The organism is Halorubrum persicum (genome assembly GCF_002727125.1).
Classification (GTDB): Archaea; Halobacteriota; Halobacteria; order Halobacteriales; family Haloferacaceae; genus Halorubrum; species Halorubrum persicum.
On the sequence record NZ_NHOA01000043.1, the window covers coordinates 52,192 to 106,896 of the forward strand.

Below are 54,705 nucleotides of genomic sequence, written 5' to 3' on the forward strand. Positions count from 1 at the left end.
CGTACAACGCCGGCCTCGCGCTGTACAACTGCCTGCCGAGCGAGCCGATCGGCGACCGGCTCGCGGAGTTCGGCGGCGGCGTGTTGATGAGCGCGACGCTGGAGCCGATGGACGTGTTTCGCGAGGTCACCGGACTCGATCACCTCGAAGACCGTGGGCGGCCCGTCGTCGAGCGCACCTACGGGCTCTCGTTCCCGGAAGCGAACCGCGCGAGCCTCGCGGTCGACGCGCCGAAGTTCACCCATCAGAACCGCGGTGCGCCCGGGGAGGAGAACGACACGCGCCTCGCGCACCTCGACGCGACCGCGGCGGTGGCGAGCCGCGAGGGGAACGTGCTCGTCGGGATGCCGAGCTACGCGGAGGCGACGTGGATGGCGGAGTCGCTCTCGGAGCGGCTCGACAAGCCGGTGTTGCTCGACGAGTCGTCGGGCGACCGCGCCACGGAGTCCCTGAAGGACGACTTCTTCTCCGGAGCGGGGAAGGTGCTCGTGACGAGCCTCCGGGGGACGCTCACCGAGGGCGTGGATTACCGCGGCGATCGCCTGTCGGCCGCCGTGGTCTGCGGCGTCCCGATAATCAACACCGCGCGACCCCGGACGCGGGCGGTGATCACGGCGTACGACAGGCGGTTCGAATCGGGGTTCGAGACCGCGCTCACCGTTCCGGCGGTCCGGAAGGCCCGTCAGGCGGTCGGTCGCGTCATCCGCGGTCCGGACGAGCGGGGGGTCCGCGTCCTCCTCGACGCGCGGTACGCCCGCGAGTCGTGGAACAGCGTCCGCGAGTACCTCCCGGCGCACGAGCGCGAGGAGTACCAGCCGGTGAGCCCGGACATGCTCGGGCTCGCGCTCGATCGGTTCGAGCGGCGGGTCGGCGGCGACTGAGGCGTCGGGCGGTGAGCCGCTGGCGGCGGCTGAACCGACCGCGTATCGCGGGCGGTCCGCTGAAGTTACCACTCACGTAACGCCCCGTTCGACGGGGGTATCGGCCTCGTAACTAACCCCTCGGGGCGCCCAGAAGGCCATGATGAATCATTCGGGATCAAAACGGCGATACCACGTGGTCTGCAGAGAGTGTCGGCTCGAACGGCTGTTCAACATCGTCGACGACGCGGACAGCCTCGAACGCGAACACGTCTTGGAGACCGGCCATCGAGTCGCAGTCGAGCGGATCTGCTAACTCACGCCCTGAACGGGGCCGCTGCGGCGCGCGGTTCGAAAGCGGACGGAGAAGATCAGTTCTCGCGGCGGGCGAACGCGAGGTTTCCGGAGACGTTCTTGATGTAGGCCGTGACCGTTTCGCCTTCCTGCGCCCCGGGGACGAACACCGTGTACTCGCCGCGCTCGGCGACGCCGTCACCCTTGCGTCCGGTGCCGACGATCTCGAGCTCGTACGTGTTGCCCGACTCGATCGCCTCCTCCTGGCGCTGCGTGTTCGAGGTGTTCTGCTTGGCGACGGGCCGGAACGCCCCGCAGGCCTCACAGCGGAGCATCGGCGTGCGGTTCTCGGTCTCCAGCCGCGTGTCCGGGAGGCCGCACTCAGAGCAGGTGACGAACGACTCGATGTACGAGTCGATCGCGGCCTGGAAGTCGCGCTCACGGAAGTTCCCGCTGTAGCGGGCCCGCCCGTCCTCGTACTGGCCAGCGGTACCGAGCTCCTGCTGGATCTTCGAGTGGACGTGTTCGGGGTCACGGCTCAACGCGTCGGCGATCGCGGAGAGATTCGTTAGTCGGGTGAACGCGCCGTCCTTCTGCGCCTCCGGGTCCGGGACCGACAGCCGCTCGTCGGAGCCGCCGAGGTCCGGTACCTCCTCCATCGCACGGTCGAGGCTCGATTCGTAGTCCATACCGGACGGAACGGCGGCGCGACGGAAATCGCTTCCGGGTTCGGAATCGATCGACGGCGACACCGCTACGCGGCGGGAGATACGAGCCGAATCGGACGAGAATCGATGAAACGAGGGGGAACCGAACGCGCGACTCAGCGTGTGGCGTTCGTCCAGAAGTAGCGGGAGGTAGATTTGAACTACCGATCTCCGGGTTATGAGCCCGGCGGAATCTCCTGGCTATCCCATCCCGCTATCGTATCAAAACCGCGTGCGACTGTTAAGGGTTCTGATCCCGTCGCCGTGTGCGATTCCCCCACGATGCGTTTAAGTACCGATCGGCGGCGGTTGCAGCCGGTGATCAGCGCGCCTCGTCGTCGGCGGCAACGTCGTCCGAGTCAGCGCTCGCGGCCGCGTGCCGCTGGCTGAGCCGAAGCGCGGCGAGCGCACCGATGGCGAATCCGATCGGTAACAGGGCCTGGGCGGGCTCACCCGAGAGCGCCCGCGGGGCAGTCAGTCCGGCCATCACGGCGAAACACAGCGCTATCAGCCCGGCGATCGGGACCACGTAGCCGTCGGTGATCGGCGATCGGTCGGAGTCGTCGCTCATACGGGTGTCTCCGGGTGGCCGGAGTAAAAACCCGGGGCGGACGCGACGGGGGTCGCGGTCGAGCCGGCTCCGAACGGGCCTCCTCGAGCCGAACCGATCGCGGCGTCCGTCTTGCTTCGGCCACAAACGCTATTATGAATCATAGATAGTTATAAATTGATGCGAAAACCGCTACTGACGACGGACTTCCTAGACCGGGCGCGGCGCCACTACGCCGACGAGGAGGCTGTCCTCGCCGTGGACGGAACGCGATACACCTACGCCGAGTTGGGCGAGCGCGCGGATCGGTTCTCCGCTGCCCTGCAGGAGCGCGGGATCGAGAAGGGTGACCGCGTCGCGGTGTTGGACCCGAACACCCACTACCACCTGGAGGCCGCTTACGGCGCGATGCAGACCGGCGCGATCCACACTCCGCTGAACTACCGACTCACGCCAGGCGACTTCTCGTACATGCTCTCCGATGCCGGCGTCGACGCCATCTACGCGGACGCCGAGTACGCCGCGAACGTCGAAGCGGTCCGCGACGAGGTGCCGACCGAGACGTTCCTCACGAACGACGCCGACGCGGTCGAAGGCGACTGGGAGTCGTTCGACGAGGTGCTCGACGACGCGGACCCCGACGCCTACGAGCGCCCGGAGATGGACGAAGACGACGTGATCACGATCAACTACACCTCCGGGACCACCGGCGATCCGAAGGGGGTCTGTCGCACCCACCGCTCCGAGACGCTGCACGCCTACCTGATCACGATCCATCAGGAGATCACCGACGACGACGTGTACCTCTGGACGCTGCCGATGTTCCACGTCAACGGCTGGGGGCACATCTACGCGATCACGGGGATGGGCGCCCGCCACATCTGCACCCGCGGCGTCGACGTCGCCGAGACGTTCGACCGGATCCGGACCGAGGACGTGTCGTACTTCTGTGCGGCGCCGACCGTCCTCAACATGCTCGGCGACCACTACGCCGAGCACGGCGGCGCGACGACCGGCAACAACGACGTGCGGGTCGCCACCGCGGGCGCGGCGCCGCCGGAGACGACGATCCGCACCGTCGAAGAGGAGTTCGGCTGGGGGCTCAAACACGTGTACGGCGCGACCGAGACGGGGCCGCTCGTGACGACATCGGACGCCAAGCGACACTACGACGCCGACTCCGACGACCGGTTCGCGATCAAGAAGACGCAGGGGATCGGCTACCTCGGCACGGACGTGCGCGTGGTCGACGAGGACGGCGAGGACGTGGCCGCCGACGGAGAGACGATCGGCGAGATCGTCGTCCGCGGCAACCAGGTGATGGACCGCTACTGGAACAAGCCCGAGGCCACCGAGTCGGCGTTCTCCGAGCGACTGGAGGGGTATTACCACATGGGAGATCTGGCCGTCGTCGACGAGGACGGCTTCGTCTCGATCCAGGATCGCAAAAAGGACATCATCATCTCCGGGGGCGAGAACATCTCCTCGATCGAGTTGGAGGACACCCTCTTCGAGCACGATGTCGTCTCCGACGTTGCCGTCATCCCCGCCCCCGACGAGCGGTGGGGCGAGACCCCGAAGGCGTTCGTCGTCCCCGAGAGCGGCGATCCCGACGACCCGGGCGCGACGCCCGAAGAGCTCACCGCGTTCGTCCGCGATCGCGTCGCCGACTACAAGACGCCCGGCGAGGTGGAGTTCGTCGCCGAGCTACCGACGACGGCGACCGGGAAGATCCAGAAGTACGAGCTGCGCGAGCGCGAGTGGGACGAGGAGGACCGGATGGTCGGGGAGGGATAAGAGCCGACGGCGGAAGAAGAGCGGTCGCCTGGTCCGGCTCTCGCCGAATCAGTCCTCGCCGAGGAGGCTCTCGACGAGCTCCTCGGGCTCGAACAGGGTGAGGTCGTCGTACCCCTGCCCGGTCCCCAGGAAGAGGATCGGCTTCCCCGTGACGTACGCGACGGAGATGGCGGCGCCGCCGGAGGAGTCGGCGTCGGCCTTCGTGAGGATCGCGCCGTCGATCTCGGCGGCGTCGTTGAACTCCTTCGCGCGGTTCACGGCGTCCTGCCCCGCGACCGCCTCGTCGACGAACAGCGTCATGTCCGGGTCGACGACGCGGTCGATCTTCTCCAGCTGGGCCATCAGGTCGTCGCTCGTGTGGAGCCGGCCCGCGGTGTCGCCGAGGACCACGTCGATGTCGTTCGCCTCGGCGTACTCGACGCCGTCGTAGATCACCGCCGCGGGGTCGCCGCCCTGATCGTGGGAGATGAGCTCCCGATCGAGCCGGTCGGCGTGCTCCTGTATCTGCTCGTTGGCGCCCGCGCGGTACGTGTCGCCGTTCGCCATCACGGACGAGTAGCCGCGGTCGGCGAGCCATTCAGAGAGCTTCGCGATGCTCGTCGTCTTCCCGACGCCGTTGACGCCGGTGAAGACGATCGTGACGGGTTTGTCCGCCTCGGCGATCCGCTCTTCGAAGTCGAACTGCCCGACGGCGATCACGTCGAGGAGGGCGTCGTGAAGCGCCGATTCGACGAGCTCGCCGGTCGTCTCGACCTGTTTGCGCGACTCGCCGAGCATCTTCTCTCGAACGGTGTCCAGGATGCGCTCGGCGACGCTCATCTCCACGTCGCTCTCCAGGAGGGCCATCTCCAGGTCCCACAGCGGCTGCTCTAGGTCCTCCTCTTCGATGATGATCCGACCGGTCGCGAACGCCTTCGCCCGCTGGAAGGTGCTCGGCTCGTTGTCGCCGTCCTCGTCGTCAGCGGCGGCGTCCTCGGCCGGCGATCCAGCGGGGGCGGTTTCGCTCGCCGCGGGCTGCTCGCCCCCGGAATCCTCGGGGGCTGCGCTCTCGTCCGCCGCTGCCTCGTCCCGCTCTGCGGGCTCCTCGACCTCGGCGTTCTCCTCGACGTCCTCCCGGAACCCGGAGAGCTTGTCTTTCAGTCCGTCAAACACGGTCGGTCGTTACTCCTCGTCGCCCTGGCCCTGCTGCATCTGCTGCATCTGCTGTTGCTGCATCTGCTGTTGCATCTGCTGGGCCTGCTGTTCGAGCTCGTCGCTCTCGTCTTCGAGCTCGTCGACCTCCTCCTCCGTCTCTTCGATGCGGTCGTTGAGCGCCTCCTGCTTCCGTCGGAGCACGTCGATGGCGTCCTCCTCGCTCTGCTCGGCCGAGTAGTTGCCGCCGAGCGAGACGATGATCTCGTCGATGTCCTGAACCTCGGCGCGGACGTAGGCGCCGCCGCCGAGCGGAACCTGCACCGTCGAGCCCGAGTCGAGGGTCTCGATCGCCTCGACCGCGTCGTCGATGTCGGACTGCTCCTCGCGGTAGTCGGCGATCTCGGCTTCGAGCGCCTCGATCTCCTCGTCGAGCGCCTGCAGCTCCTGGGAGAGCTGCTGGAGCTGCTGTTGCCCGCCGCCCATCATGCCGCGGACACCTCCTCGATCTCGATCTGGGTGCGCTTCCGGCTGTGCTGGCTCCCGACCGTCGTGTAGATGCGCTCGCGGGCGAGGTCCTCGTTCTCCGCCTCGACGTCCTTGGTGAACGGCTGGAAGCCGTCTCGACTCTGGAACCGTCCACTCACCGTGTAGGTACTCATGTTCACCGATCCGGCAGGGACAGGGAAGTATCTTCCTAAAAAGCGAGACGCGAACGCGCACGGCCGAACCAACCTGAGCGCCACACAGCGGCCCACGTAGTCCGAAATTCGACACCACCGACTGGCAGCATCCGTCTCCCTGTGACGCACGGCCGCAGAGCGCGATCGGCCTGCCGGAACCGGGGGCCCGGAGTCGTCTCGCCGGCGGCCACCGTCGGGAATCGATCTCTCGTCGGGAACCGACATTCGATAGCGGACACCCAGTACGGACAGACACCCGCCACTCTGCGGCGCGTTGAAACGAGGGACAGAACCGCCGGAAAAGGCGCGGTCGGAGCGGCTGAGTGTGAAGGGCGTGCCGGCCTCAGTCGATGAAGCCGAGCGTCTCCTCGATCCGGCCCAGTTCGGGACCGGTCGTCTCCTCGCCGACGACATATCCGTCGTCGGTGGCGACGAGCCCGGAGCCGACGAGCGGCGCGCCGTAGTTGATCGTTCCGAGGTCGGCGCGGACGTCGAGCGCCTCCTCGACGGCCTGCAGCTCCGATTCGGTCGATTGGGGGTGACAGAGCACGCCGGTGTTGTTAGCGACCGCGGCGGTGCCGACCGTTCGCACGTCGCCGAGGTCGCCGCGGACCACGGGGACGTCGAGGGTCTCTCTGATCGTCACGATCGACTCGCGCGGCAGGTCCGGGTGGACGTAGGCGCCGTAGTCGTTCGCGAGGACGACGTTCCCGGCCGCGTTGATCTCACCGGGGAGCTCCCCGACCTCGCGGTCGGCGGCCTCGGCGATTCGCGACTGCTCCCGTTCGGTCGCCCTCGCGGAGACGAGCACGCCGTTCTCGTTGCCCGTCGCGAGGGAGCCGACGGTGTTGGCGCCACCGACGGTCGTGAGGAGGGGATCGGCGCCCAGTTCCTCGCCGAGCGCGTCGGCGAGGTCCTCGTCGACGTCCGGCCGGACCAACAGGAGGTCGTCGATCGCGCGGGCGAACACGCCCACGTACGACGAGCCGGTGAAAGTCGCCCGTAACACGTTACTCGGCGTGCTCGGCTTCGACGACGGGCTCGCCGTCCTCGACGAACCGGGCCGCGCGGACGCGGACCTTGCTCGGCGGGTTCTGGCGCCCGTTCGCCCAGACGACCTCGTTGACCGAGGTGTCGAGGACGACCTCCTCCTCGTCGACGGAGAAGTGCTGCGCGAGGTGTTCGCGGACGATCTTCATCGCGAAGTCGGCGCGTTCCTGGACCGGCTTGTCGTTGGCGTCGCGGAGCGGGACGGTGACGACGCGCTCCTCGAAATCACTCGTCGACATTTACTCGTCCAGGTCGTTCCGGCGCCAGTTGCGCCGCTTGGGGTTTCGCGTCACGTTCATGTCGGTCTTCATCATGACCCACGCGGGGACGCGGGTGTTCTGGCGTTCCGCCTTCGCCAGACGCTTCTTTTGAGCCTTCGACTTGTCTCCCATAGTGGCGCACACTTCCCCCGGGGCGCATAAAACCCCTTCCATACCGCGTCGCTCGGTGGGATCGAGCGTCGCGCGGCGCACCGCGTCGCGGCCGGGTCAGAACGCCCGCTCGCCGAGGGTCTCGTAGATCCGGTAGCAGCGCTCCAGCACGTCGACCGCGACGCTCTCCGACTCGGTGTGCGCCTCGCCCGGCTCGGAGGCTCCACAGACGACGCAGTCGGTGCCGGCCTCGGCCAGCCAGCCCGCGTCGGTGGCGTGGGGTTTGACGACGTGTTCGGGCGCGTCGAGCCCCAGTTCGTCGTGCACCTCGCTGGCGGCCGCGAGCGCGGCGTCCGCGAACGTGTCGTCGCCGCAGGCCATCGGCGGCAGGTCCTGATCGATCTCCCAGTCGACGCCGTCGACCGCCTCGGCGGCGCGAGCGAGGTCGGCGCGATCGCCGGGGACCGTGCGCTCGTCGATCGTCACCTCGCAGCGCTCGGGGATCACGTTCCACGTCTCGCCGCCGTGGACCATCGTCACCGCGAGCGATCCGGTGACGCGCTCGCCGAAGACGGTCGCCGACGGCGCGGCGAGCCCTCGCACCTCGTCGATCGCGTCGCTCGCGCGGTAGATCGCGTTCTCGCCGGCCTCGGGCTCGGAGGCGTGCGCCGCGACGCCGCTCGCGACGAGCGTCGAGGCGCGCCGGCCCTTGTGCGCGACGGCGATGTCGGTGACGCCCGGCTTCGAGTACTCCGTCGACCCCTCGGCCACGACCGCGTAGTCGGGGGCGAACCCCTCCTCGATCGCGTGGCGCGCGCCGGTCCCGCCGACCTCCTCGCCGACGAACGAGGCGACCGCGAGCTCGCGGCCGGCCGGCGGTTCGGCCTCCCGGAACGCGAGCAGACAGGCCGCGACCGCGCCCTTCATGTCCGCCGCGCCGCGGCCGTAGATCCGCCCCTCGCGGCGCTCGACGACGTAGTCGCCCGCGTTGCCTTCGCCGGTCGTCTGGCGGTCCGCCGGCGGCACCACGTCGTGATGGCCGACGAGCGCGAGGGTGTCGGCGTCGGGGTCGTCCGTCGCGCCTTTGTACGCGAGCACGTTGCCCGCGTCGTCGCGCTCGATCCGCGCGTCGGTCTCGTCGCGCAGCCACGCCTCGATCGCGTCGCCGGCGGCGGTCTCGTCCTCGTGGGACGGTATGGCGACCAACTCCTCGGTCAGGTCCGCGAGTTCGCGCATACGGTCGGGTCGGCGCTCAGCCGCTTAAAAACTGAGTGTGCGGAGACGGTCGCACCCCGGTCGCGGTGGCGCGGGCCATTAATACGTCTCCGAGCCCTTGCTCCCAGTATGTCCGATCAGCTCGAAACCGCGACGCTCGGCGGCGGCTGCTTCTGGTGTGTCGAGGCGGCGCTCGAACAGCTCGCCGGCGTCGAGTCGGTCACGTCCGGCTACGCCGGGGGCCACGTCGACGACCCGACGTACAAGCAGGTCTGCTCCGGGAACACCGGTCACGCCGAAGTCGTGCAGGTCGAGTTCGACCCCGACGTGATCGCCTACGACGAGGTGCTCGAAGCGTTCTTCGAGATCCACGATCCGACCCAGCTCAACCGGCAGGGGCCCGACGTTGGCTCCCAGTACCGCTCGATCGTCCTCTATCACGACGAGGACCAGCGCGCGGTCGCCGAGGCGTACATCGACGCGCTCGACGAGGAGTACGACGACGACGTGGTGACGGAGCTCGAGCGGCTGGAGACGTTCTACCGCGCCGAGGAGCACCACCAGGACTACTTCGCGAAGAACCCCGACGACGCCTACTGCACCTTCCACGCGAAGCCGAAGATGGAGAAGGTGCGCGAGAAGTTCGAGGCGAAGGTCGCGAAGTGAGACGGTTCCGAGCTCGAAGGCTCGAACGACTGTTTATCCGCGACCGTCGAGCGTTCGTCAGTGAACTCCTCGAAAGCTCCAGCCGCTCGTTTTTGAGTGGTTGACGGCAGCGCCGCGGTGAACACCGCCAAAGCCCCAGCCGCTCGGCTGTACAAAATCATTGACACCGCGAACACCGCCAAAGCCCCAGCCGCGAGGACTCGTGCGGCTCGCTGCGCGCTTCAGTCGCTCGCGGTGCTCGCTCCTTCCAGTGCTTGTGTCGCCGAGCTTCGCCCTCGCGACTGCCCCTTTGAGTCCCTCCCTACACACTGTAACCGCAGCCTCACGCCTCCCCAGCCTCGTCGGTCGTCCTCCGCGTTGCTTCGGACGACCGACTCCCTCGCACGCGCTCCTCGCGGCCGTTGGCCGCTCGGAGGCGCGCGCCACCGCGACCGAGGATTTATAAGAACATAGCAGCGCATCGTCCGCGACCCGATCGCGTTCGCCCGGCAACCCTCCTCCGGAACGGTAGACCTTTGGCGCCGCCGGTGCGAGCGAGCGTATGGTCTCGCTGGGACTGGTGGTGGCGCGGTTCAACGACTCCGTCACGGAGCCGATGGCCGAGGCCGCCCGGGAGGCGGCCGCCGACCGCGACGCCGTCGTCGTCGACGAACTGAGCGTGCCGGGAGCGTACGACAGCCCGCTGGCCGCCGACCGCCTCGCACGCCGAGACGACGTCGACGCCGTCGCGGTGATCGGCGCCATCGTCACCGGCGACACCGACCACGACCACGTGATCGCGAGCGCGACCGCCGAGAAGCTCACGCAGGTGAGCCTCGACCGTGACACCCCCGTCACGTTCGGCGTGAGCGGTCCGGGAATGTCCGGCGCGGAGGCGCGCGAGCGCATCGACAAGGGCGCAGACGCGGCGGACAGCGCGATCGACCTCGTGGAGGAGCTCGAATGACGGGCGCGCGGTCAGCACGGAGGACACCACAATGAGCGACGCATACGACTTTTCAGAGCGGATCGGACGCGTAGAGCCCAGCGCCACGCTGGCGATATCGAACCTCGCTGCGGAGAAGGAAGCCGAGGGCGCCGACATCGTCGACCTCTCGGTCGGCGAGCCCGACTTCGACACGCCGGCGAACATCGTCGAGGCGGGCAAAGCGGCCCTCGACGCCGGCCACACGGGCTACACCTCCTCGAACGGGATCCCGCAGCTCAAGGAGGCGATCGCGGCGAAGCTCCGCGGCACCGGCGTCGACGCCGACGCCGACGAAGTGATCGTCACGCCCGGCGGCAAGCAGGCCCTGTACGAGACGTTCCAGACGCTGATCGACGACGGGGACGAGGTCGTCCTGCTCGACCCCGCGTGGGTCTCCTACGAGGCGATGGCGAAGCTCGCCGGCGCCGACCTCTCGCGGGTCGATCTGGCGCCGCACGGGTTCCAGCTGGAGCCGGCGCTCGACGCGCTCGCGGAGACGGTCTCGGACGAGACCGAACTGCTCGTCGTCAACTCCCCGTCGAACCCCACGGGCGCGGTCTTCTCGGAGACCGCCTTGGAGGGCGTCCGCGACCTCGCGGTCGAACACGACATCGCCGTGATCTCCGACGAGATCTACGAGCAGATCACGTACGACGCCGACCACGTCTCGCTCGCGAGCCTCGAGGGGATGGCCGATCGGACCGTGACGATCAACGGCTTCTCGAAGGCGTACTCGATGACCGGCTGGCGGCTCGGCTACCTCCACGCGACCGACGAGTTCGTCGGGCAGGCCGGCAAGCTCCACTCCCACTCCGTCTCGTGCGCGGTCAACTTCGTCCAGCGCGCGGGCGTCGAGGCGCTGGAGAACACCGACGAGTCGGTCACGGAGATGCGGGACGCGTTCCGCGACCGCCGCGACCTCCTCGTCGACCTGTTCGACGAGCACGGCGTCGACGTCGACGTGGGCGACGGCGCCTTCTACATGATGATCCCCGTCGACGACGACGATCAGGCGTGGTGCGAGGCCGCCATCGAAGAGGCGTCCGTCGCCTGCGTCCCCGGCGGTGCGTTCAACGCGCCCGGGTACGCCCGGATCTCGTACGCCGCGAGCGAACAGCGCCTGCGCGAGGCGGTCGATCGGCTCGTCTCGAACGACCTACTGTAGGCCAGCGGGCCGGCGGCCGCTCTCCGCGACGGGGAGCCGACGACTCTCTGTCCGAAGCAGAACCGGCGTGAGAGGGAATCTGCGCTGCGTTTTTATATCTCCTATCCGAAACTTCTGCCGCTGATAACATGTACGACAACATACTATACCCAACGGACGGGAGCGCTGGGTCAGAAGCGGCGGCGGCGCACGTGGGGACGCTCGCGGCGACGTTCGACGCGACCGTGCACGTGTTGCACGTCGTCGACACCCGCGAGGGGGGGTTGGGCCTGAGCGGGGCGTTCCTCGACGAGGAGAGCCAAGCGATGAGCGGCCGAACGCCCGACGAGGGGTACATCGGTCGGCACGAGGACGGACCCGACCTGGACGAGATCGAGGCCGAAGTCACCGCCCACGCCGAGGAGCTCATCGAGGACTCGGCCGGCTCGCTCGACGGGATCGACGTGACCACCGCCGTCGTGATGGGGACGCCTCACTCGGCGATCCTGCAGTACGCTGACGACAACGACATCGACATCGTAGTGATGGGAACCCACGGGCGGACCGGCGTCGAGCGCTACCTGCTCGGCAGCGTCACGGAGAAGGTGGTGCGGCTCTCGGACCCGCCGGTGGTGACGGTCCGCGCCGACGAAGCGGAGTGACGCCGCGTTCTCTTTTTGTACCGAGTGCGGCCGATGCGACGTTCCGAAACCCTTACTCCCGGTCCGGGACACCTCGAGGTATGAGCGATACGTCCGAGTCGACGGATGCCGCGGATGCGGACGGGGCGGGCGACGCCGACGCGTCCGCCGGTGCCGACGCGGCCGCCGTCGACGCCGACGAAGTCCGTCACGTCGCCGATCTGGCACGGGTACGCCTCGCCGACGACGAAGTCGAGACGTTCGCCGCCCAGTTCGGCGACATTCTCGACTACTTCGAGGCTCTCGACGAGGTCCCCGAGACCGAGCGCGAGGAGGAGCTCGTGAACGTGATGCGCCCCGACGAGGTCGAGTCCGGGCTCGCCCAGGAGGAGGCGCTGTCGAACGCCGAGGAGACGGAGGACGGCTACTTCGTCGGGCCGAAGGTGTCGTAGATGGCGGCCGACCACAACGCCTTCATCACGGAGGCGACGATCGAGGGCGACGCCGACGCCGAGGGCCCCCTCGCGGGGACGACGGTCGCGGTCAAGGACAACATCTCCACCGCGGGAGTCCGGACGACCTGCGGCTCCGAGATGCTCGCCGACTACGTTCCCCCGTACTCCGCGACGGTCGTCGACCGCCTCACGGAGGCGGGCGCGACGATCGTCGGAAAGGCGAACATGGACGAGTTCGGGATGGGGACGACGACGGAGACCTCGGCGTTCGGCCCCACTCGGAACCCGGCCGACCCGGAGCGCGTCCCCGGAGGCTCCTCTGGCGGCTCGGCGGCCGCGGTCGCCGCGGGTGACGCCGACGTGGCGCTCGGCTCGGACACCGGCGGGTCGGTGCGCTGTCCGGCCGCGTTCTGCGGCGTCGTCGGGATCAAACCCACCTACGGGCTCGTCTCGCGGTACGGCCTCATCGCGTACGCGAACTCCCTCGAACAGATCGGGCCGATCGCGGGGACCGTCGAGGAGGCGGCCGCCGCGCTCGACGCCATCGCCGGTCCAGACCCCCACGACGGGACGACCCGCGACCTGTCCGAAGTCGAGGGCGCGGACCCCGACCCGAGCTACGCCGCGGCCGCCGACGGCGACGTCGACGGACTGACGGTCGGGGTTCCGACCGAGCTGTTCGACGGCGCCGACGAGCGCGTCGTCGAGACGGTCGAGGACGCGATCGCGGATCTGGAAGACCGGGGAGCCGAGACGACGGAGATCTCGCTGCCGTCGGTCGAGCACGCGGTGCAGGCGTACTACGTCATCGCGATGGCGGAGGCGTCCTCGAACCTCGCACGGTTCGACGGCGTCCGGTACGGCCATCGCGCCGAGTCGGACGGCAACTGGAACGAGTCGTTCGCGGAGACGCGCGACGAGGGGTTCGGCGCGGAGGTCAAACGCCGGATCCTGCTCGGCACGTACGCGCTCTCTGCGGGGTACCACGACAAGTACTACAAGAAGGCACAGGACGCCCGCGCGTGGGTCCGGCAGGACTTCGAGGACGCGTTCGCCGACGTGGACGTGATCGCGTCGCCGACGATGCCGGTGCTCCCCTTCGAACTCGGCGAGAGCCTCGACGACCCGCTCCGGATGTACCTCGCGGACGCGAACACGACGCCGGTGAACCTCGCGAACCTCCCCGCGATCTCGGTGCCCGCCGGCGAGGCGGACGGGCTCCCGGTCGGGCTCCAGCTGGTCGGTCCGAAGTTCGACGAGGAGACGGTGATCCGCGCGGCGAGCGCGGTCGAAGACGCCAACTGACGATCGCCGGCGGCGGTGAACGCGCGGCCCGCGACTCTTAATCCGCGTAAAATCGCGTTGAGCGTCTTGGTCGGTTATGTGCCTCCCGCATCTCCGCCCGAGCGCACCATGACCGAAACCGAATCGACGACTGACGCGTTCGATCGCGACAGTGTTCGCTCCGCCAGTCGGATCGCCATCGCGGCGTTCGCGCTGGTGGGCGTCTTGTACCTGTTCACGCTGCTCCCGGGCGTCGACCGTCTGGTCCCGCTCACGCCGGTCACCTTCGCCGCGATCGCCAGCGCGGTGGTGACGGCCGCGGTGGTCTCCCTCCTCGTGTACGCCGCGCCGAAGGTCGCCTCGCTGACGCGCACCGCGCTGCACCGGACCGACGCCGCCGATCACGTCGAGCGAATCGCCGAGAACGGCGGCGCGATGGCGTACTGGATCGTCGTGCTGGCGGCCGTGTTGGTCGCCCACCGCGGGTTCGCCGGCGCGGTCGTCCCCCTGCTCGACGGGCTCGCGTGGACCTACGACGCCGCGTTCCTGGTCGCGTCGTTCGTCCCGCTCGTCTTCTTCGTGGCGCGGTTGACCGTGACCGTCGACCCCCTCTCGGAACTCGTCGCCGACCGCGTGTCGGGGTCCGGCCCGACGGGAGATGAGGGGACGGACGCGAACGAAGGTGAGCCGTCGGCGGGTCGCGGTGCGTCCGACGAACCCGCCGACGAGTCCACCGGGATCGACACGGCCGACGCGCACGGCCACTCGATCGCGGGGCGGTGGGGCGTCGACGGCGAGTTCGGCGGGTCGGAGGACGCCGGAGCGGACGAGCAGACGGGGTCCTGACGCCGATCGCGGAACGGCCGTCCGAACCGATCGCCAGCGTTCGGTTGCGACCCTCGCTTCGGCCCCACTTCCCGATCCACGGGTCCGGGCCGCGATCCGGAACGTCCATACCCGCCCCGGCGAACGACCACGTATGGCGCTGACCGACGAAGAGCGGAGCCGGCTCGCCGATGTCGTCCGCCTCCAGCCGACGAAGAACGGCGAGCTGCAGGACGCGTGGGAGCTCGACAGCGGCAGCGAGGTGCACCAGTACCTCGAGAACCACCTGAAGGAGTACTACTACCGCGACGACGACAGCCTGATCCGGTCGACCGCCGAGGCGAACGGCCTCGTCGACGTCGAGCCCGGGATCGAGGCGGACGCGGTCGCGAAGGGCGGCGCGCCGGAGACGATCCGCGTCCCCGAGCTGGAGGCGCGGGTGTTCGAGGTCGTGGCGGGCCCCGACGAACGCTCGCAGTCGGTCGTGGCCGTGCTCAACGCGGTCCGCGAGGCGTTCGACCTCGACCCCGACGTGGACGAGGTGCGGCGCGCGCTCCGGAGCCTCGAGCGCAAGAACGTGGTCGAGGTGGTGTACCGGACGGTGCCGACGTTCAAACTGGCCGTCGAGCGCGACGAGGTCACCGTCGAGATCGCGGAGTAGCGTCCTGTCGGTGGAGCCGGCGACGCCTCCGACGGCGCGGCGAGCGCGAGGGCGTTCCGCAACGACATCTTATAAGCCACCGGGGCGGAAACCGTCTCGGTAATGCTACAGGGGGTCAACGTCGCGCTCGGCGTCTCGGGGAGCATCGCGGCGGTGAAGGTCGTCGAACTCGCCCACGAGCTGCGCCGCCACGGTGCGAGCGTCCGCGCCGTCATGTCCCCGGCGGCGACGAACATCGTTCACCCGTGGGCGGTGGACTTCGCGACCGACGAGCCCGTCGTCACCGAGATAACCGGCGACGTGGAACACGTCGAGCTGTGCGGCCGAGACGGGTGGGCCGACGTGCTCCTGCTCGCGCCGGCGACGGCGAACACCGCGGGGAAGATAGCGGCCGCGGTCGACGACACGCCGGTCACCACCTGCGCGACGACCGCGCTCGGTGCGGGCGTGCCGGTGGTGATGGCGCCGGCGATGCACGAGCCGATGTACGACCACCCGGGCGTGCTGGAGGCGCTCGACCGGCTGGAAGCGTGGGACGTGCGGTTCGCCGATCCCCGGATCGAGGAGGGGAAGGCGAAGATCGCCGGCGAGGAGGAGATCGTGACCGAGGTCGCCCGGGCGACGGCCCCGCAGTCCCTCGCGGGGACCCACGTCGTCGTCACCGCGGGCGCGACGAAAGAGCGGATCGACCCGATCCGGATCCTGACGAACCGGGCGTCGGGGAAGACCGGTCGTGCGGTGGCGCGGGCGCTGTACGTCCGCGGCGCGACCGTGACGCTGGTGCAGGACGGCCCGACGGTCCCCTACGCCGACGTGGTCGCGGTCGAGACCGCGGCGGAGATGATGGACGCGTGCCGCCGGACCGCGGCCACCGCGGACGCGCTGATCTCCGCGGCGGCCATCTCCGACTTCACCGCCGACGCGGTCGATGAGAAGATCCGATCTGGCTCCCCGCTGTCGGTCGAGTTGGAGCCGACGCCGAAGCTGATCGACTCGGTCCGGGAGGCGTATCCGGACCTCCCGATCGTCGGCTTCAAAGCCGAGACCTCCGGCGACGACGACGCGATGATCGCGGAGGCGGAGCGGATCCGCGACCGGGTCGGGCTCGCGTTCGTCGTCGCCAACGACGCGAGCGTGATGGGCGGCGACGAGACCCGCGTCCTCCTCGTCGGCGAGGACGGGACCGAGCCCGAGGCGGCCGCCGGCTCGAAGGACGCCGTCGCGGGACGGATCGCCGACAGACTGGCCGCGGAACTCGGGCGATCGGCGTAGCCCCGTCCGGATCTGCGGCGGCGACCGCTCCGCCGGCGGGGATTCCGAAACCGTCGCGGATACAAACTGTTTTGAGGCGGTAGAGAAAGGATCGGGACAGAGATACACATGTGCATAGAGACGGCGAAACTCGGCTCAGTCGGAGGTGTGGTGGGTGGCTGACACCGACGCCGGCAGCGACCCGACGGGCGGTGAGGCAGGTGACTCCGGCGACCCGGAGTCCGACTCCCCGTCTGCACCGACCGGGGGGCTCGTCGTTCCCGTCGAACCGACCCCGACCCTCCGTGCGATGGTCGCGTACGCGGTCGAGGCGGCGGCCGACAACGGGTTCTCGACGATTCACCTCGTGGAGATCGCGTCGTGGCGCAGCGGCGACCCCGACGCCGACGACCGGGCGTCGGCGGCCGAACGCGTCCTCGAACGCGCCGAGGCGTGGGCCAACTCCGATCTCGACGACTTCGACGGGGAGCGGCCGTCGGTAACGATCGCGACGAAGCTCATCGGCGCCGACGAGTACCTGTTCGGGCCGGACGACTACGTCCAGGTGCTCGCCGCCTACGCGGAGGAACACGGCGCCGACACGGTGCTTCTCGACCCCGAGTACACGCCCGTCGGCAACACCACGCTGCTCCAGCCGCTTGAGTTCGCGCTGTCGAACACCTCGCTCTCCGTCGAAACCGCGCCGGTGACGCGCCCGACCCGGCGCGAGCGGCTCCGGAGCGAGGCGACCGGGAAGCGGTTCGTCGCGATGTTCGGCTTCTCGCTGGCGTTCTACCTCGTGCTCGGCGACCCGTTCTACTGGTTCGACTGGGTCACCGGCATCGCGACCGCGGCGATCGTGTCGATCACCCTCTCGCGGGTCAGCATCGACGCCGAGCCGGCGATTCCGCGGACGCCGATGCGGGTGTTCCGCGGCCTGATATACGTCCCCATCCTCCTCTTCGAGATCGTCAAGGCGAACGTCGAAGTCGCCCGGGTGATCCTGGACCCGCGGCTCCCGATCGAGCCGACGATGAACCGGATGCGCGTGATCGTCGGCAGCGGGCTTCCGCTGATGACGCTCGCGAACTCGATCACGCTGACGCCGGGGACGCTGACGGTTCGCGCCCGCGACAGCGATCTGTACGTCCACTCGCTCATCCCGGCCTCCCGCGACGGGCTCTTCGACGGCTCCCTGGAGCGCTGGACGCGGTTCGTCTACTACGGCCGGTCGTCGGCGCGGCTCCCGACGCCGCGCGAGCGGGACGACTGCGCGATTCTGCAGGGGCCGGACGCGACGGAGGAGCTGCCGATCGCCGCCGCCGACGGCGGCACGTCGTCGGCCGACGGCGGGGGCTCGTCTGCCGCTGCCGACTCGGCGGTCGCGTCCGGCGACGAGAAACGCGCTGATCGCGGGAAGCGCGAGGCGGCGGAGGTGGCCGACGAATGAGCGTGGTCGACGCCACGCTCGTCGCCGGCTACACGGTCGGCGACTTCCTGCTTCTCGCGGCCGCGGGCTTCACCGTGCTCGCGATCGGGATGCTCTACCGGGCCGTGAAGGGGCCGACGATGCAGGATCGGGTGCTCGCGGTGAACGTCCTCGGGACGAACACCGTCGTCATCCTCGCCATTCTGAGCGCCGCGCTCTCCGAGCCGACGTTCCTCGACATCGCGCTGGTGTACGCGCTGTTGAACTTCCTGATGGCGATCGCCATCTCGAAGTTCACCGTCGAGCGGGGTGGTGTCCTGTGATGGACGCGCTCGAGACCGCCCGGGTGGCGCTCGTCGTCGGTTTCACGCTGCTCGGACTGTTCTTCACGTTCGTTTCGATGACGGGCGTCCTCCGGCTGCCGGACGTGTACTCGCGAGCGCACACCGCCTCGCAGGCGGACACGCTCGGCGCCGGCTTCGGGCTGGCCGCGGTCGCGCTCACGATCGGCTGGGAGGCCGCCGGGGTCAAGAGCGTGCTCCTGCTGTTCTTCATCTTCGTGACGAACCCGACGGCAGCCCACGCGATCGCTCGGGCCGCCTTCGAGGAGGGGACCGTGCCGTGGACCGAGGGGGACGAGCGCCGATGACGGGCGCGGTTCCGCTCGTGACCGGCTCGGTCGGCTCGGTCGGTTCGGTCGCCCCCGTCTCTCCGGTCGTCGCACAGGTCACCGCGATCGAGGCGAGCCTGCTCGCGTTCGTCGTGTTCACGGCGCTCGCGACCGCGTTCGCCCGCGACGTGCTCGCGGCGGTCATCGTCTTCGGGGCGTACAGCCTCGGGATGGCCGCGCTGTACACGTTCTACCGCGCGCCCGACGTGGCGCTGACGGAGGCCGCGATCTCCGCCGGCGTGACGACCGTCCTGCTGCTGTTGACGCTCGCGAAGACAACCCGGATCGACCACGAGACCGCCTTCGAGTCGGTGAACCTCCCCGCCGCGGGCGCCGCCGGGTTCCTGTTCGCCGGGCTCCTGCTCACCATGGGGGATATTCCGGCGATCGGGTCGCCGGACGCGCCGGTCTGGTCGAATCCGGACGTGACGCAGTGGTACCTCACCGAAACCTACGCGCAGACCCACGTCGAGAACACCGTGATGGCGGTGCTGGCGGCGTTCCGTGGGTTCGACACCTTCGGCGAGGCGGTCGTCGTCTTCGCCGGCGGTATCGCGGCGCTGATCGTGCTACACCGGGAGGTGTTCGCATGAGCGACGCCGTCGACGACACCGACATGACCGACACAGCTACCAACAGCGGGGCAGACGCGCCCACCGACGCCGAGTCCGACCTCCCGCCGCACCGCGCCGCCGCCCGGTCGGGGCGTCTCGACTCAGAGAACCGGCAGGGAACGCCGTACACGGAGAGCCAGGTCATCATGCCGACCGTGAAAGTGATCGCGCCGTTCGCGTTCACCTTCGGCCTCTTCATCACCTTCCACGGGAGCGGCTCTCCGGGCGGCGGGTTCCAGGGCGGGGCGATCATGGCCGCCGTGGTGTTCATGATCGCGTTCGCGTTCGGCATCGAGTCGACGCGCGACTGGCTCGCGAACACCGTCGTCGTCGCGCTCGCGGTCGGCGGCGCGCTCGCGTTCGCCGGAATCGGACTCGTCCCGGTCGCGCTCGGCGGGGCGTTCCTCCAGTACGACCTGCTGCCGATCCCGATCCTCAACCCCGTCAAGTACGGGATGGAGGGGGTCGAGGTGATCGGGATCGCCCCCATCGTGGCCGGCGTGCTCATGGGGCTGTTCTTCCTGCTCGCGAACGGCTTCAGCTCCGACGGCGGCGGGTTCGGAAACGGCTCCCTCGACGAGGACGGATCGATCGACGAGGGCGAACCGGTCGACGATGACGGCTCCCCCGAAGCGGGGGCCGCCGACGCCGGGGGTGACCGATGACGGGCGCTCTCGACGCCGCGGTCGGCGTCGCCTCGGTCCTCGCGTCCGGGACCGCGACCGCCTCGGCGTTCGACGTGTTGACGACGAGACACTCGTACGTCGCCTTCGCGCTGCTGTTGTGTATCGGACTGTACATGATGATCGCCAACCCCAACCTCGTGAAGAAGATTATCGGCCTCAACCTGTTCCAGACGGCGATATTCCTGCTGTTCATCACCTCGGCGTACGTCGAGGGCGGCGCGATGCCGATCGTCCCCGAAGGGGCGGCCGAGACGCAGACGTTCGTCAGCCCGCTCCCCCACGTGATCGTGCTCACGGCCATCGTCGTCGGCGTGAGCCTCACCGCTGTGGGGCTCGCGCTCTGTATCCGTATCTACGACGAGTACGGGACGCTCCGGACCGACGTGCTCCGAGATCTGCTGCGCGACGAGGGGTCGCTCCCCGAGCGACCCGCGATCGGCGGTAACGACGGAGGTGAGGCCGATGAGTGACGTGCTCCTCCCGATCGCCATCGCCACCCCGCTGGTCGCGGCGACGCTCCCGCTCGCGCTCGGGCTGAAGTACGAGGACGCCGGGTGGTCGGTCGCGGCGGTCGCGACGACCGCCCTCGCCGGGCTCGCGGCGGGGATCGGCCTCGAAGTGGCCCGCGGCGGAACGCTCTCGCACGCGCTCGGAACGTACGAGCCGCCGATCGGGATCGAGCTGGTCGCCGACGAGCTGTCGGTCGCGGTGCTCGTCCTGGTCGCCGCCGTCTCGCTGGCGACGCTCGCGTTCGCGCGGGTGGCCGGCCCCCGCGGCAACTCGTTTTACAGCGGGTATCTGCTCTTAGTCGGGGGGCTCACCGGGCTCGTGCTCACGGGCGACCTGTTCAACATGTTCGTCTTCCTGGAGATCGTCGGGATCTCCACGTACGCGCTCATCGCGGCGGACCGGTCGGGCGCGAGCGCGTACGCCTCGCTGAAGTACCTCGTGGTGGGGACGGTCGGCGCCTCGCTGTACCTGCTCGGCGTGGGCTACGCGTTCCTCGCAACGGGGACGCTGAACATGCTCGACATGCAGGTGCAGATCCTCGAGCAGGCGAGCTACGCCGATCCGCTGATCCGCGCGAGCTACGCGCTGATCGTCGCGGGGCTCGGGCTGAAGATCGCCGTCTTCCCGATCCACGCGTGGCAGCCGGACGCGTACCAGCGCGCGCCGGACGCGGTGACGACGATCGTCGCGGCGCTCGTGTCGACCGCGAGCGCGTACGCGCTGATCCGCGTGTCGTACACCGTCTTCACCGTCGACTTCCTCGCGGCCAACGACGCGATCACGACGGTCATGCTGATCGTCGCCGGCGCGTCGATCCTCGCGGGCTCCGCGCTCGCGGCGATGCAGTCCGACCTCAAGCGGATGTTCGCCTACTCGTCGGTCGCGCAGTTCGGCATGATCGTCGCCGCGGTCGCGCTCGCGAACGAGACCGCGCTGCTCGGCGGGATCGTTCACCTCGTCGGGCACGGCCTGCTGAAGTTCGGCCTGTTCCTCGGAATCGGGCTGTTGGCGCTCGGCTACGGCGCCCGCGAGCTCGACGACCTCGCGAGCGCCGCCCGGTCCGCGCCGTACACGGGCGGTGCGGTCGCCCTGCTCGGGCTCGGACTCGTCGGCATCCCGCCGTCGATCGGCTTCCTCGGGAAGTGGTACATCGGCGTCGGCGCGGTCGAGTCGAGCCTGGGCGGCGGCGGTCCCGCCGGAATCGGGATCGCGGTCGTGATCTTCATCAGCACGCTGTTCACGCTGTCGTACGTCGCGCGGGTGATAGAGCGGTTCTACTTCGCCGGCGTCGGCGTTCCGGGCGGTCACGGCGACGACGACCACAGCGACGGACACGACGACGATGACCGCGGTGACGGGCACGCCGCCGAGGTCGCGGCCGACGGCGGCCACGAATCGGCGACCGGAGACGGCGGTCCCCTCACGCCCGTCGAGGGGGCGGCGCGCTCGCGGTTCGTACCGGACCGCGTGCCACCGGCGTCGCTCGCGATCCTGATCCTCACGGCGTTCGCGACGGTCGGGCTCGGCTTCGCCGGCTACGCGCTGTTCGAGTGGTTCGATCCGTTCCTCACGGAGGTGTTCGCATGACTGAAGCTCCAATCACCGATCTACGTCCGCTACTGGCGGTTCTCGTCTCGTTCGTCGCGTCGTTCTTCATCGTCGCGTCGTACCGTTCCCCGAACGTCCGTGAGGGGTGGACGATCGCGGCCGCGGTCGCGAAGTTCGCGATCGTCGCCTCGATGCTGCCGGCCGTCCTCGGCGGCGCGGTGTTCGAGACCTCGCTCGGGACGTTCCTGCCCGGCATCGAGTTCGCGCTGCGCGCGGACGCGCTGGGGATGCTGTTCGCGTTCCTCGCGAGCGGGCTGTGGATCGTCACGTCGTTTTACAGCATCGGCTACATGCGCGGCAACGACGAGACCAACCAGACCCGGTACTTCGCCGCGTTCGCGGTGTCGCTGTCGGCGACGATGGGGATCGCGTTCGCGGGCAACCTCGTGACGATCTTCGTCTTCTACGAGGTCCTCTCGATCGCGACGTACCCGCTCGTCGCCCACGACGAGACGGACGAGGCCCGCGCGGCCGGCCGGAAGTACCTCGCGTACACGATGTTCGGCGGCGGCGTGCTCGTGCTCGCCGGCACCGCCCTCGTCTACCTGATCGCCGGCAACGTCTCGTTCACGGCCGGCGGGATCCAGGAGCTAGCCAACGCCGACCCCGGGCTCGCGATGCTCGCGTTCTTCCTGCTCGCGATCGGGTTCGGCGTGAAGGCCGGGATCATGCCGCTCCACCAGTGGCTCCCCGAGGCGATGGTGGCCCCGACGCCCGTCTCCGGGCTGCTCCACGCGGTCGCGGTCGTCAAGTCCGGGGCGTTCGGCGTCTCGCGGGTCGTCCTCGACGTGTTCGGCCCGGAGCTCGTGTTCGACCTGTCGCTCCCGCTCGGCTTCTCGGCCGGGCTCGTGCTGTCGACCATCGGCGCGATCACGCTGACGGCGGCCTCGATCATCGCGCTGCGGAAGGACCACCTGAAACAGCGGCTCGCCTACTCGACGGTGAGCCAGCTGAGCTACATCATCCTCGGGCTCGGGCTGTTCGGCTGGTACGGGCTCGTCGGAGCGCTCCTGCACATCCCGGCGCACGCGTTCATGAAGCTCACCCTGTTCTTCTGTGCCGGGAACATCCACGTCTCGACGCACACCGACTACATCTCGGAGATGGCGGGGATCGGCAAGCGGATGCCCCTGACGATGGGGGCGTTTACCGTCGCCTCGCTCGGGATGGCGGGCATCCCGCTTCTGGCCGGGTTCGTCAGCAAGTACTACATGCTGATCGGCGGGATCCGAATGGGCGCCCAGCTGACCCCGGTCGCCTACTACCTCGTCGGTGCGCTGCTGCTGTCCGGCGTCCTCAACATCGCGTACTTCTGGCCGGTGATCTACACCGCCTTCTTCGAGGCCGAAGACGCCCACGACGCGAAGCCGCTCGTCGACTTCCAGCTGGGCGGGGAGTCGCGGTCGACGCTTCCGGCGACAGACGGGGGCCGCGCAGCTGACGACGCGGCGACAGACGGGGGCCGCGCAGCTGACGACGCGGCCACCGATGGAGGCCAGCCAGAAGACGAAGGCGGAGACGACGAAGCCGACCTCGACGACGTGGTCGAGAGCGCCGAGGGCGACGCGACGGTCGACGCCGAGGACGCGGTGTCCGTCGGCGACGGCCCCGAGGTGCCGGACGACTCGGACATCCCCGACGCGGAGATGGACGACCTCCCGACCGACGAAGAGGGCGTGGTCCGCCCGGACTTCAACACGAGCGACCGCGACTTCTCCGAGCCGGCGGAGCGCGTTGACACCGGCGACTATGCGGTCGACGCGCGACCCTCGGACGCCGACGTGCCGTTCGGCGTGGGGGAGAGCGGCGACGGCGACGGAGCCGACGGTCGCACCGGCCACGGCGACGACGATACCCGCGACGGCGGCACCCGTGACGACGATACTCGCGACGACGACTCCCGCGACGATCAGGACGGCGGTCAGGAAACCCACGCTCACGACGACCACGGCCACGCCGGCGGACCGCCCGCGGGCGGCTGGGAGCACGTTTCCGGCCTCGAGGCCCTCCGCGGCCGCGAGTCCACGTGGTTCATGCTCGGCCCGATCCTCACCGCGATGGCGCTGGCGGTGCTTCTCGGCGTGATTCCCTACGAGATGGGCTTCTTGGAGCTGATTGAGCTCATCGTCGACACGCGGCTCCCCGAGGAGGTGATGCGGCCATGAATCCGATCCTCACGTCGGTGCCGCCGTACGTGCTGCTCGCGCTCGCCGCGCTCGCCGTCCTCGCGCTCCCGCGCCGCCTCGGCCACGCGGCGGCCGCGCTGGCGACCGGGTTCACGTTCGTGCAGGCCCTCCTGCTCGGCGACGGGGGGACGGGGACGCACCTCGCGACGCAGTTCCTCGGCTTCGACGTGGTGTGGTTCAACGTCGACCAGTTCTCGCTGCTGATGGGCGTCGTCGTCGGCTTCCTCGCGACCGCGGCGGTGTTGTACGCGTACGGCACCGAGGCGCCCACGTGGGTGACGGCGTTCGCGCTGATCTACGTCTCCTCGACGGTCGGGACGATCTACGCCGGCGACTGGCTCACGCTGATCTTCTTCTGGGAGCTGATGGCCGTCACCTCGACGCTGCTCGTGTGGCAGTACGGCGGCGCCGCGGTGCGGGCCGGCTACCGCTACGCCCTGTTCCACGGGATCGGCGGGACGTTCCTGCTCGGTGCCGTCGTCGTCCACGGCGCGTCGATGCTCGGGAGCGTGCCGGCCAGCGAGATCTTCCTGTTCTCGTCGGCGACCGGGATCCACGCCAACGCGACCCTGCTCGCGGCGATCGGCGTCGGCGTCAACTGCGGGTTCATCTTCCTGCACACGTGGCTGCCGGACACCTACCCGCGCCCACACGTGGCGGCGTCGGTGTTCCTCTCCGTGTTCACCACGAAGACGGCGGCGTACGTGATGTACCGCACGTTCCCCGAGGGCGGGATGTGGCTCGCGTACCTCGGCGGGTTCATGGCGGTCTACGGCGCGTTCTTCGCGCTGCTGCAGTACGACCCGCGCCGCCTGCTCTCGTACCACATTCAGGCGCAGTTGGGCTACATGCTGGCCGGCTTCGGGCTCGCGACGTACGTCGGCGAGTTCGCCGTCACCGGCGGCTTCGCCCACCTGTTCAACAACGTGCTGTACAAGAGCCTGCTGTTCATGGCCGTCGGCGTCGTGATCTACCGGACCGGCGTCGAGGATATCAGAGACATGGGCGGGCTCTGGCGAGAGATGCCGGTCACGTTCGTCGTCTACCTGATCGGCGCCGCCTCGATTACGGCCGTTCCGGGGTTCAACGGGTTCATCTCGAAGGGAATGGTGATCGACTCCGCCCACGAGCTCCACAACTTCGAGCTGCTGTTCGGCGAGGGGCTCCTCTGGTGGCTGCTGATCCTCGGCGGCGTGGGGACGTTCATGTCGTTCATCAAGCTCGGCTACTACGTGTTCTTCCACGGGTCGGCGACGCTGTCGCCGAAGGACGCCACGCCGTTCCAGACGGCCGGCATGCTGCTGGCCGGCGGCGCCTGCGTCTTCTTCGGTACGCCGCTCACCTACGGCTACCTCGTCGAGCTGATGCCGTTCACGGCCGAGGTCGCGCCCGAGCTCCACCCGTACAGCACGAGCCACCTGACGGAGAGCGCGGCGCTGCTCGTAACCGGCTTCGTCGGCTTCTTCGCGCTGAAGCGACCGCTCGGCTGGCTCGCTCACCACATGCGGGACATCGACGCGGTGACGTACCCGGCCGCGTTCTACCTCGCTCGCGGCTCGATCTGGGGCGTCACGGAGCTGTGGGCCGCCGTCGACCGCGCGGTGATGAGCACGATCGCGGCCGTCGAGTGGACCGGGATGCACCCGCGGGAGGCGCTGGCTCGCGCGGGCGTCGACACCGAGATCCGGACGGGGATCGGTCGGAGCGTCCTCTTCCTCACGCTCGCCGCCGGCGTCGCGCTGTTCGTGTTCGTCCTCGCCTAGCGCGGCGGGCGGCGATCCGCACGCGCCCGGCGCGGCCCGTCCTCGAACGCGCTCGGTCGCGAGCGCATATATAAGGCTGTCTCCGGGCGGACCCGTGAGTTCTTATTCCCCGAGCGGTGACGGACGGCCATGTTCACCGAGCGGTCCGACCTCGTCGCGGACGACGACCCAGTTCGTGGGTACGGCGTCGCGGTGACGCCCGGCCGAGAGGGACCGCTCGTGTTCGTCGCGGGGTACGGAGAGCCCAACCGGCTGTACGCCCGCGACGGCGACCGCTTCGTCGACACGGCCTGCGGCATCGTCGCCGACGGGACCCGACACGGGATGGGCGTGTGCGCGGCCGACCTCGACGCCGACGGCTGCGAGGAGGTGTACGTCCACAACTGCACCAAGGGCGTCGACGGCGGCGGCGATCCGGACCTCCTCCTGAACCGGCTCGAGTCCGAGCGCTACCGGTGGACCGACCTGTTCGCGCTCGACGTGAACGCGGACCGGCTCGCCGTCCGCGCCGGGCGGTCGGTCGCCGCGCTCGACCGGCTCGGGACCGGGCGCTACGGAGTCGCTGTCTCCGGATACGCCGCCCCCCTCTCCTTCTACGAGATCGGCGACGACGGGGAGATCACGGACATGGCCGACGCGGTCGGCCTGGAGGTCGAAGGGGGATGCCGGTCCCTGCTCGCGGTGCCGCACTGCTCGGGGGAGGGCGACCTGTTCGCGGGCGTCGAGCGCGGGCCGAACCGGCTGTTCCGAAACGACAGGGGTCACTACGACAGCGCCGACGGCGGCGCGGCGCTCTCGGACCCGGCGGGCGACACGCGGGGCGCCGCCCTTGTCGACGAGGGGGGACGGTTCGCGTTCGCGGTCGGCAACGAGAGCGGGCCGAACCGGCTCCTCCGGCAAACGCCCGACGGGGGGTTCGCCGACGCCGCGCCGCCAGCGCTCCGAGACACCGGGCGAGTCCGGACCGTCGTCGCCGCCGACTTCGACAACGACGGCCGGGAGGAGCTGTTCTTCAACGCCTCGGGAGAGCCGAATCGGCTCTTCGCCCGCGGCGGCGTGACCCGCGACGAGACGGACGGCGCGCGCTGGTCCCGTGTGGGGCCGGGGCCTGCCGCCGAGCCGGACGGGTTCGGGACCGGCGCGGTCGCGGCCGACATCGACCGGGACGGCGTGCTCGAACTGATCGTGGTCCACGGCGAAGTCGCGGCTCAACCGATCTCGGTGTACAAGGACCCGACCGCAGCAGACGCCGGGTGGCTTCGCGTCCGGCCGACCACGCGTCACGGAGCGCCCGCGCGCGGTGCCGTGGTTCGGCTCGAAACGACCGACGGCGTCCAGCGCCGCACCGTCGACGCCGGCGGCGGCTGCCTCTGCCAGACCGAGCCGGTCGCGCACTTCGGGCTCGGCGGGTCGACCCCGGTTCGGGTGGACGTCCGGTGGCCGGACGGCCGCGAGCGGACGCTCATCGACCCGGCGGCGAACGCGGAGCTCGCGGTCGAACACCCCTCGCTGACCCCGGCGTCGGCCGGGAAGCGACGGGGTCGGAGCGACGGGGCGAAGCGGAGCGACGGGGCGAAGCGGAGCGACGGGAGGCGGTAACACGAAAGAGACGACGGTCGCCCGGTCGGTCGGTGAGCCCCGGTCGGTCGGTGAGCCCGAGTCGCTCGGCCAGAACTGCCGCCCTTCGCAGGTTCAAGTGTCCGGAGGTGTACGGACGGGTATGGTAGATCCGACTTCCGACCTCGAGGGGGACATCGACGAGGAGTCCGCGCCGCGCTGTGCGGCCTGTGGGGAACCGGCGCTCGGCACCGGGCGCCGGACGGTGACGTGGGTCGACGGCGACGACGCGGTGCATCGACAGTTCTGTTCGCAGGGCTGTCGGGACGAGTGGACCGACGAGCGAGCCTCGGCGGGGAAGTGACGCGGGGGGCGAAAGCGAGATCGAGGAGAAGGCCGCGATGGAGGGGCCGTCCCCGCGGCGCGTCGCGGGGGGCTTTTTCAGTGTAGGGGTGGTATCGGGGGGTATGATATCGCTCGACGAAGCCGTGACGGCCCGACTGGAGTCGCACGGCGAACGGTTCGAAGTGCTGATCGACCCGGACGCCGCGCTCGCGATGAAACGCGGGGAGTTCGAGGGCGAGCTGGAGGACGTGATCGCCGCCGAGGACGTGTTCGAGAACGCGTCCCGGGGCGACCGTCCGGCCGAGGAGGACTTGGAGACCGTGTTCGGCACGACCGATCCGCTGGCGATCATCCCCGAAGTCGTCGAACGCGGAGAGATCCAGATCACCGCCGAGCAGCGCGAGGAGATGATGGAGCGCAAGCACAACCAGCTCGTCACCACCATCACGCGCAACGCGGTGAACCCGCAGATGGACGACTCGCCGCACCCGCCCGAGCGCATCGAGCGCGCCCTCGAAGAGGCTGGCTTCCAGATCGATCCGATGGAGCCGGTCGAGAATCAGGTCGACGACGCCCTCGAGGCGCTCCGCCCCGTCATCCCGATCCGGTTCGAGGAGGTGACGATGGCGGTCCAACTCCCCGCCGACTACGCCGGATCCGGACAGGCGCAGATCCGCGAGTTCGGCGACCTCGAACGCGAGGAGTGGCAGAACGACGGGTCGTGGGTCGGCGTGCTCACCTTCCCGGCCGGCCTGCAGAACGACCTGTACGACCTCGTCAACGAGGTCACGTCCGGCGAGGGCGACGCCCGCGTGATCAAGGACAAAGACGATCTGCGGACGCGCTGACCGGCGACGGCTTCGACTGTCGCTTTCGGCGACCCCGATTCGGCTACTCTGTTTCGACCGACCCGCATAGTACCGCATCCGAGGGGTTGATGCCGGCTCCCGTCCCTCTGTCCCGTCATGCACGAACGCGCGGCTGAGTTCGCGGAGCGGGCGCGGGATCGACACGACATCGACCTCGAGGTGGTGGAGTTCGACGCGGGGACGAAGACGGCGGCCGCGGCCGCCGACGCCGTCGGCTGTGACACCGCGGCGATCGCCTCCACCATCGTGGTGTCGCTCTCGGAGCCGGAACGGGAGGCGGGACCGGACGACCTGATCGCGGCGATCACGAGCGGCGCGAACCGACTCGACCTCGACGCGGTCGCGGAGCGGTTCGGCGCGACCGCGGCGACGATGGCGGATCCAGGGCAGATCCGCGAGGTCGTCGGGTGGAGCATCGGCGGCGTCCCGCCGGTCTGTCACGACGCGGCGCTCCCGACGGTCTTCGATCCGACGCTCACGGAGTACGACACGGTGTACGGCGCGGCGGGAACGCCGAGCGCGCTGTTCGCGGTCTCCCCGGACGCGTTAGCCGACCTCGCCGGAGCGACGGTCGTCGACCTCACCGAGTGAGCGGTTCGCGAGCCGCCCGCCCGCGAGGACCGCCCGCAGACCCGTCGTTGTTAATCGCCCCCGCTCTCGACCCAGTGAGTTATTAAATTTCTATTGTGAAATAACAATCCTTTTCTGTTAAACTGCGGTAGCAGTAGGTATGACACACTCACGTCGATCGGTGCTGACACGCGGAGCGGGGCTGGTGGCCGCCGGCGCGGCGGCCTCCCTCGCCGGCTGTTCGGACGCCGCAGACGAGGGCAGTGCCGGGTTCGACGGCGGGTACACCGCCTTCTTCACGCTCAACGACTGGGCGAACGTGGTCGCCGGGGACCGCGCGAGCTTCGAAAGCCCCGTCGAGGTCGGGCGCCTCGGCCACGGCTGGACCCCCGACGGCACCCTCGCGACCGACGTGGCCTCGACCGACGCGTTCGTCTACCTCGACAACCCCGAGTTCTCGTGGGCGCAGGACCTCGCCGCGACGCTGGAGGCGGACTACGACTCCGTCGCCGTCATCGACGCGCTCGCCGACGTCGAAGACGACCTCTTGGAGTGGAACCACTCGCACGGGGGGGAGGACGGCGAGGACGGGCATGACGAAGGGACTCACGACGAGGAAACTCACGACGAAGAGACTCACGACGACCGCCAGTACGACCCCCACGTCTGGGTCGATCCGGTGTTGGCGGCCGACATGGTCGAGACCATCGCGACCGGGCTCGGTGAGGCCGATCCCGACAACGCCGATGCCTACGCCGATAACGCGGCCGCGTACGCCGAGGAGCTCGGCGAGGTCGACGCCGCCTTCGAGTCGATCGCCGAGGACGCCGCCCGCGACGTGGCCGTCATCGCGGGCCACAACTCCTTCCAGTACCTGGAGGCGCGCTACGGGTTCCGGCTCCACTCGCCGGTCGGCGTCTCGCCGCAGAACGAGCCGAGCCAGAGCGAGATCGCCGACACCATCGAGCTGGTGAACGACGGGGGGATCGACACGATCCTCTACGACCGCTTCGAGTCGACCCGGCTTGCCGAGACGATCGTCGAGAACAGCGACGCGACGGAGGCGACCGCTGTCTCGCCGGCCGGCGGCACCACGGAGGAGTGGAACGACGCCGGCTACGGCTACCTCGAACAGATGACCGAGGTAAACGTGCCCGCGTTCGAACGGGCGTTCGGCGCGCAGTGAGCGGGACGGTGGAGGAGCGGCGGGCGACCCCCGGCGCCGACGACGGACTAAAAGAGCTAAACGTTCGGGCGACCCAGAACGGGTACACGCAGTGACCGCAATCGTCGACCTCGACGGCGTGACGTTCGCCTACGGCGACACCGTCGCCGTGAGAGACGTCTCTCTGACGGTCGAGGAGGGCGACTTCCTCGGGCTCGTCGGACCGAACGGCTCCGGGAAGACCACCCTGCTCCACCTCATGCTCGGGCTCCACGAGCCCGACGAGGGCTCCGTCGAGCTGTTCGGCCGACCGGTCGACGAGTTCGACGACGGCGGCCGGATCGGCTACGTCTCCCAGAAGGCGACGAGCCGGGGCGGCGCGATGCCGGTCACCGTCCGCGAGTGCGTCACGATGGGACGGTTCGCGCACGCCGGCCGGGGGCGGCTCTCCGAGGCCGACCGCGCGGCCGTCGCGGACGCGATCGAGACGGTCGGCATCGTCGACCTCGCCGACCGGCTCGTCTCGGAGCTGTCAGGGGGGCAGAAACAGCGGGCGTACATCGCCCGGGCCCTCGCGAGCGACGCGGACCTCCTCGCGCTCGACGAACCGACCGTCGGCGTCGACGCCGAGTCGCGCGACGCCTTCTACGCCCTCCTCGACGAGCTGAACGGCGAGGGGATCACCATCATCCTCATCGAGCACGACATCGGCGTCGTCACCGACCGCGCGAACCGCATCGCCTGTATCAACACCGAGCTGTACCACCACGGGGACACCGAGTCGTTCGTCGAGAGCGACGCCCTCGCGGAGGCGTACGGCACCACCGGACAGGTCGTCCACCACCACCACTGATGAGCGGAGACACACCCTCGGGTCCGCGGGACGCAGACGCGGAAACGGGCATGGAGGCGAGGCCGGACCGCGGGCTCCGGCGGCGGGTCGAACTCGCCGGCATCGGCCTCACCGCGTTCGTCGCGCTCGGCATGCTCGGGTTCCTCCTGCTCTACTGGGCACGGGACTTCCCGGTCGCGAACCAGCTGTACGCGACGTTCCGGTCGTTCGGGCGGGGAATGGACGCCGCCCTCGGGACGAACGTGTTCCGGCATCCGATCATGTGGCAGTCGATGGCGGTCGGCGTGCTCGTCGGCGTCGTCGCGCCGCTCGTGGGGTCGTTCCTCGTCCACCGCGAGATGGCGCTGATCGGCGAGACGCTCGCGCACACCGCGTTCGCGGGCGTCGCGATCGGGATCCTCGTCAACGCGACGACGGGGTGGAACGGCTCGCTGCTGCTGATCGCCCTGGTCGTCGGGATCCTCGGCGCGCTCGTGGTACAGTGGCTCACCGAGCGCACCGACGCCTACGGCGACGTGCCGATCGCGATCATGCTCAGCGGGAGCTTCGCGGTCGGCACGCTGATCGTCAGCTACGGCCGCGGGCTGACGGCGATCAACATCGAGGGGTACCTGTTCGGGAACCTCGCGGTCGTCACGGCCGAGGGCGCGCGGCTGATGGGCGCGCTCTCACTCCTCGTCGTCGCCGGCGTGGCGCTGACGTACAAACAGCTGCTGTTCATCACCTTCGACGAGCAGGCCGCGCGGGTCGCCCAGCTCAACGTCACCGGCTACAACACCCTGCTCGTGGTGTTGACCGCGGTCGTCGTCGTGGGTGCGATGCAGGTGCTCGGCGTCATCCTCGTCGCGGCGATGCTCGTCGTCCCCGTCGCGGCCGCCTCGCAGATCGCCCGGAGCTTCCGCGAGACGATGTACCTCGCGGTGATCTTCGGCCAGCTGTCGGTGATCGGCGGCTTCGCCGTCTCCATCGGCCTCGGGCTCCCCTCCGGCGGGTCGATCGTCGTGACGGCCATCGCGGTGTACCTCGCGAGCATCGTCGGCTCCGGCTTCTCGGTGAAGGCGATCTCGGCACACGGGTGAAGGCGGCCGGAGCGACACCGGCGCGACCGCCGAGCGCGGCGCTCACCGCCGGTGAGGTTCCCTCGGCCAACCCGCCCCGCGCCCGGTTTCCACAGACCCTTATGTACGGCCCCCGTCCGACGGGTATGGGAGACACCGAGACGTACACCGTCACCGATCCCGACGGCAACGAGGAGTCCTTCGAACTGCCCGCCGGCCTCGTCGACGTGCTCAGCCAGCAGGGCGAGGAGCCGACCCGCGTCGTCAGCGACGTCGTGGTGCAGGCGATGGCCCAGCAGGCCCACGTCATCGCCCACCACAGCGAGGGCGAGGTGCCCGACGACATCGCGGAGATGAACGACACCGCCGCGGAGCTGTTCGAGGAGCGCTTCGGTCAGTCGCTCGAAGACGCCCTCGGCCACTCGCACTAACCAGCCCGTTCGGTCCGCCGTGGACCGCCGAAACTCAGCCATTTTTGACGCCGCACCGACGCCCGAAGCCGCCCCGGCAGGCCGCTTAAGCCGCCGGAGCGCGTACCCGCAGGTATGGACACCGACCCGGACGCGCCGGTGCTGATCTTCGACGGCGACTGCCCGTACTGTTCCGTGGCCGCCGTGGCGCTCCGGCGGTTAGAGGGCGTCGTCGCGGTCCCGTGGGAGGCCGATCCGGTCGGGGAGTTCCTCGACGCGCAGTTCGGCGCTCGCCCGTTCGCGATGGTGTTCGTCGACCCCGGCGAACGGCGGGTGTACGCCGGGCGCTCGGCGGCCCAGGAGTTGGCCGATCGGGCGGGGACGCCGGGAATCGTCGGCGGGCTCGTGCGCGACAACTACGACCGGATCGCCGGCGTCGTCGGGGCGCTGTCGGGGCGGGGTCGCGACCCGGACGACGTGCACGAGACGTATCAGCTGACCGACGCCGCGAGCGAGCTCGTGGACGACCTTCGCTCGGCGGCGAGCGAGCCGCCGGAGGCGCTGTCGTGAGCGGGGACGGGAGCGGGAGCACCGACCCCGGAAGCGACGCGGGCGGCACCTACACCCTCGTCGTCGAGCTCACGGCGCCGGCGACGATCGAGGTCGGTGCGCTCGGCGAACACCGGTTCGAATCCGGCGCCTACGCGTACACGGGCAGCGCGCTCGGCGCCGGGGGGTTCTCGCGCGTCGACCGCCACCGGCGCACCGCCCGCGGCGAACACGACGTGCGCCACTGGCACGTCGACCACCTGCTCGGACACCCCGACGCCCGCATCGACCGCGTCGTGCGAAGCGTCGGGGGCGACGTGGAGTGTGCGGTCGCCGACCGGCTCCCGGCGGGCCCGGTCGACGGCTTCGGCGCGTCCGACTGCGACTGCGGGAGCCACCTCGCGGCGGGGACCGGTCCCCCCGCCGACCTCGCGGCGCTGGTCCGCGAGGCGCACGAGGCCGCAGTCGCGGAGGCCGGCGGAGCCGTCGACGTGGTCGACGGGTCGACGGCATCGGCCGCCGGCGCCGTCACCGACGCGAACGCGACTCAGTGAGCGATCGGGGGCGCTCGTCAGCGCTCGTCGGCCCGACCGCCGGCTACAGGTCGTACCGCTCGACGACCTCCCGGAGCTGCTCGCGGCGCCCCTCGATCGCGTCGTCGCGCAGCGCCTCCTCCTCCTCGGTGGGTGCGGTCAGTTCCGGCACGCTCGCCGGGGTCCCCTCGTCGTCGAGCGCCACGAACGTGAAGTAGGAGGTCGTCGTCCGGCGGCGCTCGTCGGTTCGAGGGTTCTCCGCGCTGACGTGAACCTTCACGTCGAGGCTCGTTCGCCCGACGTTGAACACGTACCCCTCGATCACGGCGACTTCGCCCATCTCGATGGGCGAGATGAAGTCGACGTGGTCCATCGAGGCTGTGACGACCTGTCGGTTCGAGAAGCGCATCCCGGCGATGGCGCCGCAGATGTCCATCCAGTGGAGGACCGCGCCCCCGAGCGCCCGCTCGAGGTTGTTCGTGTCGTTCGGCAACAGCAGTTCGGTCATCTCGGTGTACGACTCCGCGACCGTCGCCGTCTCGTCCATGCCGTCGGTGAGACGGCCGGCGACTTGAACCCCCTGAACGGTGACGGCTTGCCGGGCGACCGGCAGCGCGGCGGTCAGCTTCCCTCTCGAGTGCCGTCGTCGAACTGGACCGAGTCCTGCGGCCGGCCCGCCTCGTCGATCACGTCGTCGGAGACGACGATCGGGCAGTCGATCCGGACGGCGAGCGCGAGCGCGTCGGAGGGGCGCGCGTCGAAGACGAACCGCTCCGGCTCGCCGTCCTCGTACCGCTCGGCGTCGACCTTGGCGTAGAAGGTGCCGTCCCGGAGGTCGTCGACCCGGACGCGATCGATCGCACCCCCGAACTCGGTGAGGATGTCGACGAGGAGATCGTGTGTCAGCGGGCGGTCGAACGGCTCGCCTTCGAGCGCCATCCCGATCGACTGCGCCTGATCGGCGCTGACGAAGATCGGGACGTACTCGCTGCGAACGGACAAGATGACCGCCGGCACGTCGCCGCCGGGTGCGGAGCCCGCTCCGACCCCGACGACCTCGGCTTCGTGTTCCATACCGGATCGTTGCGGCGGCGGCATGAATAGCTGTCCCACGCGAGCGCCGGCGGGGGCGTCGGCGCCTCGATCGGGTAGCGGCCCCCTCAGCGACCGCCCCAGTACCAGTACGCCCAGCCGACCGTGAACACGAGCGCGGCGCCGAGGAAGAAGATGACGCCCGGCTCGAGCAGCGAGACCGCGTACTCCGCCAGCGGGTCGACGACGTACTCGACGGTGCCGTCGACCTCTCCGCCCGCGCCGCTGTCGGGCGTCGTCTCGATGGACGGGCCGCCCCCGCTGTCCTCGGTCGCGGCGTCGCCGCCCGCGTTCTTGGCCACGCGGGCCGTCGGTCCCGCCACCGAGAGGACCCGTTGGGCCGCGAACGCCGCGAGCCCGATGATCCCGTAGCCGCCGAGCAGTCGCATCAGGGCGGACTTGATCCCGCGCGACCCCTCGGAGCCGCCGGCGAACAGCACGAGCGGCTCGTCGGCGGCCGCGTACACGTCCATCTCGCGGCCCTTCTCGGAGTAGGTCGTGTCGATGACGTCGACGAGGTCGGCGCCGTCGAGCTTCGAGAGGTGGTACTGGACGTTCTGGAGCGAGGTGTCGACGGCGTCGGCGAGCTCCGATTTGGTCGCCGGCTCGTCGTGGAGTCGCGTGAGGATTTCGCGCGCCGTCTCGGAGCCGAGGGCGGCGATGAGCTCGTCCGCGTCGTCGTCGTCGACGCCGACCACCCGGGGTTCGCGGTCTTCGGGGGTTGCGTCGGGGAGGGAGGGCAACAGCCGCGACATATCTGGCCCTCCGCCCCGTGAGAATACAAATTTGTTGGATCATCGAGTGGGAGACGGAGGTCACCGACTCACAAACCCTAAACGCGGCGACGAAGTACGTCGTGGCAATGACAGAGACGCCAGGGGGATCCGACGGCGCGTCCCCGCCCCCGACGGCGAGCGACCCGGCGGCGGCCGCCGGCGACGAGAATACCCCCGCGAGCGGGACGGTCGGAACGCCCTCCGGCGGCGACGGGGACGGCTCGGTGACGGTGGTCGGCACCGCGCACGTCTCCAAGCAGTCCGTCGACGAGGTCGAGGAGACGATCGAACGCGAGCGGCCCGACGTGGTCGCCGTCGAGCTCGACGAGGGGCGGTACCGACAGATGAACGGCGAGAGCCCGGAGGATCTCGACGCCAGCGACCTGCTGCGGGGGAACACCGTCTTCCAGTTCCTCGCGTACTGGATGCTCTCGTACGTCCAGACACAGCTCGGCGACCGCTTCGACATCGAGCCCGGCGCCGACATGCGGGCCGCCATCGACGTCGCCGAGGGGCTCGGCATCGACGTGGCGCTGGTCGATCGGGACATCCAGACGACGATCCAGCGCTTCTGGGCCCGGATGTCGGTCACGGAGAAGCTACGGATGGTCGGCGGGCTCGCGTTCGGCGTCACCGACTCCCGCGTCGTCGGGGTGTTGGTGGGGCTGTTCGTCGGGATCCTCGCCGGCCCCGTGATCGGGCTCTTCGGCGGGAGCGTCGGGGTCACCGACGCGCTGTTAACGAGCGTCACCGGCGGCGTGCTCGCCGCGGTCGCGGTCGCGGTCGCGGTCGATCAGGTCGGGAAAGTCGCGCTCTCACCCGACGGACGACTCTACGCCGCGGCGGCGCTGGGCGTCGCCGCCGGGGTCACCGCCGCCGCGGTCGGCGCGATCGACGGGATCGTCGCGACGTACCTCGGCGGATTCACCGTGCGGGCGGTCGGGAGCCTCGGGCTGGGCGTGTCGCTGGGGCTGACGCTCGGCGTGCTCGCGTCGCTCGCGATGAGCGTCGTCGGACGGGGGGCCAGCGAGCCCGAACACGGCGGGATCGAGGAGCTCGGGATGGAGGACCTGACCGACACCGACGTGGTGACGATGATGATGGAGGAGTTCCGCCAGTTCTCCCCGGGCGGCGCGGAGGCGCTCATCGACGAGCGCGACGCCTTCATCGCCCACCGGCTCGTCGCCCTCCGCGAGGCCGGCTACGACGTGGTCGCCGTCGTCGGCGCGGGCCACCGCGCGGGGATCGAAGAGTATCTCGCGAACCCCGCCTCCCTCCCGCCGATGGAGGACCTCGTCGGGAAGGAGCGCGGGCGCGGGCTCCCGTGGAAGAAGGCGGTCGGCTACGCGATCACCGTCGGCTTCGTCGGCTTCTTCGTCCTGCTCGCGCTCGCCGGCGTGGAGAACGCGTTCCTCTTCCGGCTGTTCGGCGCGTGGTTCCTGATCAACGGCGCGTTCGCGTTCGCGTTCGCGAAGCTCGCGGGAGCTCGCTGGGCCTCGGCCGGGGTCGGCGGCGCCGTCGCGTGGATGACCTCGATCAACCCGGTGCTCGCGCCCGGCTGGTTCACGGGCTACGTCGAGCTGCGAAATCTGACGGTGAACGTCGGTGACATCGGGCAGCTCAACGAGCTGCTCTCCGACGAGACGCAGTCGCCCTCGGAGCTGGTCTCCGCGATGCTCGACGTCCCCCTGTTCAAGCTCATCGTCGTGGTCGCGATGACGAACATCGGGAGCATCGTCGCGAGCTTCCTCTTCGCGGTGTACGTCATCCCCGCGATGTTCGGCGACGTTGGCGGCGTCGACGAGGTGGGGCGGCTCATGATCGAAGGGGCGAGCACCGGCGCGGAACTGCTCCGACGCGCGATCACGGGGGGAGCGTGATCCGGCCCCTCGGGACGGGCGCCTCCCGGCGTGTCCGTGAGGTGAACGCGTGAGCGGAACCGTTCAGGGCCGGCGGATAGCCGGGCTCTACTTCAGCGGGACCGAGATCCGCGACCTGCTGGTCGCGTGGCTCGCGCTCGGCGTCGCGTTCACGTTCTTCTTCGTGAACGGCACCGCCGGCTTCGATCGGCTGCTCGCGGCGGGCGTCTTTCCGCCGCTGCTGGTCGGACTGCTCACCGCGGGCGTCGCGTTCCTGCTCCACGAGATCGCCCACAAGGTCGTCGCGGTCCACTACGACCAGGTGGCCGAGTTCCGCGCGGACAACAGCATGCTGTTTCTGGCGGTGATGAGCTCGCTCCTCGGGTTCATCTTCGCCGCGCCGGGCGCGGTCCACCACCGAGGCCGGCTGACGCCCCGTGAGCACGGTCACATCGCGCTGGCGGGGCCGGTGGTCAACCTCCTGCTCACGGTCGTGTTCGTGCCGGCGCTCCTGCTCGGCCCCGTGATCGGGAGTCCGGTGGTCACGCTGATCGGCTCCCGCGGGATCGCGATCAACGTCTTCCTCGCGGCGTTCAACCTGATCCCGTACGGCCCCCTCGACGGGAAGACCGTGATCGGGTGGAGCAAGGGCGTGTGGGCCGGCTTCTTCGCGCTCTCCGTCCTGCTCACGGTCGGGCTCGTGTTCGTGCTCGGGCTCGGCTTCGGCGGACCGTTCTGAGCCGGGCACCGCGGTCGGCGACGACCGACATCGCGGACCTCCGCCTCGCGGGGAACGGTGCGCTTTTGCTCCGCGGGCGTCCCTCGACACACATGACCGAGGGCGACGGCGGAGACGACGGAAGCAGTGGCGGGGACGGTGCCGTGGACGAACTCACCTACGCGGACGCCGGCGTCGACATCGGCGCCAGCGAGGCGGCGACGGCCGCGTTGATCGGCGCGGTCGGCGAGGGCGAGGGCGACTACGCCGGCCTGCTCGACATCGGCGACCGCTACCTCGCGCTGGCGACCGACGGCGTGGGGACGAAGCTCCTCGTCGCCGAGGCGCTCGGCGACTACTCGACGGTCGGCGTCGACTGCATCGCGATGAACGTCAACGACCTGGTCGCCGCCGGCGTCCGCCCCGTCGCGTTCGTCGACTACCTCGCGGTCGACGAGCCCGACGAGCGGTTCGCCGAGCAGGTCGGCGAGGGGCTCGCGCGCGGCGCCGGCCTCGCCGACATGGAGCTCGTCGGCGGCGAGACCGCGGTGATGCCCGACGTGATCCGCGGGCTCGACCTGGCCGGGACCTGCGCCGGCCTCGCCGCGAAGGACGCCGTCTTCGACGGCGAGGCGGAGCCGGGCGACGCCCTCGTCGGCTGGCGCTCCTCCGGGATCCACTCGAACGGGCTCACGCTCGCGCGCGAGGCCGCGACCCGCGATCACGAGTACACCGACCCCTGTCCGTTCGAGGGGTACGAGACGGTCGGCGAGGCGCTGCTGGAGCCGACCCGCATCTACACCGACCTGCTCGACCCGATGCGGGAGCACGGCGTGCGCGGCGCGGCCCACGTCACCGGGGGCGGCTGGACCAACCTGACGCGGCTCGGCGCCAACCGGTACGTCGTCGAGGACGCCTTCGACCCCCAGCCGGTCTTCGAGTTCGTGCAGTCGGAGGGGGGCGTCTCCGACGAGGAGATGCACCGGACGTTCAACATGGGAACCGGCTTCGTCGCCGCCGTCGACCCCGACGCGGCCGAGTCGCTGGCCGCCGAGACCGACGGACGCGTGATCGGGCGGGTGGAAGACGGCGAGGGCGACGAGGGAAGCGTCGCGATCCGCGGACTGGAGCTATAACCGGTCGCCGTCGATACCGCTCTCGATCGCTTATAAATATCCAACTTCGGCTCGACGGTAAACGCGTCCAGAGACGCAACCGCCCACTGGTGAATCGTTGGTTCCGAGTCGGGAACGAATCCCTCCAGATCCCCGGCCGCGAAGCGCTTCGTGCCTCTGGCAGCCGGCGGCTGTGCCGCCGGCGACCTCCCGCAAGCGACTCGCGGCCGACGGCCGCTCGTCGGCACGCGCCACCGCACCGTTCAGTTACGAAGAGTTGGCACCACCGTTTTGCGCGGCCTCGACCCGGTCCGCCGTCGACGCCAGCGCCTCGGCGAGGGTCCGCGCCTGCGCCACCGAGAGATCGACCTCGTCGGCGTGGGCGGGGAGGTCGCCGAGCGCCGTGTCGTCGAGTTCGACCGCCAGCGTGACCTGTTCCGGGTCCTCTCTGGGCGCGGTGACGTTCACGACGCCGGGCGCGGCGACATCGAACTCGTGGCCGCGAGCGCGACCCTCCACGAGGTCGAGGGTCGTGTAAGCGTTCACGCGGAGCAGGCGATCGCTCATCGGACCGCCTCCGAGTCAGTCGCTCGCATCGTCAGTCGTCCGCCGGGGTCAGCGGCGCGTCCTCCATCGAGTCTTCCTCGGCGTACGGGTACCACGTCCGCTTCGTGTTGTGCATCATCGGGTCCTCGTAGTCGGTCTCTTCCGGGTCGACGAAGGCGTCCAGTTCCTCGTCGTCGTGGCGGGCGACGAACGCCCGGAACGACTCGCCCTCCTCGCGCTCGGCGGCGAAGCTCTCGATCAGGTTCGCGATCGCACCGGGCACCTCGTCGACCGGCACGCGCTGGGTGACCCACCGAGCGAACTGCGGGTTCTCGCCGAGCCCGCCGCCGAGGCCCACGTCGAGCGCCTCGACCGGGTCCCCGTCCTTGCGGGTCTTCATCCCGCGCAGGCTCACGTCGGCGATCTGAGGCTGCGCGCACGAGGCCGTACAGCCGGAGAGGTGGATGTGGAACTCGTCGACGTCGGCCGGGAGGTCGACGTTCGCTTTCAGCCAGCGGGCGAACCGGACCTGCCGGTTCTTCGTCTCGACGATCGACAGCGAGCAGAACTCCGTGCCGGTACACGCGACCGAACCGCGCATGAACGGGGACGGCTCCGACGAGTAGTGCTCCAAGAGAGGCTCGTCGAGGAACTCGTCGAGCGCCGCGTCCGGCACGTCGGTGACGATGACGTTCTGGCGCTGCGAGAGGCGGACCTCGCCGGAGCCGTACTCGTCGGCGAGATCCGCCAGTTCGAGCACGTCGTCCGCGCCCATCCGCCCGACGAGCACGTTCAGCCCGACGAAGTTCGTCCCGTCCTTCTGGTCGTGGACGCCGATCAGGTCGTTGCGCTCGCCCTCGCCGGCGTTGTACGTGTACTCCTCGCGAACGTCGCGTCCGGCGGATTCGAGTTCGAAGTCGACGTACTCCTCCTGAAGCGTCTCGCGGACCTCGTCCGCGCCCCACTCGTCGACGAGGAACTTCACCCGCGCGTTGTACCGGTCCTCGCGGTCGCCGTAGTCGCGGAACAGCGCGGAGAGGCCGCCGGCGACGTCCGGCACCCTCTCCGGCGGCACCCAGACGTCGATGTCGCGGGCGAGCCGCGGCTCGTTGCGCGAAAGCCCCCCGCCGACGCGGACGTTGAAGCCGACGGCGTCCTCGCTCTCGTCGCCGTCGCCGCCGTTTCCTCCGGTGACCGCCTTATACGCGGGCTCGAACGCGAGATCGTTGATGTCGCCCTGCCCGGAGCCGTCGGCGGACCCGGTCACGGACACCTTCCACTTTCGCGGGAGGTTCGCGTGGTCGTCGTCCCCTTTGAACCGCTCGTTGAGGTCGCGGATCACCGGCCACGCGTCGATCACCTCCTGCCCGTCCTTTCCCGCGACCGGATTTCCGACGATGTTCCGCCAGGAGTCCCCGCAGGCCTGCTGCGTCGAGAGCCCGTTCTCCTCCAACTTCTCGAAGATCGCCGGCACGTCCGACAGCTCGATCCAGTGGAGCTGGATCGACTGGCGGGTGGTGAAATCGGCGTACACGTCGCCGAAGATCGGGTTCACTCCCGGGCCGCGGGCGTACTCGTCGGCGATTTCCCCGACAACCCGAAGCTGTCCCGGTTCGAGCACGCCGTTCGGGGTTCCGATCCGCATCATGAAATACCCCTCCTGTCCGTTCCGCTGGTGGTACAGCCCCCACCATTTGAACCGCTCGAACCACGCGTCGCGCTCGTCGTCCGGGATCGAGTCGAACCCCGCCTCGGCGAACTCGAACAAGCGGTCGCGGATCTCGTTGCCGTACACCTCCGATTTCCAGTTCTCGACGTCCGTTGGCATCGAGAGCCCCTACAGCCGACGCCCCCATAGGCGACCGCGTCGGGTCAACATTCGGCGGTGCTGCATCACGGTGGCACGTGTTGCCGTCATCTTCACCGTCGCACGCGGCGGACCGCGGATCGGTCGAGTTCGGCGAACTCACCCCCGCGTACCCGCCCGACGGGGATCCACCCGGTGGTTCCCTTCTCCCCGCACGCGATACACTGGCCGTACACCTGCACCTCAACGGTCGAGCCGTCGGCGCCGACCGACTGGAAGTTCTCGACGACCAGATCGGTGAGCGCACACTCGCACAGATCCGGCGCGTCGAGGCGCCACAGCTCGCTGACACGCACTTTTCGGTCGTCGTTGACGGAGATCCACGCCCCGTCGTCGAGGACGCGCAAACGAGTGGTCACACGTCCGATACGCCCGGGAGGACCCAATGGGTGACGGTGCTCGCAATCGGCGACCGTTTCGATGACGCCGCGTATGCGACAGATCGCACGACTGCGCCGCGATACCGCGTGAGAGTTTCTTCCGCACTACCGGACACGAAATCCGGTATCGGTGAGTGGTGGTTCGATTTACATGTGTGACGGTACTTATGGCTCGTGCGCGCTTACGACGGCGTAATGACCGAGACGGTTCCCGACTCCAGCGGCGATCGACCCGCTAGTCGGGTCGACGACGCCGAGTACCGACAACACGCGTCCGCGGACGTAGCGCCCGAACTGTTCGACGCCGACCAGGAGGGACGATGACCGATCGGGCGGACCCCCAGACGAGCGACGAGGAGCGAGAGGGCGCCGAGAACGACGCGGACGCGGAAGAGCCCGATCGCGAACCCGACGACGGCACGGGTCACCTCGACGACATCGAGGACGGGATCGGCTGTACGGAAATCTGGGAGCGGCTCTCTGAGCGCCGGGAGGGGTAGGTTCACCGTCGCGGCACGTCTCAAACTCCGTGGGGACCCGGGTGCGTCTTACGAGAGGTGCGCGGCGATGTCGGCCTCGGTGATGATCCCGACCGTCTCGCCGCCGTCGGTCACCATCACCGCCTTGTAGTGGTCGAGGAGGTTCCGGACCTCGTCGACGGTCGCGCCCGGCGCGACGGTGGGGAACGACTCGCTCATCACCTCGCTGACCGGGTGGTCGCCGACGTTCTCGCCGGCGTGGATCACGTCGCCCTGACTGATCGAGCCGACCGGGACGCCGTTCTGAAGCACCGGGAGCTGCGAGTACGCCTCCTCCTCCATCAGGTCGACCGCCTCGCGCACCGCGTCGTCGGGGGCGACGCTGATCACCGTCTCGTTCATCAGGTCGCTCGCGCGAACGACCTCGCCCTCCGCCTCCTGCAGCGCGTTGACGATCCGCCGGAGCGTCGAGAGCCGCGGGTCGACGTCCCCGCCTTCGATACGGGCGATGAGCGGCTGCGAGACGTCCGCCGCGTCCGCGAGTTCGCTCTGGGTCAGCTCCAGCGTCGTCCGCCGCTCGCGGAGGTCCTGTGGCGTCGGGAGTTCCATACGCTGAATAACTCGGGGTTATTAGAAAAGGTTTCGACGACGACCGATTTCGCGGGAGCGCCGCGCAGACCGCCGCTCCCGCGATCAGTGCGGCGCGTCGACCGTTCCGGCTATCGTCGGTTGGTCGTGGTTACTGCCCGGCGTCGACGTCGGCGTCCTCCTCGTCGCCCTCGGTCTCGATGACCTCGATGACCTCGAGGGGAACGTCGCGGAGCGCGCCGCCGACCTCGCTTTTCGCGATCCGCTCGGCGTGCTCTTCGCTGTCGGCGTTGAAGATGTCGATCTCTAAGAGGAGACCGACGAGAGCGGTGTTCGCGGCGAGGAACGCGGCGTCGAACGGCTCCCCGCAGACCGGACAGCCGGTGACGCCGGGTTCGACCTCGACGTACTGCTTGTCCGTCTCGTTGAGTCGCTTGCCGGCTTCGCTGACCGCGACGCCGATGGCGTCGTCGGTCTCCTCGACATCACGGACCAACCAGGCTGCTTCCATCGCGACTTCGTAGTTGCTCATACCCGAGCCGACGGGCCGCAGGGTTTCCTTTCTTGTGGTTCGCCCGTGGTCCGCGGGTCTCGGTCGCACACCGTCGAACGTCGGGCGCTCGATCGCACGCCGAAGCGACAGCACGGCCGGCGCGCATCGAACGCGGCGGGCGACGCCTACAGCCGGTCGACGATCGCCGCGGTGACCTCGTCGGTCGTCGCGTCGCCTCCGAGGTCGCCGGTGCGCGGACCGTCGGAGAGCACGCCCTCCACGGCGGCACGCACCCGCTGGCCCTCCTCGGCGTGGCCGAGGTACTCCAGCAGCATGGCCGCGGAGAGGATCGTCGCGGTCGGGTTGGCGATCCCCTCGCCGGCGATGTCGGGCGCGGTGCCGTGAACCGGCTCGAACAGCGCGTTGTCGTGGCCGACGTTCGCCGAGGGGAGCAGGCCGAGCCCGCCGACGAGACCGGCCGCCAGATCGGAGAGCACGTCGCCCGCGAGGTTCGGACAGACGATCACGCCGTACTGGCTCGGGTCGAGCGGGAGCTTCGTGGCGAACGCGTCCATCAGCTCCTCGTCGGCGTCGACGCCGCGCTCCTCGGCGACCGCGAGCACCTCCTCGCGGAAGCGGCCGTCCGTCTCGCGCATCACGTTGGCCTTGTGCGCGACGGTGAACCCCTCGTCGGGGTCGCCGGCGGGGCCTCGGCCGTCTTCGACGAACTCGCAGGCGTACTCGGCCAGTTCGCGGGAGGCCGAGGAGGTGACGACCCGCGTCAGCGTCGAGAGGTCGTCCGAGAGTCGGTCCTCGTGGCCCGAGTAGACGCCCTCGGTGTTCTCGCGGAGGAAGACCACGTCCGTCTCCGGTCGGACCGCGTCGACGCCGGGGTAGGCCCTGGCGGGCCGGACGTTGACGAACGAGTTCACGGCGTCCCGGAGCGGAAGGATCACGTCGGCGGCGGTCTCGCCGGCCGCGCCGAACAGCGTCGCGTCCGCGTCCGCGGCGAGGTCGTACGTCTCCGCCGGGAGCGCCTCGCCGGTCGCCTCTTTGGTCGCGTCGCCCGCGTCCGCCTCGACGAACTCGAAGTCGACGGGAAGCGCCTTCAGCACCTCGACGGCTGCAGGGATGACCTCGCGGCCGATCCCGTCGCCCTCGATGACGACGACCTCGCGGCTCACGCCTCGTCCTCCGCGACGTGTTCGGCCGGGACGTACGGCAGCGACCGGGCGGTCTCGCGGACCGCTTCCTCGTTCGCACCCATCAGCGCCGTGGTGTCCCAGACGCCCTCGACGAGCGCCTTCCGCTGCGCGTCGTGAACCTCCGCGTCGATCACGGTGTCGTCGTAGGTGATCGTCTCCGCGGCCACGTCGATGTCGACCTCGGCGTCGGGATTGGCCTCGACGTAGTCCTGGAGCGCCTCGATGTCATCCTGGTCGGCCGTGACGGTCGGTACCCCGAGCGCGAGGCAGTTCCCCGCGAAAATCTCCGCGAACGACTCGCCCACGACCGCGTCGATCCCCCAGCGCATCAGCGCCTGCGGGGCGTGTTCGCGCGAGGAGCCGCAGCCGAAGTTGGCGTTGACGACCAACACGTTCGCGCCCCGGTACTGTTCCTCGTTGAACGGGTGGTCCTTCTCGTTGTCGTCGTCGTCGAACCGCTGGTCGAAGAAGGAGAACTGGCCCAGCCCGTCGAAGGTGACGACCTTCATGAACCGCGCCGGGATGATCTGGTCGGTGTCGATGTCGTTGCCCCGGACCGGGATCCCGGTGCCGGAGACCTCGGTGACCTTCTCCGCCGGCGCCTCGCCGGCGCTGAACTCGGGCGAGCTCATACGGTCGCCACCTCCTCCATCTCGCGGACGTCGGTGACCTCGCCGGTCACCGCCGCGGCCGCGACCATGATCGGACTCATCAGCACCGTGCGCCCGTCCTTCGATCCCTGCCGGCCGACGAAGTTCCGGTTCGACGAGGAGGCGCTCGCCTCGTCGCCCTCGAGCTGGTCGTCGTTCATGCCGAGACACATCGAACAGCCGGGTTCGCGCCAGTCGAAACCGGCCTCCTTGAACACCTCGTCGAGCCCCTCGGCCTCCGCGGCGTCGCGGACGCGCTGGCTGCCGGGGACGACCATCGCGCGCACGTCGTCGGCGACCTCGCGGCCCTCGACGAACGCCGCGGCCTCGCGGAGGTCCTTCAGCCGCGCGTTGGTACACGAGCCGAGGAACGCCACGTCGATGTCGTACCCCTCCATCGTGTCGCCGGGCTCGACGCGCATGTGCTTCTGCGCGCGTCGCGCCGTGTCGCGGTCCTCCTCGGGGAGGTCGTCGGGATCCGGGATCGGCTCGGTGATGCCCGCGGTCTGGCCGGGCGTGGTCCCCCACGTCACCGTCGGCTCGATCGCCGAGCCGTCGATGGTGACGACGTCGTCGTACTCCGCGTCGTCGTCGGTCCGGATCGACTCCCAGTAGGGCTTCAGCCGCTCGAACTCCTCGGGATCGTCGGCGAAGGCGTCCGTCCCTTTCAGCCACTCGTAGGTGGTCTCGTCGGGGTTGACGTAGCCCGCGCGGGCGCCGCCCTCGATCGACATGTTACAGATGGACATCCGCCCCTCCATCCCCAGGTCCTCGATGGCCTCGCCGGCGTACTCGTACACGTAGCCGACGCCGCCGTCGGTCCCGAGCTTCCCGATGATCGTCAGGATGACGTCCTTCGCGGTGACGCCCTCGCCGAGCTCGCCCGTGACCTCGATCTTGCGGACCTTCTGTTTCTCCATGGCGACGCAGCCCGTCGCCAGCACGTCGCGGATCTGCGACGTGCCGATGCCGAACGCCAGCGCGCCGAACGCGCCGTGCGTCGACGTGTGCGAGTCGCCACAGACGATCGTCATCCCCGGCTGGGTGAGTCCCTGCTCCGGCCCGATGACGTGGACGATCCCCTGATCGCCGGAGTCCGGATCGGAGAAGTCGATGCCGGAGTCCCGGACGTTCTCCTCCAGCTCCGCCATCATGCTCTCGGCCGCGTCGTCGCGGTAGGGGCGATCGCGGTTGCCGGTCGGCACGATGTGGTCGACCGTCGCGTGCGTGCGCTCCGGGAACGCGACCTCCTGCCCGCGCTCCTGCAGCATGCCGAACGCCTGCGGGCTGGTGACCTCGTGGACGAGGTGGAGCCCGACGAACAGCTGGTCCTGCCCGGTGGGCAGCCGAGTCACCTTGTGCCGGTCCCACACCTTGTCGTACAGCGTTCCCTCGCTCATCGGCACACACCTGCGTGGCGCGCCGACCGCACGGTCCCGTCCGTCCGGTTCTCGCCGCCGCGTACGCCCATCAGGCGGTCACCTCGGCGCTCTCTTCCTCGTCTTCTTCGCCCTCGTCCTGCCACGCGAACAGGCCGCGCAGCTCCTCGCCGACGGCCTCGATCTCGTGGTTCTTCTCCGCGGTCCGGAGCTGGGTGTAGGAGGGGCGTCCCGCCTGGTTCTCCGCGATCCACTCGCGGGCGAACTCGCCGTTCTGGACCTTCTCTAAGACTTCTTCCATGTTCTCGCGGGCGTGCTCGTCGACGACCACGTCGCCCTGCGTGAGCCCGCCGTACTCGGCGGTGTCGGAGACGGAGTCCCACATCTCGCCGAGCCCGCCCTCGTACATCAGGTCGACGATGAGCTTGAGCTCGTTGAGACACTCGAAGTAGGCCATCTCCGGGGAGTAGCCGGCGTCGACCAGCGTCTCGTACCCCTGCTTCACGAGCGAGGTGACGCCGCCGCAGAGGACGGCCTGCTCGCCGAACAGGTCGGTCTCGGTCTCCTCGCGGAACGACGTCTCGACGACGCCGGCGCGGGTACAGCCGATGGCGGCCGCGTACGCGAGCCCCTGGTCGTGGGCGTCCCCGGTCGCGTCCTGATACACCGCCAGCAGACCGGGCGTCCCCTCGTCGTTCTCGTAGTTGCGGCGGACGAGGTGGCCCGGCGACTTCGGCGCGACCATCGTCACGTCGACGTCTTCGGGCGGCTGGATCTGGTTGTAGTGGATGTTGAACCCGTGCGCGAACTGGAGCGTGTCGCCCGCCTCCAGATTCGGCTCGATGGCGTTCTCGTACACGTCCGGCTGGACCGTGTCGGGTACGAGCACGCTGACGATGTCGGCCTCGGCGACGGCGTCCGCGGGGGTCTCGACGCGGAGCCCGTCGCTCTCGGCGGCGCTTCGGGAAGAGCTGTCCTCTCGGAGGCCGACGATCACGTCGACGCCGCTCTCGGAGAGGTTCTGAGCGTGCGCGTGGCCCTGCGAGCCGTAGCCGAGTACGGCTACGGTCTTGTGAGCGATCGCCTCCTCGTCGGCGTCTTCGTCGTAGTATACGGTCGAGTCGAACGTCTGTGTGTCGTCTTCAGTCATGTGAATCGTGTGTGTATGCGTGCGTTCGCGTGTCAGTCGTCGTGCGTCGTCGGTTCGCCGGCCGTTCCGGGCTTCTCTCCGGGCGCCGTCGGCGTGTTGCCGCGCGCGAGGGCGGTCGGCCCGGTGCGCGCGATCTCGACGATGCCGAACCGCTCGAAGGCGCCGATCGCGTTGTCGATGCTGGCGTTGTCGCCGGTGAGTTCGACGGTGATCGTCTCCGGACCGGCGTCGACCGTCCGGCCGTCGTACATCTCGGCGACCGCGTGGACCGCGGCCGGGTCGTCGGCCTCGACCTTCAGCAGGACGAGCTCCGAGGTGACCGCGTCGCCGGCGACCTCGCCGACGGAGATGACCGGCTTCAGCTTCGCCATCTGCTTTTCGATCTGGTCGATGCCGGGGTCCGTCTCCTCGACGACCATCGTGATCCGGGAGTGACCGTCCACGGTCGTCGGGCCGACGGTGAGGCTCTCGATGTTGAACTGGCGGCGGGAGACGAGTCCGGAGACGCGCGCGAGCACGCCCGGTTCGTCCTCCACCAGCGCCGAGATGACGGCGCGGCGCGACTCGTGTTCCGCCTCGACGACGGGGTCGATGCGGATCCCTTCGAGGTTCCGGCGCCCGTCGGGGTGGTCGCGCTCCTCGGGGCCGGGCTGTTCGCTGGGTGCGGGCCGAGATTCGGATGCGTCCCCGCTCATAGCTGGTCCTCCGTGGTGGCGAACTTCCCGTTCGCACCGCCGCTCGGCACCATCGGCAGCACGTTCTCCTCCGGGTCGATGTGGAAGTCGATCACGGCCGGGCCGTCGTAGTCGAGGGCCTCCTCGACCGCCGGCGCGACCTCGTCGTAGTCGTCGACGCGGAGGCCCAAGGCGCCGAACGCCTCCGCGAGCTTGTCGAACTCGGGCATCCACGTGTAGTCGGAGGCCATGTGACGGCCCTCGTAGAAGGCGTCCTGCCACTGGCGCACCATGCCGATGTACTCGTTGTTGAGCACGGCGATCGTGATGTCGAGGTCCTCGCGGACGGCCACCGACAGCTCCTGCATCGTCATCAGGAAGGAGCCGTCGCCGTCGAAACACACCACGTCGCGGTCGGGCTCGCCCATCGTGTCGGCCGCGACGCGCGCGCCGACGGCGGCGGGCACGCCGTATCCCATCGTGCCGAGCCCGTGCGAGGAGACCCACGTCCGGGGCTCCGTGTACGTCCAGAACTGCGATGCCCACATCTGGTGTTGCCCCACGCCGGTCGTCACGATGGTGTCGTCGTCGGTCGCCTCGTCGAACGCCTCGACGACGAACTGCGGCTTCAGCGGCTCGTCGTCCGGCGTCGCGTACGTGAGCGGGTACGTCTCCTTCCACTCCGCACAGCGATCGCGCCACGCCTCGGCGTCCGGCGCCTCGCGGACCGCCGCGGTCAGCTGGTCGAGGACGCGCCCGGCGTCGCCGATCAGCGGGTAGTCGGCGAAGACGTTCTTCGAGATCTCGGCGGGGTCGATGTCGACGTGGACGACCTCGGCCTCCGGCGCGAACGTGTCGATCCCGCCCGTCAGCCGGTCGTCGAACCGGGTGCCGACCGCGATCAGGCAGTCGGTGTGAGTGATCGCCATGTTGGCGTAGCCGGTGCCGTGCATCCCGGCCCACGAGAGACAGAGGTCGTCGTCCTCGGGGAACGAGCCGATGCCGGGCATCGTCGTCGTCACCGGGATGCCGTACGTCCGCGCGAAGGTGCGCGCGGCGTCGCTCGCGTCGGCCTTGATCACGCCGCCGCCGAACAGGCACACGGGTCGGTCGGCCGCCTCGATCGCGCGGGCGGCCTCCTCGACCGCGTCGGGGTCGGCGTTCGGGTCGGGGTCGGTGCCGGCCGGCGGGGTCGCCGGTCCGGGCGTCTCGTCGGTCTCGTCCTGCGTCACGTCCTTCGGGAGGTCGACGAGCGTCGGGCCGGGCCGCCCGGCGCGCGACAGCTCGAACGCCTCGCCGACGGTGTCGCCGACGGAGTCCGCGCCGTCCGCGAAGTAGTTGTGCTTCGTGATCGGGCGGGTGACGCCGACCGTGTCGGTCTCCTGGAACGCGTCGTTACCGACGAACTCGGTGGGCACCTGTCCGGTCAGCGCCAACATCGCGTCGGAGTCCATGTCGGCGTCGGCGATGCCGGTGACGAGGTTCGTCGCCCCCGGCCCCGAGGTCGCCAGACAGAGGCCTGGCTCGCCGGCGACGACGCCGTAGGCGTCGGCGGCGTGCGCCGCGCCCTGCTCGTGGGCCATCGTCACGTGGCGGATCGAGGAGTCGTACAGCGCGTCGTAGACGGGCATGATCGCGCCGCCCTGAACGCCGAAGGCGGTCTCTGCGCCGGCGGCCTCCAGCGCGGCGACGACCGACTCTGCGCCGGTCGACACCGGTCCCGCGGCGGGACCGTCGGCGTCGTTCGGATCGTCGGTGCCGGTCTCGGCGGATTCGTCCGCGTCGTCCTCTCGTGGCTGTGCTGCTGTGTCGCTCATTGTCGTGGTGGTGTTCGGTGGTGCATCTCGCGGGTGTGAGAGTGGGTCGGTCCGAACGCCGAGTCGCCGGACGAGAACTGGCTCGCTCGGTGGCGTTCGTCGATGCGTGGCGTCGGTGAGGAAAGGGTGATGTAGGGGGTTATACCCCTACAATGATCGGCGCGACGGCTCCGGCGACATCGGCGGTCGTCGGGGTCTGGAAGCGCCGTCGCATCTCGGCTCGACCAACGCGTCCGGGGTATAAATCCCTGTCGGGGAACGGAACCGGCAGACCGGCTCCGGGCGGGGGCGATCCCGTCCGCGCGCCCGTACGGCCGTCGCTCGGCGGGCTCCCCGCGCAGGGAGGCGGCCATCAGACCCGGACCTCCTCCTCGCGGTCGACGTCCGCCTCCTCGGCGAACCGCTCGACGTCGCCGGCGGTCACCTGCCGCTTGCCGGAGCCGTACTCCTTGACGCGCTTGGTGATGCGCCGGACCTCGCTGTCGCTCGGGTCGAAGCCGGCCTCCACCAGGTGCTTGCGCACGCTGTGGGTGCCGGTGTGTTTCCCGAGCACGAACTCGCGTTCGGCTCCGACCATCTCCGGGGTCATCACGCCGGTCTCGAACGTGTCGGCGTTCTCGATGACGCCGGCGGCGTGGATGCCCGACTCGTGGGCGAACGCGTTCCGCCCGGTGACGGGTTTGTTCGCCGGCACCGGGATGTCCGAGGCCTCCTCGACGATCCGCGCCAGCTTGGTGATCTGGGTCGTGTCGATCCCGGTGTCGACGCCGTACACCGACTCGACGGCCATCACGACCTCCTCGTAGGCGGCGTTGCCGGCGCGCTCGCCGATCCCGTTGACCGACACTTGCGCCTGCTCCGCGCCGTTCTCGAAGCCGGTGACCGCGTTCGCCGCGGCCATCCCGAAGTCGTCGTGGGTGTGCACGTCGACGCGGGCGTCGGTCGCCTCGACGACCGCCTTCACCGTCTTCCCGAAGCTGGTCGGCATCGCGACCCCACACGTGTCCGGGATGTTGATCCAGTCGGTGCCCGCGTCGCTGACCGCCTCGACGATCTCGCGCAGGTAGTCGGGGTCGGTCCGCGTCGCGTCCATCGGCGAGAACATGCATTCGACGCCGGCGTCTTTCACCTGCTCGACGGCGTCGACCGCGCGCTGTTTCGCCTCCTGCCGGGTCGCGTGCATCGAATCTTCCAGCTGTACGTCGCTGGTCGAGACGAACACGTGGACCATCTCGACGCCGGAGTCGATGGCGGCGTCGATGTCGCCCTCGACGACCCGCGCCAGCCCGCAGACGGTGGTGTCCGTCGCGGCGGCGATGTCGCTCACTGCCTCGAACTCCGCGTCCGAGTTCACCGGGAACCCCGCCTCGATGACGTGGGTGTTCATGTCGTCCAGCGTCGCCGCTATGCGGCGTTTCTCGTCGTAGCTGAACGACGTGCGCGGTGACTGTTCACCGTCTCGTAACGTCGTGTCGAAGATCCGTACAGGACCGATATCGATGTTAGAAGCTATCGTGCCCTGGAAGAACTCGATCCGCCGGGGTGTCCGACGAAGCCTCCGTGATGTCTGTCATCGACTGACAGAAACACGGTGGAGAACTTAACACTTGTGCCGACTGCAAAAACGGCCCGGCTGAGCGCGCTCGACGTTCGAGCGTCGATACGGAAAATCGCACGACATCAACGGATTGGTTCGTCCTTATACACATTATACACACACGGAGGCGATCGGCGTGATGTGGTTTCGGAACCGGGTAGATAAACGGAATAGACGTTCGTTTCGTTCCGGACGAAGCCGGCGCGCGGTCAGCGCGCGGTCTGCGGTCGCCCCAGCCGCCGGAGTTGCCCCACTCTCCGGTCACCCCAGGGGCTGCCTCACTCCCCGTTCAGCCACGCCGAAAAGCCGCCCTCGATGAGCGTCTCGGCCTGCCGGTCGATGTACTCGCGCTGGGTGTCGTGGACCGCGGTGTCGAAGTCGTCGCCGGCGTCGAGGCGCTCGCGGACGCGGTCGCGCTTCCAACTCGCCGGCGTCGTCCGGTTCGCCACTCGCCACCGGAGCGGGGCGAGCCACGCGGCCGCCTCCTCCTCGGGGCAGCCCGCCGTCCGGAGGCCCGCCTCGGCGTGGTCGAGGAGGTCCGCGTACAGCGCGTCGGTGTCGGTCGTGCGCTCGCCGTCGAGGCCGATCCACTCGATCTCCGCGCCGAGCCCGTCGGCGACCGCGGCGTAGAAGTTGTCGCGGGCGGTCCCCCAGTCGAGCCCGATGACGGGGTGCTCCCGCTGGGGGAGCGCCTGCATGAGCCCGGCGAACGCCGCCTGGAACGCGATCGAGTCGCGGACGGTGGGTTGCCCGGGGATCGGGCGAAACTCGATCCGGGCGTTGGCGCTCGACCGGCTCGCGCCCTCGAAGACGGGGCGGACCCACCGCCAGTAGCTGCCGTGTTTCGTCCGGAACGTCGCGAACTCGTCGTCGAACCGGTCGGTGCCGTCGGGTTCCGGCATCGGGATCAGCGTCTCGTCGGCGGTGACCCGGTCGACGGCGGTCTCGACGTCGTGGAACTCCCGCGGGAACCGGACCTTCCTCCCGTCGGTGCGTGCGTTGAGCACCGACTCGAACACGTGGATCCGGTTCTCCGTCGCACCCTCCGCGAGGACGCGCTCACCGTCCCACCCGTCGTCGTACAGGTCCGGCGGGAAGAGCGGCGAGTTGACCCCGAGCGCGAGCAGGGGGCCGGCGATCCGGAGCGCGTACCGGAAGTGCCGCGGCAGCGTCTCGGCCTGCGCGACCTGGTAGTGCGGCTGGATCGACGTGATGAGGCTCTCGGGCATCACCGTGTCCGCCGCGAGCGACACCCCCGGCGCCTCGACGACCGTCCCGTGTCGCCCCTCTGTGCCCGCGTTCGCCATCGCGTGGTACCGGACCGCGTCGCTCATGTTGACGGCGACGGTGACCCCGTCGACGTCGACGCTGTCGGTGAGGTACCCGCGGGCCGTCTCCCCGGCCGGCGGGATCGTCCAGAGGCCGTCCGAAACGAGCCGCATCCCCTCGACGCCCGCGGTGTTCTCCGCGGCCTCCAGCCGCGCCCGGACCTCCGCGAGCTGCGCCCGGAGCCCGTGGTCTGACAGCGGCTGCGGGCTCGTCGACATCTCGGCGTTGTGGAGCCCGAGCTCCTTCTCGAACCCCATCAGCTCCAGCAGCCGACGAGGGACCCGCATCAGGGCGTACTCGCCCGCGCGCGACTCCTCGCTCCACCGCCCGTCGGCGACCGCGTAGAACTCGTACTCGAAGCCGACGATCGACTGGTGGTTGTCGAAGGCGCCGTCGCGGAGCGCCTGCTTGACGACCTCCGCCTCCTCCTCGGCGCGGGCGTCGAACTCCTCGGGGTCGACCGCGAGCGCCTCACGGACACCGTCGGCGAGGGCGGACTCGGTGCTCATGGGACGGTCGACGACTCCGCCCGGTAAAAAGGTCTGCGCCCGATCGGCGGCGTGGGACCGGTCGCCACGCGGCGTCGGCGGCCCGCGGTCGCTCGCGGTCCCCCGTCGTCGAGACCGGCCCGTATCGGGGCGCTTTTGCCGAGCGATCGCCGACTCGGGGTATGGAGTTCGCAGCGTTCGGCGACCGAGCGGAGGCGCTGGCGGCCGAGCCCGGCGACATCGAGACGACCCGGCTCGTCGCCGACCTGCTCGCGACCGCCGGCGGCGTCGGGGGCCCCGGCGGAGATGGGACCGGCGACAGCGACGACCTCGCGACCGTCACCCGGTTCCTGCTCGGTCGCGTCTTCCCCGCGCACGACACTCGGACGCTCGACGTGGGGCCGGCCCTGTGTCGCGAGGCGATCGCCCGCGCCGCCGGGCCGAACGTGACCGCGGCCGACGTGGAGGACCGGCTGGCCGAGGCCGGCGAGATCGGCGCGGTCGCCGCCGGCTTCGAGTTCGGCGGCCAGCGCGGGCTCGCCGCCTTCGGCGAGGGGCGCGATCGGCTCACCGTCG

General features: G+C 69.7%; 61 protein-coding genes and 1 tRNA gene (2 of these 62 cut by a window edge). 36 read left to right on the plus strand and 26 right to left on the minus strand.

Annotated elements, in window-relative coordinates:
• A protein-coding gene (locus DJ69_RS07065; protein WP_099254975.1) for an ATP-dependent DNA helicase crosses the window boundary here: on the plus strand, positions 1-881 show its end. 1,492 nt of this gene lie to the left of the window's left edge; only the last 881 of its 2,373 coding nucleotides appear in the window; its start codon lies off the left edge, out of view; it ends in the stop codon at positions 879-881.
• 350 nt (positions 882-1,231) lie between these two features.
• Here DJ69_RS07065 and DJ69_RS07070 read toward each other — a convergent pair whose 3' ends face one another.
• From DJ69_RS07070 to DJ69_RS07080, 3 genes are all read right to left on the minus strand, one after another.
• A complete protein-coding gene (locus DJ69_RS07070) occupies positions 1,232-1,843 on the minus strand; it encodes a translation initiation factor IF-2 subunit beta (protein ID WP_050034145.1) in 612 nt (203 codons plus the stop codon).
• Between the two features lie 159 nt (positions 1,844-2,002).
• A tRNA-Met gene (locus DJ69_RS07075) sits at positions 2,003-2,077 on the minus strand.
• Positions 2,078-2,183: 106 nt separating this feature from the next.
• Positions 2,184-2,432, minus strand: coding sequence for a hypothetical protein (locus DJ69_RS07080; protein ID WP_099254976.1), 249 nt, complete (start codon positions 2,430-2,432; stop codon positions 2,184-2,186).
• A gap of 159 nt (positions 2,433-2,591) precedes the next feature.
• Here DJ69_RS07080 and DJ69_RS07085 point away from each other — a divergent pair, with 159 nt between their 5' ends.
• Positions 2,592-4,208, plus strand: coding sequence for a long-chain-fatty-acid--CoA ligase (locus DJ69_RS07085; protein WP_099254977.1), 1,617 nt, complete (start codon positions 2,592-2,594; stop codon positions 4,206-4,208).
• Between the two features lie 48 nt (positions 4,209-4,256).
• Here DJ69_RS07085 and ftsY read toward each other — a convergent pair whose 3' ends face one another.
• The 7 genes from ftsY to DJ69_RS07120 form a co-directional block, all read right to left on the minus strand.
• Complete coding sequence (gene ftsY, locus DJ69_RS07090) at positions 4,257-5,360, minus strand: signal recognition particle-docking protein FtsY (protein ID WP_099254978.1); 1,104 nt, start codon at positions 5,358-5,360, stop codon at positions 4,257-4,259.
• A 9-nt stretch (positions 5,361-5,369) separates the two neighbouring features.
• Positions 5,370-5,825 (minus strand): prefoldin subunit alpha, encoded by a 456-nt coding sequence (gene pfdA / locus DJ69_RS07095; protein WP_099254979.1) that lies wholly within the window; start codon positions 5,823-5,825, stop codon positions 5,370-5,372.
• Complete coding sequence (gene rpl18a / locus DJ69_RS07100) at positions 5,825-6,001, minus strand: 50S ribosomal protein L18Ae (RefSeq protein WP_004050131.1); 177 nt, start codon at positions 5,999-6,001, stop codon at positions 5,825-5,827. The genes pfdA and rpl18a overlap by 1 nt, the downstream gene beginning before the upstream one ends.
• 364 nt (positions 6,002-6,365) lie before the next feature.
• A complete protein-coding gene (locus DJ69_RS07105) occupies positions 6,366-7,031 on the minus strand; it encodes a translation initiation factor IF-6 (protein WP_099254980.1) in 666 nt (221 codons plus the stop codon).
• A 1-nt stretch (position 7,032) separates the two neighbouring features.
• Positions 7,033-7,311 carry a 50S ribosomal protein L31e gene (locus DJ69_RS07110; protein WP_099254981.1) on the minus strand — a complete coding sequence of 93 codons (279 nt, stop codon included), beginning with the start codon at positions 7,309-7,311 and terminating at the stop codon, positions 7,033-7,035.
• Positions 7,312-7,464, minus strand: a complete 153-nt coding sequence (locus DJ69_RS07115; RefSeq protein ID WP_004050128.1) for a 50S ribosomal protein L39e — start codon at positions 7,462-7,464, stop codon at positions 7,312-7,314. It lies immediately after the preceding gene.
• A 96-nt stretch (positions 7,465-7,560) separates the two neighbouring features.
• A complete protein-coding gene (locus DJ69_RS07120; RefSeq protein ID WP_099254982.1) occupies positions 7,561-8,679 on the minus strand; it encodes a M20 family metallopeptidase in 1,119 nt (372 codons plus the stop codon).
• A 108-nt stretch (positions 8,680-8,787) separates the two neighbouring features.
• On the opposite strand from DJ69_RS07120, the gene msrA reads away from it, so the two are divergent.
• The 28 genes from msrA (at position 8,788) to DJ69_RS07265 (ending at position 33,948) form a co-directional block, all read left to right on the plus strand.
• A complete protein-coding gene (gene msrA / locus DJ69_RS07125) occupies positions 8,788-9,324 on the plus strand; it encodes a peptide-methionine (S)-S-oxide reductase MsrA (RefSeq protein WP_099254983.1) in 537 nt (178 codons plus the stop codon).
• Positions 9,325-9,865: 541 nt separating this feature from the next.
• Positions 9,866-10,270: a 6,7-dimethyl-8-ribityllumazine synthase gene (gene ribH / locus DJ69_RS07135; RefSeq protein ID WP_099254985.1), complete on the plus strand. Its 405-nt coding sequence runs from the start codon at positions 9,866-9,868 to the stop codon at positions 10,268-10,270.
• Positions 10,271-10,301: 31 nt separating this feature from the next.
• Positions 10,302-11,456: a pyridoxal phosphate-dependent aminotransferase gene (locus DJ69_RS07140; protein WP_099254986.1), complete on the plus strand. Its 1,155-nt coding sequence runs from the start codon at positions 10,302-10,304 to the stop codon at positions 11,454-11,456.
• 128 nt (positions 11,457-11,584) lie between these two features.
• Positions 11,585-12,097, plus strand: coding sequence for a universal stress protein (locus DJ69_RS07145; RefSeq protein WP_099254987.1), 513 nt, complete (start codon positions 11,585-11,587; stop codon positions 12,095-12,097).
• An 80-nt stretch (positions 12,098-12,177) separates the two neighbouring features.
• The gene (gene gatC, locus DJ69_RS07150; protein ID WP_099254988.1) at positions 12,178-12,528 is read left to right on the plus strand and encodes an Asp-tRNA(Asn)/Glu-tRNA(Gln) amidotransferase subunit GatC; all 351 of its coding nucleotides are present in this window, start codon (positions 12,178-12,180) and stop codon (positions 12,526-12,528) included.
• Positions 12,529-13,836 carry an Asp-tRNA(Asn)/Glu-tRNA(Gln) amidotransferase subunit GatA gene (gene gatA / locus DJ69_RS07155; RefSeq protein WP_099254989.1) on the plus strand — a complete coding sequence of 436 codons (1,308 nt, stop codon included), beginning with the start codon at positions 12,529-12,531 and terminating at the stop codon, positions 13,834-13,836. It begins immediately after the preceding gene.
• 108 nt (positions 13,837-13,944) lie between these two features.
• A complete protein-coding gene (locus DJ69_RS07160) occupies positions 13,945-14,661 on the plus strand; it encodes a hypothetical protein (protein ID WP_099254990.1) in 717 nt (238 codons plus the stop codon).
• 133 nt (positions 14,662-14,794) lie between these two features.
• Entirely contained in the window at positions 14,795-15,301 is a 507-nt protein-coding gene (locus DJ69_RS07165; RefSeq protein WP_099254991.1) for a DUF5797 family protein, read from the plus strand.
• 102 nt (positions 15,302-15,403) lie between these two features.
• Positions 15,404-16,573 carry a bifunctional phosphopantothenoylcysteine decarboxylase/phosphopantothenate--cysteine ligase CoaBC gene (gene coaBC / locus DJ69_RS07170; RefSeq protein ID WP_099254992.1) on the plus strand — a complete coding sequence of 390 codons (1,170 nt, stop codon included), beginning with the start codon at positions 15,404-15,406 and terminating at the stop codon, positions 16,571-16,573.
• A gap of 154 nt (positions 16,574-16,727) precedes the next feature.
• Positions 16,728-18,002 (plus strand): monovalent cation/H+ antiporter subunit E, encoded by a 1,275-nt coding sequence (locus tag DJ69_RS07175; RefSeq protein WP_099254993.1) that lies wholly within the window; start codon positions 16,728-16,730, stop codon positions 18,000-18,002.
• Positions 17,999-18,304 (plus strand): cation:proton antiporter, encoded by a 306-nt coding sequence (locus DJ69_RS07180; RefSeq protein WP_099254994.1) that lies wholly within the window; start codon positions 17,999-18,001, stop codon positions 18,302-18,304. The genes DJ69_RS07175 and DJ69_RS07180 overlap by 4 nt, the downstream gene beginning before the upstream one ends.
• Positions 18,304-18,630: a monovalent cation/H(+) antiporter subunit G gene (gene mnhG, locus DJ69_RS07185; RefSeq protein WP_099254995.1), complete on the plus strand. Its 327-nt coding sequence runs from the start codon at positions 18,304-18,306 to the stop codon at positions 18,628-18,630. The genes DJ69_RS07180 and mnhG overlap by 1 nt, the downstream gene beginning before the upstream one ends.
• 17 nt (positions 18,631-18,647) lie before the next feature.
• A complete protein-coding gene (locus tag DJ69_RS07190; RefSeq protein ID WP_180271746.1) occupies positions 18,648-19,244 on the plus strand; it encodes a DUF4040 domain-containing protein in 597 nt (198 codons plus the stop codon).
• Positions 19,241-19,930 carry an MnhB domain-containing protein gene (locus DJ69_RS07195; protein ID WP_099254997.1) on the plus strand — a complete coding sequence of 230 codons (690 nt, stop codon included), beginning with the start codon at positions 19,241-19,243 and terminating at the stop codon, positions 19,928-19,930. Before DJ69_RS07190 ends, DJ69_RS07195 begins: the two co-directional genes overlap by 4 nt.
• Positions 19,927-20,421 (plus strand): cation:proton antiporter subunit C, encoded by a 495-nt coding sequence (locus DJ69_RS07200; protein ID WP_180271744.1) that lies wholly within the window; start codon positions 19,927-19,929, stop codon positions 20,419-20,421. Before DJ69_RS07195 ends, DJ69_RS07200 begins: the two co-directional genes overlap by 4 nt.
• Positions 20,414-22,048, plus strand: coding sequence for a proton-conducting transporter transmembrane domain-containing protein (locus DJ69_RS07205; protein WP_099254998.1), 1,635 nt, complete (start codon positions 20,414-20,416; stop codon positions 22,046-22,048). Before DJ69_RS07200 ends, DJ69_RS07205 begins: the two co-directional genes overlap by 8 nt.
• On the plus strand, positions 22,045-24,234 hold the full coding sequence (locus DJ69_RS07210) for a proton-conducting transporter transmembrane domain-containing protein (RefSeq protein ID WP_099254999.1): 2,190 nt from the start codon (positions 22,045-22,047) through the stop codon (positions 24,232-24,234). The genes DJ69_RS07205 and DJ69_RS07210 overlap by 4 nt, the downstream gene beginning before the upstream one ends.
• Positions 24,231-26,018 carry a Na(+)/H(+) antiporter subunit D gene (locus DJ69_RS07215; RefSeq protein ID WP_099255000.1) on the plus strand — a complete coding sequence of 596 codons (1,788 nt, stop codon included), beginning with the start codon at positions 24,231-24,233 and terminating at the stop codon, positions 26,016-26,018. The genes DJ69_RS07210 and DJ69_RS07215 overlap by 4 nt, the downstream gene beginning before the upstream one ends.
• A 129-nt stretch (positions 26,019-26,147) precedes the next feature.
• Positions 26,148-27,617: a CRTAC1 family protein gene (locus tag DJ69_RS07220; RefSeq protein WP_099255001.1), complete on the plus strand. Its 1,470-nt coding sequence runs from the start codon at positions 26,148-26,150 to the stop codon at positions 27,615-27,617.
• Between the two features lie 121 nt (positions 27,618-27,738).
• A complete protein-coding gene (locus DJ69_RS07225) occupies positions 27,739-27,939 on the plus strand; it encodes a DUF7576 family protein (RefSeq protein WP_099255002.1) in 201 nt (66 codons plus the stop codon).
• A gap of 103 nt (positions 27,940-28,042) precedes the next feature.
• Positions 28,043-28,768, plus strand: coding sequence for a ribosome assembly factor SBDS (locus DJ69_RS07230; protein ID WP_099255003.1), 726 nt, complete (start codon positions 28,043-28,045; stop codon positions 28,766-28,768).
• 117 nt (positions 28,769-28,885) lie between these two features.
• Positions 28,886-29,380, plus strand: coding sequence for a YbaK/EbsC family protein (locus tag DJ69_RS07235; protein WP_099255004.1), 495 nt, complete (start codon positions 28,886-28,888; stop codon positions 29,378-29,380).
• A gap of 139 nt (positions 29,381-29,519) precedes the next feature.
• The gene (locus tag DJ69_RS07240) at positions 29,520-30,545 is read left to right on the plus strand and encodes a metal ABC transporter solute-binding protein, Zn/Mn family (RefSeq protein ID WP_099255005.1); all 1,026 of its coding nucleotides are present in this window, start codon (positions 29,520-29,522) and stop codon (positions 30,543-30,545) included.
• Between the two features lie 91 nt (positions 30,546-30,636).
• The gene (locus DJ69_RS07245; protein ID WP_099255006.1) at positions 30,637-31,377 is read left to right on the plus strand and encodes a metal ABC transporter ATP-binding protein; all 741 of its coding nucleotides are present in this window, start codon (positions 30,637-30,639) and stop codon (positions 31,375-31,377) included.
• Entirely contained in the window at positions 31,377-32,456 is a 1,080-nt protein-coding gene (locus tag DJ69_RS07250) for a metal ABC transporter permease (protein ID WP_099255007.1), read from the plus strand. The genes DJ69_RS07245 and DJ69_RS07250 overlap by 1 nt, the downstream gene beginning before the upstream one ends.
• A 125-nt stretch (positions 32,457-32,581) precedes the next feature.
• The gene (locus DJ69_RS07255) at positions 32,582-32,866 is read left to right on the plus strand and encodes a DUF7545 family protein (RefSeq protein ID WP_008004266.1); all 285 of its coding nucleotides are present in this window, start codon (positions 32,582-32,584) and stop codon (positions 32,864-32,866) included.
• A gap of 114 nt (positions 32,867-32,980) precedes the next feature.
• A complete protein-coding gene (locus DJ69_RS07260; RefSeq protein ID WP_099255008.1) occupies positions 32,981-33,415 on the plus strand; it encodes a thioredoxin domain-containing protein in 435 nt (144 codons plus the stop codon).
• Complete coding sequence (locus DJ69_RS07265) at positions 33,412-33,948, plus strand: GIY-YIG nuclease family protein (protein ID WP_099255009.1); 537 nt, start codon at positions 33,412-33,414, stop codon at positions 33,946-33,948. The genes DJ69_RS07260 and DJ69_RS07265 overlap by 4 nt, the downstream gene beginning before the upstream one ends.
• Positions 33,949-33,991: 43 nt before the next feature.
• Here DJ69_RS07265 and DJ69_RS07270 read toward each other — a convergent pair whose 3' ends face one another.
• The 3 genes from DJ69_RS07270 to DJ69_RS07280 form a co-directional block, all read right to left on the minus strand.
• Positions 33,992-34,474 carry an acyl-CoA thioesterase gene (locus DJ69_RS07270; RefSeq protein ID WP_099255010.1) on the minus strand — a complete coding sequence of 161 codons (483 nt, stop codon included), beginning with the start codon at positions 34,472-34,474 and terminating at the stop codon, positions 33,992-33,994.
• Positions 34,475-34,548: 74 nt separating this feature from the next.
• Positions 34,549-35,001: a bifunctional nuclease family protein gene (locus tag DJ69_RS07275; protein WP_099255011.1), complete on the minus strand. Its 453-nt coding sequence runs from the start codon at positions 34,999-35,001 to the stop codon at positions 34,549-34,551.
• An 86-nt stretch (positions 35,002-35,087) separates the two neighbouring features.
• Positions 35,088-35,774, minus strand: a complete 687-nt coding sequence (locus tag DJ69_RS07280) for an ArsR/SmtB family transcription factor (RefSeq protein ID WP_099255012.1) — start codon at positions 35,772-35,774, stop codon at positions 35,088-35,090.
• 107 nt (positions 35,775-35,881) lie between these two features.
• Here DJ69_RS07280 and DJ69_RS07285 point away from each other — a divergent pair, with 107 nt between their 5' ends.
• From DJ69_RS07285 to purM, 3 genes are all read left to right on the plus strand, one after another.
• Positions 35,882-37,675 (plus strand): TraB/GumN family protein, encoded by a 1,794-nt coding sequence (locus DJ69_RS07285; RefSeq protein ID WP_099255013.1) that lies wholly within the window; start codon positions 35,882-35,884, stop codon positions 37,673-37,675.
• Between the two features lie 49 nt (positions 37,676-37,724).
• Entirely contained in the window at positions 37,725-38,393 is a 669-nt protein-coding gene (locus DJ69_RS07290) for a zinc metalloprotease (RefSeq protein WP_099255014.1), read from the plus strand.
• A gap of 92 nt (positions 38,394-38,485) precedes the next feature.
• A complete protein-coding gene (gene purM / locus DJ69_RS07295; protein ID WP_099255015.1) occupies positions 38,486-39,508 on the plus strand; it encodes a phosphoribosylformylglycinamidine cyclo-ligase in 1,023 nt (340 codons plus the stop codon).
• A gap of 246 nt (positions 39,509-39,754) precedes the next feature.
• On the opposite strand, the gene DJ69_RS07300 is transcribed toward purM, so the two are convergent.
• The 3 genes from DJ69_RS07300 to DJ69_RS07310 form a co-directional block, all read right to left on the minus strand.
• Positions 39,755-40,054 carry a DUF6360 family protein gene (locus DJ69_RS07300; protein ID WP_099255016.1) on the minus strand — a complete coding sequence of 100 codons (300 nt, stop codon included), beginning with the start codon at positions 40,052-40,054 and terminating at the stop codon, positions 39,755-39,757.
• Positions 40,055-40,085: 31 nt separating this feature from the next.
• Positions 40,086-41,861, minus strand: coding sequence for a nitrite/sulfite reductase (locus DJ69_RS07305; RefSeq protein ID WP_099255017.1), 1,776 nt, complete (start codon positions 41,859-41,861; stop codon positions 40,086-40,088).
• Positions 41,862-41,953: 92 nt separating this feature from the next.
• A complete protein-coding gene (locus DJ69_RS07310; RefSeq protein ID WP_180271745.1) occupies positions 41,954-42,259 on the minus strand; it encodes a hypothetical protein in 306 nt (101 codons plus the stop codon).
• Between the two features lie 216 nt (positions 42,260-42,475).
• On the opposite strand from DJ69_RS07310, the gene DJ69_RS19010 reads away from it, so the two are divergent.
• Complete coding sequence (locus DJ69_RS19010) at positions 42,476-42,604, plus strand: hypothetical protein (protein ID WP_275539512.1); 129 nt, start codon at positions 42,476-42,478, stop codon at positions 42,602-42,604.
• Positions 42,601-42,780, plus strand: coding sequence for a hypothetical protein (locus DJ69_RS07315; RefSeq protein WP_099255019.1), 180 nt, complete (start codon positions 42,601-42,603; stop codon positions 42,778-42,780). Before DJ69_RS19010 ends, DJ69_RS07315 begins: the two co-directional genes overlap by 4 nt.
• 48 nt (positions 42,781-42,828) lie before the next feature.
• On the opposite strand, the gene DJ69_RS07320 is transcribed toward DJ69_RS07315, so the two are convergent.
• The 10 genes from DJ69_RS07320 to DJ69_RS07365 form a co-directional block, all read right to left on the minus strand.
• A complete protein-coding gene (locus tag DJ69_RS07320; protein WP_099255020.1) occupies positions 42,829-43,368 on the minus strand; it encodes a CBS domain-containing protein in 540 nt (179 codons plus the stop codon).
• A gap of 130 nt (positions 43,369-43,498) precedes the next feature.
• Positions 43,499-43,879: a DUF555 domain-containing protein gene (locus tag DJ69_RS07325; protein ID WP_099255021.1), complete on the minus strand. Its 381-nt coding sequence runs from the start codon at positions 43,877-43,879 to the stop codon at positions 43,499-43,501.
• 146 nt (positions 43,880-44,025) lie between these two features.
• On the minus strand, positions 44,026-45,024 hold the full coding sequence (locus DJ69_RS07330) for an isocitrate/isopropylmalate dehydrogenase family protein (protein WP_099255022.1): 999 nt from the start codon (positions 45,022-45,024) through the stop codon (positions 44,026-44,028).
• Entirely contained in the window at positions 45,021-45,677 is a 657-nt protein-coding gene (gene leuD / locus DJ69_RS07335) for a 3-isopropylmalate dehydratase small subunit (protein WP_099255023.1), read from the minus strand. Before leuD ends, DJ69_RS07330 begins: the two co-directional genes overlap by 4 nt.
• Complete coding sequence (leuC, locus tag DJ69_RS07340; RefSeq protein WP_099255024.1) at positions 45,674-47,095, minus strand: 3-isopropylmalate dehydratase large subunit; 1,422 nt, start codon at positions 47,093-47,095, stop codon at positions 45,674-45,676. Before leuC ends, leuD begins: the two co-directional genes overlap by 4 nt.
• Before the next feature lie 70 nt (positions 47,096-47,165).
• The gene (ilvC, locus tag DJ69_RS07345; RefSeq protein ID WP_099255025.1) at positions 47,166-48,224 is read right to left on the minus strand and encodes a ketol-acid reductoisomerase; all 1,059 of its coding nucleotides are present in this window, start codon (positions 48,222-48,224) and stop codon (positions 47,166-47,168) included.
• Between the two features lie 32 nt (positions 48,225-48,256).
• Complete coding sequence (gene ilvN / locus DJ69_RS07350; RefSeq protein WP_099255026.1) at positions 48,257-48,919, minus strand: acetolactate synthase small subunit; 663 nt, start codon at positions 48,917-48,919, stop codon at positions 48,257-48,259.
• Entirely contained in the window at positions 48,916-50,715 is a 1,800-nt protein-coding gene (gene ilvB / locus DJ69_RS07355) for a biosynthetic-type acetolactate synthase large subunit (RefSeq protein ID WP_099255027.1), read from the minus strand. The genes ilvN and ilvB overlap by 4 nt, the downstream gene beginning before the upstream one ends.
• Before the next feature lie 352 nt (positions 50,716-51,067).
• Complete coding sequence (locus DJ69_RS07360) at positions 51,068-52,249, minus strand: LeuA family protein (protein WP_444681576.1); 1,182 nt, start codon at positions 52,247-52,249, stop codon at positions 51,068-51,070.
• A gap of 341 nt (positions 52,250-52,590) precedes the next feature.
• Entirely contained in the window at positions 52,591-54,150 is a 1,560-nt protein-coding gene (locus tag DJ69_RS07365; RefSeq protein ID WP_099255028.1) for a hypothetical protein, read from the minus strand.
• 161 nt (positions 54,151-54,311) lie between these two features.
• Here DJ69_RS07365 and ligA point away from each other — a divergent pair, with 161 nt between their 5' ends.
• Positions 54,312-54,705 carry the 5' end (the start) of an ATP-dependent DNA ligase LigA gene (gene ligA / locus DJ69_RS07370; RefSeq protein ID WP_099255029.1) on the plus strand. The gene runs 1,433 nt beyond the window's last position, so 394 of the gene's 1,827 nt are visible here — the first part of the coding sequence; the start codon lies at positions 54,312-54,314; its stop codon lies off the right edge, out of view.

What these genes read in the sequence shown, in the direction of transcription:
- DJ69_RS07070 (WP_050034145.1), bottom strand. Translation starts at nt 1,843, where the DNA reads ATGGACTACGAATCGAGCCTCGACCGTGCGATGGAGGAGGTACCGGAC.
- DJ69_RS07080 (WP_099254976.1), bottom strand. Translation starts at nt 2,432, where the DNA reads ATGAGCGACGACTCCGACCGATCGCCGATCACCGACGGCTACGTGGTC.
- DJ69_RS07085 (WP_099254977.1), top strand. Translation starts at nt 2,592, where the DNA reads ATGCGAAAACCGCTACTGACGACGGACTTCCTAGACCGGGCGCGGCGC.
- pfdA (WP_099254979.1), bottom strand. Translation starts at nt 5,825, where the DNA reads ATGGGCGGCGGGCAACAGCAGCTCCAGCAGCTCTCCCAGGAGCTGCAG.
- rpl18a (WP_004050131.1), bottom strand. Translation starts at nt 6,001, where the DNA reads ATGAGTACCTACACGGTGAGTGGACGGTTCCAGAGTCGAGACGGCTTC.
- DJ69_RS07110 (WP_099254981.1), bottom strand. Translation starts at nt 7,311, where the DNA reads ATGTCGACGAGTGATTTCGAGGAGCGCGTCGTCACCGTCCCGCTCCGC.
- DJ69_RS07115 (WP_004050128.1), bottom strand. Translation starts at nt 7,464, where the DNA reads ATGGGAGACAAGTCGAAGGCTCAAAAGAAGCGTCTGGCGAAGGCGGAA.
- DJ69_RS07120 (WP_099254982.1), bottom strand. Translation starts at nt 8,679, where the DNA reads ATGCGCGAACTCGCGGACCTGACCGAGGAGTTGGTCGCCATACCGTCC.
- msrA (WP_099254983.1), top strand. Translation starts at nt 8,788, where the DNA reads ATGTCCGATCAGCTCGAAACCGCGACGCTCGGCGGCGGCTGCTTCTGG.
- ribH (WP_099254985.1), top strand. Translation starts at nt 9,866, where the DNA reads ATGGTCTCGCTGGGACTGGTGGTGGCGCGGTTCAACGACTCCGTCACG.
- DJ69_RS07140 (WP_099254986.1), top strand. Translation starts at nt 10,302, where the DNA reads ATGAGCGACGCATACGACTTTTCAGAGCGGATCGGACGCGTAGAGCCC.
- DJ69_RS07145 (WP_099254987.1), top strand. Translation starts at nt 11,585, where the DNA reads ATGTACGACAACATACTATACCCAACGGACGGGAGCGCTGGGTCAGAA.
- gatC (WP_099254988.1), top strand. Translation starts at nt 12,178, where the DNA reads ATGAGCGATACGTCCGAGTCGACGGATGCCGCGGATGCGGACGGGGCG.
- gatA (WP_099254989.1), top strand. Translation starts at nt 12,529, where the DNA reads ATGGCGGCCGACCACAACGCCTTCATCACGGAGGCGACGATCGAGGGC.
- DJ69_RS07160 (WP_099254990.1), top strand. Translation starts at nt 13,945, where the DNA reads ATGACCGAAACCGAATCGACGACTGACGCGTTCGATCGCGACAGTGTT.
- DJ69_RS07165 (WP_099254991.1), top strand. Translation starts at nt 14,795, where the DNA reads ATGGCGCTGACCGACGAAGAGCGGAGCCGGCTCGCCGATGTCGTCCGC.
- coaBC (WP_099254992.1), top strand. Translation starts at nt 15,404, where the DNA reads ATGCTACAGGGGGTCAACGTCGCGCTCGGCGTCTCGGGGAGCATCGCG.
- DJ69_RS07180 (WP_099254994.1), top strand. Translation starts at nt 17,999, where the DNA reads ATGAGCGTGGTCGACGCCACGCTCGTCGCCGGCTACACGGTCGGCGAC.
- mnhG (WP_099254995.1), top strand. Translation starts at nt 18,304, where the DNA reads ATGGACGCGCTCGAGACCGCCCGGGTGGCGCTCGTCGTCGGTTTCACG.
- DJ69_RS07195 (WP_099254997.1), top strand. Translation starts at nt 19,241, where the DNA reads ATGAGCGACGCCGTCGACGACACCGACATGACCGACACAGCTACCAAC.
- DJ69_RS07200 (WP_180271744.1), top strand. Translation starts at nt 19,927, where the DNA reads ATGACGGGCGCTCTCGACGCCGCGGTCGGCGTCGCCTCGGTCCTCGCG.
- DJ69_RS07205 (WP_099254998.1), top strand. Translation starts at nt 20,414, where the DNA reads ATGAGTGACGTGCTCCTCCCGATCGCCATCGCCACCCCGCTGGTCGCG.
- DJ69_RS07210 (WP_099254999.1), top strand. Translation starts at nt 22,045, where the DNA reads ATGACTGAAGCTCCAATCACCGATCTACGTCCGCTACTGGCGGTTCTC.
- DJ69_RS07215 (WP_099255000.1), top strand. Translation starts at nt 24,231, where the DNA reads ATGAATCCGATCCTCACGTCGGTGCCGCCGTACGTGCTGCTCGCGCTC.
- DJ69_RS07220 (WP_099255001.1), top strand. Translation starts at nt 26,148, where the DNA reads ATGTTCACCGAGCGGTCCGACCTCGTCGCGGACGACGACCCAGTTCGT.
- DJ69_RS07225 (WP_099255002.1), top strand. Translation starts at nt 27,739, where the DNA reads ATGGTAGATCCGACTTCCGACCTCGAGGGGGACATCGACGAGGAGTCC.
- DJ69_RS07230 (WP_099255003.1), top strand. Translation starts at nt 28,043, where the DNA reads ATGATATCGCTCGACGAAGCCGTGACGGCCCGACTGGAGTCGCACGGC.
- DJ69_RS07235 (WP_099255004.1), top strand. Translation starts at nt 28,886, where the DNA reads ATGCACGAACGCGCGGCTGAGTTCGCGGAGCGGGCGCGGGATCGACAC.
- DJ69_RS07240 (WP_099255005.1), top strand. Translation starts at nt 29,520, where the DNA reads ATGACACACTCACGTCGATCGGTGCTGACACGCGGAGCGGGGCTGGTG.
- DJ69_RS07250 (WP_099255007.1), top strand. Translation starts at nt 31,377, where the DNA reads ATGAGCGGAGACACACCCTCGGGTCCGCGGGACGCAGACGCGGAAACG.
- DJ69_RS07255 (WP_008004266.1), top strand. Translation starts at nt 32,582, where the DNA reads ATGGGAGACACCGAGACGTACACCGTCACCGATCCCGACGGCAACGAG.
- DJ69_RS07260 (WP_099255008.1), top strand. Translation starts at nt 32,981, where the DNA reads ATGGACACCGACCCGGACGCGCCGGTGCTGATCTTCGACGGCGACTGC.
- DJ69_RS07270 (WP_099255010.1), bottom strand. Translation starts at nt 34,474, where the DNA reads ATGGACGAGACGGCGACGGTCGCGGAGTCGTACACCGAGATGACCGAA.
- DJ69_RS07275 (WP_099255011.1), bottom strand. Translation starts at nt 35,001, where the DNA reads ATGGAACACGAAGCCGAGGTCGTCGGGGTCGGAGCGGGCTCCGCACCC.
- DJ69_RS07280 (WP_099255012.1), bottom strand. Translation starts at nt 35,774, where the DNA reads ATGTCGCGGCTGTTGCCCTCCCTCCCCGACGCAACCCCCGAAGACCGC.
- DJ69_RS07285 (WP_099255013.1), top strand. Translation starts at nt 35,882, where the DNA reads ATGACAGAGACGCCAGGGGGATCCGACGGCGCGTCCCCGCCCCCGACG.
- purM (WP_099255015.1), top strand. Translation starts at nt 38,486, where the DNA reads ATGACCGAGGGCGACGGCGGAGACGACGGAAGCAGTGGCGGGGACGGT.
- DJ69_RS07300 (WP_099255016.1), bottom strand. Translation starts at nt 40,054, where the DNA reads ATGAGCGATCGCCTGCTCCGCGTGAACGCTTACACGACCCTCGACCTC.
- DJ69_RS07305 (WP_099255017.1), bottom strand. Translation starts at nt 41,861, where the DNA reads ATGCCAACGGACGTCGAGAACTGGAAATCGGAGGTGTACGGCAACGAG.
- DJ69_RS19010 (WP_275539512.1), top strand. Translation starts at nt 42,476, where the DNA reads ATGACCGAGACGGTTCCCGACTCCAGCGGCGATCGACCCGCTAGTCGG.
- DJ69_RS07315 (WP_099255019.1), top strand. Translation starts at nt 42,601, where the DNA reads ATGACCGATCGGGCGGACCCCCAGACGAGCGACGAGGAGCGAGAGGGC.
- DJ69_RS07320 (WP_099255020.1), bottom strand. Translation starts at nt 43,368, where the DNA reads ATGGAACTCCCGACGCCACAGGACCTCCGCGAGCGGCGGACGACGCTG.
- DJ69_RS07325 (WP_099255021.1), bottom strand. Translation starts at nt 43,879, where the DNA reads ATGAGCAACTACGAAGTCGCGATGGAAGCAGCCTGGTTGGTCCGTGAT.
- leuD (WP_099255023.1), bottom strand. Translation starts at nt 45,677, where the DNA reads ATGAGCTCGCCCGAGTTCAGCGCCGGCGAGGCGCCGGCGGAGAAGGTC.
- leuC (WP_099255024.1), bottom strand. Translation starts at nt 47,095, where the DNA reads ATGAGCGAGGGAACGCTGTACGACAAGGTGTGGGACCGGCACAAGGTG.
- ilvC (WP_099255025.1), bottom strand. Translation starts at nt 48,224, where the DNA reads ATGACTGAAGACGACACACAGACGTTCGACTCGACCGTATACTACGAC.
- ilvN (WP_099255026.1), bottom strand. Translation starts at nt 48,919, where the DNA reads ATGAGCGGGGACGCATCCGAATCTCGGCCCGCACCCAGCGAACAGCCC.
- ilvB (WP_099255027.1), bottom strand. Translation starts at nt 50,715, where the DNA reads ATGAGCGACACAGCAGCACAGCCACGAGAGGACGACGCGGACGAATCC.
- DJ69_RS07365 (WP_099255028.1), bottom strand. Translation starts at nt 54,150, where the DNA reads ATGAGCACCGAGTCCGCCCTCGCCGACGGTGTCCGTGAGGCGCTCGCG.